The organism is Cupriavidus sp. GW823-FHT07A04, from assembly GCF_058794615.1.
In genome coordinates, this window is record NZ_JBXAHA010000013.1 from 110,700 (window position 1) to 167,918 (window position 57,219).

The 57,219-nt window shown below is 65.9% G+C and carries 48 protein-coding genes (2 of these 48 running past the window's edge); 26 read left to right on the top strand and 22 right to left on the bottom strand.

Features of this window, described 5'->3' with window-relative positions:
• The 3 genes from AC1Q7Q_RS22940 to AC1Q7Q_RS22950 form a co-directional block, all read left to right on the top strand.
• Positions 1-210: the end of an acyl-CoA dehydrogenase family protein gene (locus AC1Q7Q_RS22940; protein ID WP_492370895.1), read on the top strand. It extends 1,002 nt beyond the left edge of the window; only the last 210 of its 1,212 coding nucleotides appear in the window; the start codon falls outside the window, past its left edge; its stop codon occupies positions 208-210.
• 20 nt (positions 211-230) lie between these two features.
• Entirely contained in the window at positions 231-785 is a 555-nt protein-coding gene (locus tag AC1Q7Q_RS22945) for a flavin reductase family protein (protein ID WP_492370894.1), read from the top strand.
• A gap of 239 nt (positions 786-1,024) precedes the next feature.
• Positions 1,025-2,059, top strand: a complete 1,035-nt coding sequence (locus AC1Q7Q_RS22950) for a porin (RefSeq protein WP_492370893.1) — start codon at positions 1,025-1,027, stop codon at positions 2,057-2,059.
• 43 nt (positions 2,060-2,102) lie between these two features.
• Here AC1Q7Q_RS22950 and AC1Q7Q_RS22955 read toward each other — a convergent pair whose 3' ends face one another.
• Positions 2,103-3,362, bottom strand: coding sequence for an alpha/beta hydrolase family protein (locus AC1Q7Q_RS22955; protein ID WP_492370892.1), 1,260 nt, complete (start codon positions 3,360-3,362; stop codon positions 2,103-2,105).
• A 226-nt stretch (positions 3,363-3,588) separates the two neighbouring features.
• A complete protein-coding gene (locus AC1Q7Q_RS22960; RefSeq protein WP_492370891.1) occupies positions 3,589-4,221 on the bottom strand; it encodes a helix-turn-helix domain-containing protein in 633 nt (210 codons plus the stop codon).
• Positions 4,222-4,329: 108 nt separating this feature from the next.
• Between AC1Q7Q_RS22960 and AC1Q7Q_RS22965 the strand changes: the two genes are divergently transcribed.
• Positions 4,330-5,301 carry a Bug family tripartite tricarboxylate transporter substrate binding protein gene (locus AC1Q7Q_RS22965; protein WP_492370890.1) on the top strand — a complete coding sequence of 324 codons (972 nt, stop codon included), beginning with the start codon at positions 4,330-4,332 and terminating at the stop codon, positions 5,299-5,301.
• A 49-nt stretch (positions 5,302-5,350) separates the two neighbouring features.
• Here the strand turns inward: AC1Q7Q_RS22965 and AC1Q7Q_RS22970 are convergent, their stop codons facing one another.
• The 4 genes from AC1Q7Q_RS22970 to AC1Q7Q_RS22985 form a co-directional block, all read right to left on the bottom strand.
• Entirely contained in the window at positions 5,351-6,475 is a 1,125-nt protein-coding gene (locus AC1Q7Q_RS22970) for an NAD(P)/FAD-dependent oxidoreductase (RefSeq protein WP_492370889.1), read from the bottom strand.
• A gap of 492 nt (positions 6,476-6,967) precedes the next feature.
• Positions 6,968-7,942 (bottom strand): Bug family tripartite tricarboxylate transporter substrate binding protein, encoded by a 975-nt coding sequence (locus AC1Q7Q_RS22975; protein ID WP_492371844.1) that lies wholly within the window; start codon positions 7,940-7,942, stop codon positions 6,968-6,970.
• A gap of 50 nt (positions 7,943-7,992) precedes the next feature.
• The gene (locus AC1Q7Q_RS22980; RefSeq protein ID WP_492371843.1) at positions 7,993-8,691 is read right to left on the bottom strand and encodes an RraA family protein; all 699 of its coding nucleotides are present in this window, start codon (positions 8,689-8,691) and stop codon (positions 7,993-7,995) included.
• 41 nt (positions 8,692-8,732) lie between these two features.
• Entirely contained in the window at positions 8,733-9,728 is a 996-nt protein-coding gene (locus AC1Q7Q_RS22985) for a hydroxyacid dehydrogenase (RefSeq protein WP_492371842.1), read from the bottom strand.
• A 144-nt stretch (positions 9,729-9,872) separates the two neighbouring features.
• Between AC1Q7Q_RS22985 and AC1Q7Q_RS22990 the strand changes: the two genes are divergently transcribed.
• Positions 9,873-10,775 (top strand): LysR family transcriptional regulator, encoded by a 903-nt coding sequence (locus tag AC1Q7Q_RS22990; RefSeq protein ID WP_492387217.1) that lies wholly within the window; start codon positions 9,873-9,875, stop codon positions 10,773-10,775.
• A 105-nt stretch (positions 10,776-10,880) separates the two neighbouring features.
• Here the strand turns inward: AC1Q7Q_RS22990 and cuyB are convergent, their stop codons facing one another.
• From cuyB to AC1Q7Q_RS23005, 3 genes are all read right to left on the bottom strand, one after another.
• A complete protein-coding gene (cuyB, locus tag AC1Q7Q_RS22995) occupies positions 10,881-12,350 on the bottom strand; it encodes a cysteate racemase (RefSeq protein ID WP_492371850.1) in 1,470 nt (489 codons plus the stop codon).
• Entirely contained in the window at positions 12,347-13,624 is a 1,278-nt protein-coding gene (locus AC1Q7Q_RS23000) for a dicarboxylate/amino acid:cation symporter (RefSeq protein WP_492371840.1), read from the bottom strand. Before AC1Q7Q_RS23000 ends, cuyB begins: the two co-directional genes overlap by 4 nt.
• A 231-nt stretch (positions 13,625-13,855) precedes the next feature.
• Positions 13,856-14,755 (bottom strand): LysR substrate-binding domain-containing protein, encoded by a 900-nt coding sequence (locus tag AC1Q7Q_RS23005; RefSeq protein WP_492371839.1) that lies wholly within the window; start codon positions 14,753-14,755, stop codon positions 13,856-13,858.
• A 394-nt stretch (positions 14,756-15,149) separates the two neighbouring features.
• On the opposite strand from AC1Q7Q_RS23005, the gene AC1Q7Q_RS23010 reads away from it, so the two are divergent.
• Positions 15,150-16,196 carry a type II asparaginase gene (locus AC1Q7Q_RS23010; RefSeq protein ID WP_492371849.1) on the top strand — a complete coding sequence of 349 codons (1,047 nt, stop codon included), beginning with the start codon at positions 15,150-15,152 and terminating at the stop codon, positions 16,194-16,196.
• A 22-nt stretch (positions 16,197-16,218) separates the two neighbouring features.
• Here AC1Q7Q_RS23010 and AC1Q7Q_RS23015 read toward each other — a convergent pair whose 3' ends face one another.
• Entirely contained in the window at positions 16,219-17,127 is a 909-nt protein-coding gene (locus AC1Q7Q_RS23015; RefSeq protein ID WP_492371838.1) for a LysR substrate-binding domain-containing protein, read from the bottom strand.
• Positions 17,128-17,258: 131 nt separating this feature from the next.
• On the opposite strand from AC1Q7Q_RS23015, the gene AC1Q7Q_RS23020 reads away from it, so the two are divergent.
• From AC1Q7Q_RS23020 to AC1Q7Q_RS23035, 4 genes are all read left to right on the top strand, one after another.
• Positions 17,259-18,233, top strand: a complete 975-nt coding sequence (locus tag AC1Q7Q_RS23020; RefSeq protein ID WP_492371837.1) for a Bug family tripartite tricarboxylate transporter substrate binding protein — start codon at positions 17,259-17,261, stop codon at positions 18,231-18,233.
• 14 nt (positions 18,234-18,247) lie between these two features.
• Entirely contained in the window at positions 18,248-19,936 is a 1,689-nt protein-coding gene (locus AC1Q7Q_RS23025) for an FAD-dependent monooxygenase (protein ID WP_492371836.1), read from the top strand.
• 218 nt (positions 19,937-20,154) lie between these two features.
• Positions 20,155-21,246, top strand: coding sequence for a porin (locus AC1Q7Q_RS23030; protein ID WP_492371835.1), 1,092 nt, complete (start codon positions 20,155-20,157; stop codon positions 21,244-21,246).
• A 96-nt stretch (positions 21,247-21,342) separates the two neighbouring features.
• On the top strand, positions 21,343-22,125 hold the full coding sequence (locus tag AC1Q7Q_RS23035; RefSeq protein ID WP_492371834.1) for a GntR family transcriptional regulator: 783 nt from the start codon (positions 21,343-21,345) through the stop codon (positions 22,123-22,125).
• Between the two features lie 104 nt (positions 22,126-22,229).
• Here AC1Q7Q_RS23035 and AC1Q7Q_RS23040 read toward each other — a convergent pair whose 3' ends face one another.
• From AC1Q7Q_RS23040 to AC1Q7Q_RS23065, 6 genes are all read right to left on the bottom strand, one after another.
• Positions 22,230-23,168: a VOC family protein gene (locus AC1Q7Q_RS23040; protein ID WP_492387218.1), complete on the bottom strand. Its 939-nt coding sequence runs from the start codon at positions 23,166-23,168 to the stop codon at positions 22,230-22,232.
• A 26-nt stretch (positions 23,169-23,194) separates the two neighbouring features.
• A complete protein-coding gene (locus AC1Q7Q_RS23045) occupies positions 23,195-24,067 on the bottom strand; it encodes a fumarylacetoacetate hydrolase family protein (protein ID WP_492371832.1) in 873 nt (290 codons plus the stop codon).
• A gap of 227 nt (positions 24,068-24,294) precedes the next feature.
• Complete coding sequence (locus tag AC1Q7Q_RS23050) at positions 24,295-26,421, bottom strand: 2Fe-2S iron-sulfur cluster-binding protein (RefSeq protein ID WP_492371831.1); 2,127 nt, start codon at positions 26,419-26,421, stop codon at positions 24,295-24,297.
• 58 nt (positions 26,422-26,479) lie between these two features.
• Complete coding sequence (locus tag AC1Q7Q_RS23055; protein WP_492371830.1) at positions 26,480-27,094, bottom strand: glutathione S-transferase family protein; 615 nt, start codon at positions 27,092-27,094, stop codon at positions 26,480-26,482.
• A gap of 219 nt (positions 27,095-27,313) precedes the next feature.
• The gene (locus AC1Q7Q_RS23060; protein WP_492371829.1) at positions 27,314-28,225 is read right to left on the bottom strand and encodes a LysR family transcriptional regulator; all 912 of its coding nucleotides are present in this window, start codon (positions 28,223-28,225) and stop codon (positions 27,314-27,316) included.
• 438 nt (positions 28,226-28,663) lie between these two features.
• Complete coding sequence (locus tag AC1Q7Q_RS23065; RefSeq protein ID WP_492371828.1) at positions 28,664-28,855, bottom strand: hypothetical protein; 192 nt, start codon at positions 28,853-28,855, stop codon at positions 28,664-28,666.
• 498 nt (positions 28,856-29,353) lie between these two features.
• On the opposite strand from AC1Q7Q_RS23065, the gene AC1Q7Q_RS23070 reads away from it, so the two are divergent.
• A complete protein-coding gene (locus AC1Q7Q_RS23070; RefSeq protein ID WP_492371827.1) occupies positions 29,354-29,806 on the top strand; it encodes a GDP-mannose mannosyl hydrolase in 453 nt (150 codons plus the stop codon).
• A 57-nt stretch (positions 29,807-29,863) separates the two neighbouring features.
• On the opposite strand, the gene galU is transcribed toward AC1Q7Q_RS23070, so the two are convergent.
• Positions 29,864-30,865 carry a UTP--glucose-1-phosphate uridylyltransferase GalU gene (gene galU / locus AC1Q7Q_RS23075; RefSeq protein WP_492371826.1) on the bottom strand — a complete coding sequence of 334 codons (1,002 nt, stop codon included), beginning with the start codon at positions 30,863-30,865 and terminating at the stop codon, positions 29,864-29,866.
• 292 nt (positions 30,866-31,157) lie between these two features.
• On the opposite strand from galU, the gene AC1Q7Q_RS23080 reads away from it, so the two are divergent.
• Both AC1Q7Q_RS23080 and AC1Q7Q_RS23085 read left to right on the top strand, forming a co-directional pair.
• Entirely contained in the window at positions 31,158-31,808 is a 651-nt protein-coding gene (locus AC1Q7Q_RS23080) for a phosphatase PAP2 family protein (RefSeq protein WP_492371825.1), read from the top strand.
• A gap of 427 nt (positions 31,809-32,235) precedes the next feature.
• On the top strand, positions 32,236-34,698 hold the full coding sequence (locus AC1Q7Q_RS23085) for a hypothetical protein (protein WP_492371824.1): 2,463 nt from the start codon (positions 32,236-32,238) through the stop codon (positions 34,696-34,698).
• 121 nt (positions 34,699-34,819) lie between these two features.
• Here AC1Q7Q_RS23085 and AC1Q7Q_RS23090 read toward each other — a convergent pair whose 3' ends face one another.
• From AC1Q7Q_RS23090 to AC1Q7Q_RS23110, 5 genes are all read right to left on the bottom strand, one after another.
• A complete protein-coding gene (locus AC1Q7Q_RS23090; RefSeq protein WP_492371823.1) occupies positions 34,820-35,293 on the bottom strand; it encodes a transposase in 474 nt (157 codons plus the stop codon).
• Positions 35,294-35,438: 145 nt separating this feature from the next.
• Positions 35,439-36,581 (bottom strand): acyltransferase family protein, encoded by a 1,143-nt coding sequence (locus AC1Q7Q_RS23095; protein ID WP_492371822.1) that lies wholly within the window; start codon positions 36,579-36,581, stop codon positions 35,439-35,441.
• A gap of 10 nt (positions 36,582-36,591) precedes the next feature.
• Complete coding sequence (locus AC1Q7Q_RS23100; RefSeq protein WP_492371821.1) at positions 36,592-37,317, bottom strand: DapH/DapD/GlmU-related protein; 726 nt, start codon at positions 37,315-37,317, stop codon at positions 36,592-36,594.
• Positions 37,318-37,575: 258 nt separating this feature from the next.
• Positions 37,576-38,712 (bottom strand): acyltransferase family protein, encoded by a 1,137-nt coding sequence (locus AC1Q7Q_RS23105; RefSeq protein ID WP_492371820.1) that lies wholly within the window; start codon positions 38,710-38,712, stop codon positions 37,576-37,578.
• A gap of 137 nt (positions 38,713-38,849) precedes the next feature.
• Entirely contained in the window at positions 38,850-40,064 is a 1,215-nt protein-coding gene (locus AC1Q7Q_RS23110; protein WP_492371819.1) for a glycosyltransferase, read from the bottom strand.
• A 313-nt stretch (positions 40,065-40,377) separates the two neighbouring features.
• Here AC1Q7Q_RS23110 and AC1Q7Q_RS23115 point away from each other — a divergent pair, with 313 nt between their 5' ends.
• From AC1Q7Q_RS23115 to AC1Q7Q_RS23175, 13 genes are all read left to right on the top strand, one after another.
• Positions 40,378-41,634, top strand: a complete 1,257-nt coding sequence (locus AC1Q7Q_RS23115; protein ID WP_492371818.1) for an oligosaccharide flippase family protein — start codon at positions 40,378-40,380, stop codon at positions 41,632-41,634.
• Positions 41,634-42,698 (top strand): glycosyltransferase family 4 protein, encoded by a 1,065-nt coding sequence (locus AC1Q7Q_RS23120; protein WP_492387219.1) that lies wholly within the window; start codon positions 41,634-41,636, stop codon positions 42,696-42,698. Before AC1Q7Q_RS23115 ends, AC1Q7Q_RS23120 begins: the two co-directional genes overlap by 1 nt.
• Positions 42,699-42,746: 48 nt before the next feature.
• Positions 42,747-43,436 carry a PIG-L deacetylase family protein gene (locus AC1Q7Q_RS23125; protein WP_492371816.1) on the top strand — a complete coding sequence of 230 codons (690 nt, stop codon included), beginning with the start codon at positions 42,747-42,749 and terminating at the stop codon, positions 43,434-43,436.
• Positions 43,437-44,178: 742 nt separating this feature from the next.
• The gene (locus AC1Q7Q_RS23130; RefSeq protein ID WP_416050815.1) at positions 44,179-45,165 is read left to right on the top strand and encodes a GlxA family transcriptional regulator; all 987 of its coding nucleotides are present in this window, start codon (positions 44,179-44,181) and stop codon (positions 45,163-45,165) included.
• Between the two features lie 117 nt (positions 45,166-45,282).
• Positions 45,283-46,815, top strand: coding sequence for a mannose-1-phosphate guanylyltransferase/mannose-6-phosphate isomerase (locus AC1Q7Q_RS23135; protein WP_492371815.1), 1,533 nt, complete (start codon positions 45,283-45,285; stop codon positions 46,813-46,815).
• Positions 46,816-47,009: 194 nt separating this feature from the next.
• Entirely contained in the window at positions 47,010-48,389 is a 1,380-nt protein-coding gene (locus AC1Q7Q_RS23140) for an undecaprenyl-phosphate glucose phosphotransferase (RefSeq protein ID WP_416050813.1), read from the top strand.
• Between the two features lie 95 nt (positions 48,390-48,484).
• Positions 48,485-50,719 (top strand): polysaccharide biosynthesis tyrosine autokinase, encoded by a 2,235-nt coding sequence (locus tag AC1Q7Q_RS23145; protein ID WP_492371814.1) that lies wholly within the window; start codon positions 48,485-48,487, stop codon positions 50,717-50,719.
• 66 nt (positions 50,720-50,785) lie between these two features.
• Positions 50,786-51,904, top strand: coding sequence for a GDP-mannose 4,6-dehydratase (gene gmd, locus AC1Q7Q_RS23150; RefSeq protein ID WP_492371813.1), 1,119 nt, complete (start codon positions 50,786-50,788; stop codon positions 51,902-51,904).
• Positions 51,905-51,909: 5 nt separating this feature from the next.
• The gene (locus AC1Q7Q_RS23155; protein WP_492371812.1) at positions 51,910-52,899 is read left to right on the top strand and encodes a GDP-L-fucose synthase family protein; all 990 of its coding nucleotides are present in this window, start codon (positions 51,910-51,912) and stop codon (positions 52,897-52,899) included.
• Positions 52,900-52,918: 19 nt separating this feature from the next.
• Positions 52,919-54,094 (top strand): glycosyltransferase family 4 protein, encoded by a 1,176-nt coding sequence (locus tag AC1Q7Q_RS23160; RefSeq protein ID WP_492371811.1) that lies wholly within the window; start codon positions 52,919-52,921, stop codon positions 54,092-54,094.
• Between the two features lie 191 nt (positions 54,095-54,285).
• On the top strand, positions 54,286-55,590 hold the full coding sequence (locus AC1Q7Q_RS23165; RefSeq protein WP_492371810.1) for a glycosyltransferase WbuB: 1,305 nt from the start codon (positions 54,286-54,288) through the stop codon (positions 55,588-55,590).
• 112 nt (positions 55,591-55,702) lie between these two features.
• On the top strand, positions 55,703-56,977 hold the full coding sequence (locus AC1Q7Q_RS23170; RefSeq protein ID WP_492371809.1) for an acyltransferase family protein: 1,275 nt from the start codon (positions 55,703-55,705) through the stop codon (positions 56,975-56,977).
• A gap of 13 nt (positions 56,978-56,990) precedes the next feature.
• Positions 56,991-57,219 carry the 5' end (the start) of a hypothetical protein gene (locus AC1Q7Q_RS23175; protein ID WP_492371808.1) on the top strand. The gene runs 1,283 nt beyond the window's last position, so the window shows 229 of its 1,512 coding nt (coding positions 1-229); its start codon is at positions 56,991-56,993; its stop codon lies off the right edge, out of view.

Sequence of the window (57,219 nt, forward strand, 5' to 3'; positions counted from 1 at the left end):
GCGGCGTTCTGCGTGCAACTGTGCACGCAGGCAGTCGATACCATTTTCTCCATGACCGGGGCCAACGGACTCTATGAAAACAGTCCGCTGCAACGTTGTTTCCGGGACGCGCATGCTATTCAGTCTCATGTGAACTTTGCCTTTGATGTGGCCGGTAGCGCGTTTGGCCAGCATGCCCTGGGGGGGCAAGTCACGAATCCCATGCTGTGACTATGAGACAAGGAACCTCCATGTCGTCAAACGTCCAATGCCAACAATCGGCGCCGGGCGAGGATGCCGCGCAAAGCAAGCCTTCCGCGGAAGAAGCCAAGCGGTTGCGGATGGCCTTCTCCGCATTTGCCACGGGCGTCACCATCGTCACCACCACAGCGCCCGACGCCACGCTGGTGGGCCTTACCGTCAATTCATTCAGCTCCTTATCCATGAGCCCGCCGCTGCTAGCGTGGAGCCTGTTTGTCGATTCGAGATATCGCAGTGCTTTCCAGGCCGCCGATTGCTTCACCGTCAACGTGCTCAGCCACCGACAGGCCAGCCTCGCGCAGCGGTTCGCAAAGCCGACGGAGAACAGGTTCGACGGCGTTGCAAAACGCAGGCTCGACGGCGGGGGCATCGTCCTCGACGAGTCCATGGCTTGGTTCCACTGCCGACGCGAGCATAGTCTCTACCTCGGAGACCACATCATGTTTGTGGGCCGCGTCGTTGAGTTCCACGAAGAATCGGCGTCTCCCCTGATCTTCTGGCGAAGCCGATTCCTGGAAGACCGTCAATCGGAAGCCCGGCGCTGATCTGGTTTGTGAACACACTAGGTTGTTAGCCGCCACATCGCTGGACACTGAGGATGTCTCCTCCGCGTCCAGCGGATACCTGAACGCTTCCTCGTTCGAAACCTATTCCGTATCGAAACAACAATTCCGATCCACGCATCGGCAAGGGAGGATTTTCACCAAATTTTCCATCACGAGATAAGACATCAATTATTTAAATGATCACAACATGCCTTGACTGGTAACAATGGAGGAGAATCATGATAAAAAAAATAACGCAAAAACGAAGCAGACGAATCCTCGCACTACTCCCGATACTCCTGGGATCCCAGGGGGCGGCGCATGCCGCAGGCGCCCAGCTTTACGGCGCCGTCGACACCTTCCTTGGCAGCAGCAAGGCCAGCGGCGATCCGAAATCCGTGCTCGGCGTCCAAAGTGGTGGCATGACGACGTCCTTTTGGGGCTTTGCCGGCAGTGAAGACCTCGGCAACGACCTGACAGTCAACTTCCGGATCGAGTCCTACTTTCTCGCGGATACCGGCGCCGGCGGACGCGCCGCAGGCGACGCGCTGTTCGCACGCAATGCCTACGTCGGCATGGAAAGCAAAGTGGGCGAGATACGCACCGGCCGGCTGGCTAACCCGATGTTCCTCGCTACCGCGCTCTTCGACCCCTTTGGCGGTTCGACCAAGTTTTCCCCTTTGCTCAATGTACTCTGGACACCGTCGTATGGCCGCTATTTCGCAGCGGACACCGGCTGGAGCAATGCGGTCGGCTACTACACTCCCGAGATCAACGGCCTGTCTGGCCGCTTCGTCTATGGACTGGGGGAGGTGGCCGGGACCAACTCCAGCAACAATGCCGTTGCCATGCTGCTGTACGACAAGGCGCCCTGGGGCGCGACCTTCGCGATCCAGCGCACGCGCGTGGGCGCTGGCTTTCTTGCAAAGAGCTGGGCACAGACCGCAATGGCTGCTGCCGTCTCCTACGACTTCAACTTCCTCAAGGCGTTTGTTCAATACGACAGCACGCGAAACAGCGGGGACAGCGTCAAGACCGATACGGTACAGGTTGGGATGACCGTGCCCTACGGAAATGGAAAATTCATGGCATCCGCAGTGCGGACTGTCATCAGAGCCGACGGCGTTGCCACTATCCGGCGCAGCGATCTTGGGTTTGGCTATGACTACTTCCTCTCCAAGCGAAGCGACCTGTATGCCAACGTGCTCTACGACAAGTTGAGCCACCTGGGCAGCGGGACCGCTTTCGGCGTTGGTATCCGGCACAAGTTCTGATCGGGAGGCTGCCCGACCGGCAGCCTCCGTCATCTTGTCAAGCTCAGGGCTTCAGGGACTTCACGTCCATGGCTTCATCGAGCCAATCGAAGATCTTCCGCCCCCCCGCGGCTTCTGCACCTGCCTGGCAATGCTCACCGACGGCCTCCGACGACGGGAAGCGCATCAGCGTCTTCTCGCAAGTCAGCGCGTCGTACAGTTTCTGCGGTTGCCCTTCGAAGAATCCCTCCTGCTCAGAATCGATCACCAGGGTGGTCGCCCGTACCTGGGCGGCATCGGCAGCCACATAGGGCTTCGTGCTGTTGACGTAGTCAAAGGCGTTGTCCACGCCGAATACCAGCTTGCCGTGGTTGACTGCCCATCGGGACATCGTATCCGTCTTGATGGCAGCGTTCACGGCCTGGTCGAAGCGTTCGCGGTTGGCAGGCACGGCTTCCGGGAAGCGAGCGGATACGACGTCGTGGAAGCTGTAGAGCCCGCCATTGGCAACCAGCGCCCGGATCCGGTGATCCTTGGCTGCGGCGATGGGGGCGAGCACGCCCCCGAGGCTGATGCCGAGCAGCGCGATACGGGAGGGGTCGACGTCCGTGCGCGTGAGCGCGAAGTCGATCACCGGGGAAACGACCTTGTCCCAGTCGGGACGGAACGCGCGCCGGCTCTCGCGCACCACCTCGCCCTGGCCCGGTCCGTCGAATGCCACGACCGTGTATCCGCGCTCAGCCGCGGCCATGCCGGGAAACACCACCAGTTCTTCTTTGTTTCCGTCGAATCCCGAGTGGCAGATGAGTGTCGGGCGCTTGCCGGCCGGCGTACCCTTCTTCTTGACGACATAGCCGGGCAGCCACGCGCCTTCATAGGGAATCTCTACGCGCGTGACCTCGAAATCCAGGCCGGGAATCGCGGCTGTGAACGCGGAGCGGCTGGCGCGGCCCGATGCCAGGATGCGGGGATCGTCCGTGTTCGCATGCAGATAGAAGTCCGCGATCATGAAGTACATCGCCGCGCGCAGATACGTCTGCGACGCGCTCTTCAGATGCCCTTTTTCCTGCGCTTCGTCCGCAGTCGCCTTGAGCCTTTCTGCCAGAGTGTTCCAGGCCTCGTACCAGCCTTCATCGTCGCCCGGCGTCAGGCGGCCCGCAATCTGAAGGACTTCCTGCACATCCGAGCCTCCATAGTAGGCGTGGCCAAGAATGCGAAGAAGCTCGAAATGGTACGAGTGATCGATAGATAGTTTCATTGTGCCGGGTGGGTTGGTGGTGGCGAGAGCCCCCGCGTTGCATGCGAGGGGAGTCTGGTCAAGCAACAGGCGGCCCGATGCCTTCCCGGGGGAATGCGTTGCTAGCGTGCACGTGAATCATCTTGTTGAAGATGAAAAATCGAAACACCTGTTGCTAACCGTAGTTTCCTATAGGAAACTGTCGTTGGCAAGGCCTCGCTTGCAACGGCCTTGCCTAGGCTGTCGCCGCGACCTTTACCGCGAAGGTGTCTACAGCTTCGTCAAAGCACCAACGCAGCACCACCACTGGAATTCAGTCTTGCTTCCACCAGACCATCAGCGCTTCGCATTCCTCGTCTCCGGCTGCCTCGTAGCGGTGTGGGAGCGAGCTGGAAAAATGCAACGAATCACCCGGATTCAACAGCAGCTTCTTGCGGCCCCGGATGCTGATCTCCAGGCCGCCACGAATGACGTAGATCAGCTCGTTGCCAACATGGCCCATCTGCTGGAGCTCCGGGGCATGAGGGCGATACACCTGCCGCATGATCACGATGTTGCCGTGCTCCGCGCCGCCGAGAAGGATGTCCCGGTGGACCGCGGGATGCTCGATGCCGACCTGGCTTCCGGCTCGTACCAGCTTGACGAAGGGCTTCGCACTCTCGGCATCGGCCTCGAAGAACCAGTCACCGGGGTTGGTCTGCAGCGCCGCGAGCAGTTTTGAGAACACTTCCACCGTCGGCACCATCTTGTTGTTTTCGATCTTCGAGATGGTGGAGATGGCAAGCCCGCTATGGGCCGCAAGATGCCGCACCGACCAACCGCGCTCCAGGCGTTTCTGCTTGATGCGCTGACCGTCCGCTGCTGGGCGCGCTTCGGTGGCCGGGGCGGGCCTGGCCGGGGTTGAGGCAGGTGAGGTTTTGGGGGTGGTCTTCTTACTGGTAGTCATGGCAGCGGGTTTTCAGATCGTCTGCAATTGTTGCACATCCCGTTTTTTCACCACCACAGGGCCATCAAGAGCCCTCCAACTTAGCCATATCAACGAGAAGGAGACTGAATGAAACGCCTGAAACGCCATTCCCTGTGCCGCATTGGACTTGTGGCGACCGCGCTTGTGGTTTCAGCGGCGAGCGCCCAGCCGAGCCCGGATGTGGTTCGCATCGTTGTGCCGTTTCCTGCCGGAAACGCGCTGGACGCCAGTGCGCGCATGCTCGCCGAGAACCTCCGGCGAACCACCAAGCGGCAATATTTCGTCGAGAACAAGCCCGGGGCTGGTGGCCTGATCGGCACGGCCGAAGTTGCGCGCGCCAAGCCAGATGGCAGCGTGCTGCTTTTCACAACAGGCGGACATTCGACCAATGCTGTCTTGTACACGAAGCTGCCCTATGACTCTCTACGCGACTTCACGCCGATCACGCTGCTGACCACCGCACCAGGGTTCGTGGTTCTTGTGCGCACGGACTCGCCGTATAAGGACCTGAGGCAGTTGATCAAGGACGCGCACGCACGGCCGGGCACGGTGAGCTATGCATCCTGGGGCACTGGCAACACCACCCACTTGATTGGCGAGCTGTTTGCACGCTCGGCGGGCATCAAGGTATTGCACGTGCCCTACAAAGCTTCGCCGATCAGCGACATCCTGGGTGGCCACGTCGACTACACATTCATGGCGTCGTCCCTGGCCGCTCCGTTGATCCAGGAGGGCAAGGCACGCGCGCTCGCGATTTCAAGCGCGCAGCGTGTCAAGGAAATGCCTGCGGTCCCTACGCTACGCGAACTCGGCATCAGGGACGTCGACATTCCTGCCTGGTCCGGCCTGCTTGCGCCGGCTGGCCTGTCACAGCAGGCTGCCGCTGAGCTACAGCACGAGGTGGCGGTTGCTGCGCAACGTCCCGAGTACCAGGCCTTCTTGAAGACGTCGGGCGGCCAGCTGGTGCTGTCCACGCCAGTGCAGTTCAGCAGCTACTTGTCTAGCGAGATACAGCAATACCGGAAACAGCTCGCGCCCCTGGGCATCAAGATGGACTGACCTTCCCGATCGCCTGCCGCTTCGATGAGGGCCGGCGATATGTTTGTAATCAGTGCGCCAGCGCCGCCACGCGCTCACCCACGTATTCACCCATCGCCAGCGATGCCGTCAGCCCGGGCGACTCGATGCCAAACAGGTTGATCAGGCCGGGAATCCCGTGCTCGCTCGCGTCTTGCACGATGAAGTCGGTTGCACTGTTGTGCATCGACGAGCCCGGGCCCGCCAGGCGTGGGCGGATGCCGGTGTAGCCGGGCTGCAGGTCGCCGTCGCGCAGGGCGGGGTAGTAGCGGCGCACAGCCTGGTAGAACACGGCTTCGCGCGATGCGTCGAAGCTGTAGTCCACGCCGTCGCGCCAGTCCAGGTCGGGGCCGAACTTGCACTGCCCGCCCAGGTCCAGCGTAACGTGCGCGCGCAGCGCGCCTTCGCGGCCGGTGGGATAAACCAGGCGGCGAAAGGGCGAGGGGCGGCAGAGCGTGAAGTAGTGGCCGATGGCGTAGTAAAGCGGCGGGATCTTGCCGGCAGGCATGCCGGCGATGGCCGCGGCCACGGGCTGGGCGCCGAGGCCGGCGGCGTTGATCACGGTGCCGCACAGCAACTCCATCTGCTCTGCCCCGCCCACCTGCAGTACGATGCCGTCCGGCGTTGGCCGTCCCGCCAGCACGGGGCTGTTCAGCGCCAGCGCCGCGCCGTGGCGCTGCGCGTCGCCCAGGTAGGCCAGCATCAGGCCGTGGCTGTCGACGATGCCGGTGGAGGGCGACAGCAGCGCGCCCGCGCATGCCACTTCGGGTTCCAGGTCGCGGGCCTCGTCGGCGCCGATGAGGCGCAGGTCGGTGACGCCTTGGGCGGCGCCGAGCTGCACGTACTTGTGCAACTCGGGAATGGCGGCCTCTTGCACCGCCACGATCAGCTTGCCGATGCGTTGGTGGCCGATGCCGCGTTCGGCGCAGTAGGCGTATAGCGCTTGCTTGCCGGCTACGCAGAGCTTGCCCTTTAGCGATCCCGGGGCGTACGAGATGCCTGCATGGATGACTTCTGAGTTGCGGGCGCTGGTGTGGGTGCCGAAGGTGTTTTCGGCTTCGAGGATGATGACTTCGCGGCCGGCGGCGGAGAGGGTGCGGGCGATGGCTAGGCCGGTTACGCCGGCGCCGATGACGGCGCAGTCAACTTGTTCCATTTTGGTTTGGTTCTGGTTGATGGGGGATTGGGTTGTTGGTTGTAACTGCAACTTCTTTAAGTCAAAGGCAGCTGCAGTTTCACCACCCCTGCGGGGCGGCGACCTACTTTCTTGTCTTGCCAAGAAAGTAGGCAAAGAAGGCGCGCCGGATGGGGCGACTACCCCTCGTGATCCAACGAAAAGAGCGGCCGGGACCCAAACTCGCATCGCCTTAAGGCGATACTCAGACATGGGTCCCTCTTTTCCGCTCTTTTCGCCGAATCCCGAGGCGCCCCATACGGCCTTGGCACACCTCCACGGCTCGCTTCGCATCGCCGTGGGTGTTTCCCGCCCCTTGGGGCGGGAAACACGGCCGAACCGAATCGTTTGTCTGACCGTGTCGTTTCTGGTCCCGCTGGTTGGCTCCCCTCTCCCACTTGTGGGAGAGGGGCCGGGGGAGAGGGCGGGCGCTCGCAAGAACTCGGCGGTTCACATACCTGCAGGTTGGGGCTGTCAGCTCAGCTTGATCTGCGTCTCGCGGATCAGCGCGCCCCATTTGGCGTGTTCGGCGCGGATGTGGGCGGCAAATTGCGGCGAGGTCTGGGGCGTGGGCACGCTGCCTTCCTGCGCCAGCTTTTGCTGCACGTCCGGGCGCGCCAGCACCTTGATGGTCGCCGCGCTGAGGCGTGCGGTGATGTCGGCCGGCAGGCCGGCGGGGCCGACCAGGCCCAGCCAGGTGGCGGCTTCGAAACCGGCGAATCCTTGCTCGGCCACCGTTGGCACGGATGGCAGCGAGGAAAGGCGCTTGGCCGAGGTCACCGCCAGCGCGCGGATCTTGCCGGCGGATAGCTGCGGCATGACGGAGACGGCGTTGCCAAAGTAGGCGTCCACCTGCCCGCCGAGCAGGTCGGTCATGGCCGGGCCGGCGCCCTTGTACGGCACCTGCAGCACCCGCACAAGCGCGCGCCGCGCCAGCATCTCGCCGGCCAGGTGGCCCACGGTGCCGTTGCCGGCCTGCGCGATGCCCATGTCGCCGTCGCGCGCCTTGGCTGCCTTGATGAAGTCGGCCAGCGTGCGCAGCGGGGAATCCTGGCGCACCACCAGCACCACGGGCTGCTCCGCCACGCCGGCAACGGGCGTGAAATCCTTCAACGGATCGAACGGCATCTTCGGGTACAGCGCGGGGTTGATCGCCAGGTTGGCGGCCTGGCCCATGCCGATGGTGTAGCCGTCCGGCGCGGACTTGGCTACCGCGTCCAGGCCGATGTTGCCGCCCGCGCCTGGCTTGTTGTCGATTACCAGCGTCCACTGGTCGCTCAGGGTCAGCTTCTCGGCGATCAGGCGCGAGGTGGTGTCGGTGCCTCCGCCCGGCGGGAAGGGCACGACGAGGCGGATCGGCTTTTGTGGCCACGGGCCTTGCGCTTGGGCAAGGCCCGTGGCGACTAGCGTCATGGCGGCGCTGGCCTGGAGGAAATGGCGTCGTTGCATGTCTTGTCTCCTGTTTTTCTAGGTATCCCTGCGGGCGCGCCCTGCCGGATTCAGACCGGCAGTCCCTTGGCACGCAGCGCGGCATCGAAGCGCTCGGGGTCCGAGGTGCCGGCGGCGTTGTCGGCGCGGATCTTTGCTTCCTTCAGCAGGTGGGCGCGGGTGCGCTGCAGGACGTCAGCGGCTTCGGCTGCCGGCACCGCGATCACGCCGTCCGCGTCGCCCACGATCAGGTCGCCTGGCATCACGGCCATGCTGGCGCATGACACCGGCACGTTGACCTCGCCGGGGCCGTCCTTGCTCGGGCCGCGGTGGGTGTGGCCGCGCGCGAAGATGGGCATGCCGCCTTCGGCCCACTCCAGCACGTCGCGCACGGCGCCATCGATCACCAGCCCGCCGAGCTGCTTGGCCACGCACGTGGTGCGCATCAGGCCGCCAACCAGTGCCTGCGTGATGTCGCCACCGCCGTCGATCACCAGCACATCGCCGGGGCGGACCATCATCAGCGCCTTGTGAATCATCAGGTTGTCGCCCGGGCGCACGCGCACGGTCACGGCCGGCCCGCACAGCACGGTGTCGGGGCGGCTGTGATACGGGCGCAGGCCGATGGTGCCGATGTTGCGGCTCATGGCATCGCCAATGGCGGCCACCGGCATTTCCCGGAAGGCCGCGACGATGTCTGGCGCGGGGCCGGCGGCGCAAGGGTTGATCCGGTAGCCCGCGGGCCATGCCTGGGTGGCTTCGTTGCTCATGTCAGCGTTCCTGGTGTCTTGCTGTTGTGTGGGGTGTGGTGTTACGCGCCGAGGACGGCCAGCACCTGCGGGTTGACGCAGGCGGTGGCGGCGGGCGGCTTGCCTTGCAGGAAGCCGAGCACATTGCGCGCGGCATCGCTTGCCATCGTGGCCAGCGCCGCAGGCGTGGAGCCACCCACATGGGGCGTGAGCACCACGTTGTCCAGCGCGGCCAGCGGGCTGTGCGCGGGCAGGGGCTCGATGGCCATGGTGTCCAACCCGGCCGCGTAGAGCTGCCCGCTTTGCAGCGCGGCTACCAGCGCGGCCTCGTCCACCACCTCGCCGCGCGCGGTGTTGATCAGGATGGCGCCGCGCCGCATCCGCGCGAACTGCGGCGCGGCCAGCATGTTGCGGGTGTGCTGGTTCAGGGGCACGTGCAGGCTCAGCACGTCGCTGGCGGCAAGCAGCGCGTCGAGGGAATCGGCTAGCGCCACGCCTGCGACAGGGCTGGCGCGCCCGGCCAGCGCCGGGTCGAACGCCACCACCGGCATGCCGAGCGCCAGGCAGACGGTGGCCACGCGCTGGGCGACCTGCCCGAAACCAACCAGCCCCAGCGTGCGGCCATGCAGCTCGATGCCATCCTGCGCGCGCGACCACCGGCCGGCATGGAGCTCCCGGTCCATCCACGTCACGCGCCGCGCCGCCGCGAACATCAGGCCAAGCGTGAGCTCGGCGACCGACTGGGCGTTGGCGCCGGGCGTGACATAGACGGGAATGCCGCGCGCGGTGGCGGCTTGCACATCGATATTGCTGACGCCCACGCCGTGCTTGGAAATGACTTTCAGCGTGGGGCATGCCGCGATGGCGGCGCCGCTCAGTGCGACCGTGCGCGAGATGACGGCGTCCACGGGCTCGGCAGCGAGGGTGCGGGCCACCTCGCCAGCCTCGTTGGCGCCGTTCGCATCGGTAAGGTAGAGAATCCGCGCGCCCGCTGCTTCCAGCAGGCGGACGCCGGCCGGAGCCAGGCGAGGGGCGGTGACGAGTACGGTAGTTGGCATGGCGCTCAGGGTGATCAAGGCGTTGGGCAAAGGCCCGGTGCGATGCCGAATTCTTGCTCGCTCAATAGTTTCCGTCCAGCTTATAATTTTTGGCATCTGTTCAAAAAAAGTAATCAGTCAGGACTGCCCCGGCAGCACGCTCCCATGGACCTTCGCGATCTCAAGTACTTCCTTGCCGTGGCCAGCGCGGGCAACTTCCGCCGCGCGGCCGAGCTGGTGCACCGCAGCCAGCCCACGCTCACCAAGGCCATCGACAGGCTGGAGGCGTCGCTTGGCGCCGAGTTGTTCGAGCGCGAGGGCAGAGGGCAAAAGCTCAGCACGGCCGGCATCGCCCTGCGCGCGCGCGCCACGTCGCTGCTGCAGGAGGCCGACCTGCTGCGCGACGAGGTGGGCGCCATCGCGCGCGGCGTGGCCGGCACCGTGCGCCTTGGCAGCGGGCCGCTCGGTGCGGAATACCTGCTGCCGCGGATCTGCAGCATGCTGCTCGGGCAAGCCGCCAACGTGATGCTGCAGCTCACCATCCGCAACAACTACGAGCTGCGCGACGAGCTGCGGGAGGGGCGGCTGGACCTGGTGCTGGGCTTCGTGCCCGAGGAGGAAGAGGAGTTTCACTGCGAGACGCTGCTCAAGGACACCGTGGTGGTGGCCGCGGTGGCGGGCCATCCGATCCTCAAGACCCGGCGCGTCACGCTGGACAAGCTCGCCGGCTATCAGTGGGCGCTGCCCAACCGCGCAGTGGCCAGCCGGACCTGGCTGGACCATGCCTTCGAATCGCGCGACCTGCCCCGGCCCGTGGCGCAGATCGAGACCAACTCCATCCCGCTGATCCCGCGCGTGGTCGCCAACACCGAACTACTGACCTTTGTCTCGCGGCGCACCTTGCGCGCAAGCGGCGGGCAACTGGAGGAGGTGCCGCTGGCGGCGACCACGCTGGTGCGCAATTTTGGCGTGACCTATCGCAAGGATGTGGCGCTATCGCCGGCGGCCGGCCGGCTGATTGCCCTGCTGCACGACCATGGGAGCAGCTTGTTCAACAAGGTGGATTAAGGCGGCCACCCTCAGCGTGGCGGGGTAGACATCGTTTGTGCCCTGCCCCAGGTTGACATGCTCGTTGGGGTGGAGATGCCGGAAGGGGGGCACCGGCGTGCAATCTCACGGATTGGGCTTGGCGTCACCCATCGCGCAGGCGACGCAGTGTCTTGCCAGCACATCCGTCGGGTCGATCAGCGTGATGACGCGGCCGTTGGCACAGCGCATTTGCGCCTGCGGCAGGAGCAAGGGCAATTCGGTGCAGGCCAGGATGACGACTTCGACATCGCGGGCCGCCATTTCCTCGACCGCCGCGACAAGGTCGTCGACGCATTCGCCAGTCGTAAAGCCGGCCTTGACACCATGAGGACCGTAGATGGCATGCATCACGCGAGCCTGGAGGCCGGGGCCTGGCACGACCTGCTCGAAACCATGGGTTTCAAGGGCTTTCCTGTACACGCCGCTGGCCACCGTGCCGGACGTGGCCAGTACGCCGACCTTGTGCAGGCCTGGAAACGCCTTGCGCAAGGACTCCGCGGTGACCGTCAGCATATTGACGATCGGGATATTGAGATAGGGCTGCACGCGCTCGACAAAGGCATGCGCCGTGTTACACGGAATGGCAACGATGTCGGCATCTCCCGCCTCCAGCTTCTTGCACGTGGCATACAGGGAAATCGTCGGGTCGGGTCCCTCGCCGACGAGGTTCTCCGTGCGATCCGGAATTTGCGGATTCTGCTCGACCAGCAGCTTGATATGGTCCTGGTCGCGCGTCGCGGGCGTATGGCGTACGATCTTCTGGATGAAGTCAACGGTAGCAGCAGGACCGACGCCGCCCACCACGCCGACCTTGAACTGTTTCCCGGGCGCCGCATACCCACCTGAAACCACGTACTGCGCATAGGCGAGATTCGAGTCGACAACCGGCACCGGCAGGGGCCCGATTTCGTCGAGCACAAGGGATATCTCGGTCATGCCGGGCAGGATCAGTTGCGCGCCCTGGCCGATCAGGTCGCCACAGGCATCGCGCAACAGTTCGATAGGGCGGCCACGCAGGTTTCCGCTCTTGATGCCGTCGGCGTCATACACCGCGCGCGTCACGCGATCCACGCCGCCTTCAATCCGTGGGTGCAATACCTCGAACTCCGGACTGGCGAAGTAGCGCTCGAACAGATGCTTGCTGCGCGTGTAGTCCGAACCGAGCACCCCTATGCGCCGGAGCGTCGGGAACTTGCGCCGCACATGATTGTGCAGCGCCTCCATCATGTTGATGATGGGGAGCGGAGAGTTCGCCGCCAGCTCGTCGATGAAGGTGTGGCTGAGAAAGCAGGGCAGCACCACCGCATCGATGCCGCGCCGCTCGAAGGCGCGAATCATGTCGAAGATGTACAGTTTGCGCTCCGTGGTCGCGGCCGTGGTGAGGCTCGCGTTTCGAAACGGATGCTGCTCCAGGACGATGTCGAAGTGCTCCGAATCGTTGCGTGCAGGCGTCGACTTGATCAGCTTGAAGAACACGTCGGCGCTAGCCAGTGCGCCAAGACCACCGATCACGCCAAAGGAGCGGCGGCCTTGCGCATCAGGTGTCGTAGTCATTTCACTTCCCCCTGCAAGCTGTCGAAGCTTTGTTCCTCGTTGCGCGTGGCCCGGCGCGTTTCCCATTTCGCAATGGCCGCGGTGGCGATGCTGTTGCCGATGACGTTGGTTGCGGTACGCCCCATATCCAGCACCTGGTCGATCGCAAGGATCAGCACGACACCGGACGGCGGCAGGTGGAACATCGGCGCGACGGCGGCAACCACCACCACCGAACCCCGTGCAACGCCAGCCATGCCCTTGCTGCTCACCATCAGCACCAGCAGCATCAGGATCTGTTGCGACAGCGGCATGTCGATGCCGAACGCCTGCGCGATAAAGATCGCCGCGAACGCCTGGTACATCATCGAGCCGTCGAGATTGAATGCATAGCCCAGGGGCAGGGTGAAACCAACCACCTTCTTGTCGACGCCGAACGCCTCGAGCTTCTCGGTCAGCCGCGGATATGCCGCCTCGCTGCTGGCGGTGGAGAACGCGAGCATGGCCGGTTCGCGCACGGCCTTCAGGAGCGTCCAGATCGGGCGGCCCAGGAAGGCATAGCCGACGCCGATCAGCAGGGCCCAGAGCACGGCGAGTCCAATATAGAAGCTGCCGATGAGCTTACCGTAGGTCGTCAGCACATCGAGCCCGTGCAGGGTGATGGCCGATGCGATGGCGCCGAATACACCAATCGGCGCGAGCGCCATGACATAGTCGGTGAGCTTGAGCATCGCGGGCACCAGTGCATCGACGGTGCGCGCAAGCGGCGTCACTCGCGGGTCGTTCTTGAGCACGCCGAGCACAACACCGAAGAGCACCGAGAAGACCAGGATCTGCAGGATGTCGTTGCGCGCCATCGCGTCGAGAAGGCTGGTCGGGAAGGCGTGGGTTATAAAGTCCCTGAAGTTGAGGCCAGCCGTATTCAGGCCCGTGGCGACATCGGCACTGCTCGGCGTCAGGTTCAGCCCCGCGCCGGGTTGCAGCAGGTTGGCGAGCATCAGTCCCAGGGTGAGCGACATCAGGGATGCGCAGACAAACCAGCCCACCGAGCGCATGCCGATACGGCGCACATCGCTGGTCCCTTCCATGCCGGACAGGCCCGAGACCAGCGTCGCGAACACGAGCGGCGCGATGATCATCTTGATCAGGCGGAGAAAGATGTCGGTGATGATCGAGAAATAGCCGGCAATGGCTTTGGCCGAGTCGGCGTCCGGCGCCATGTTGTGGCAGGCGTAGCCGACGGCGATGCCGAGCACCATGCCGGCGAGAATGGTTGCGGTGAGGCGATTTTTCATTTTGCTCCGTCCAGTGAGGTCTCATGCCGGAATCAGCCGGAGCTGAATCCGTGGCCTGTTGCACGGCGCCGGCCCCTCCGGCGAATCCGGGGCCTGGCTTGGAAGGCCGGTGCGGTCAGTGCATGGACGGATACTACGAAAGGGAGCGGGCCCCGTGATGCGAGTCCCGCAAGCCCTTATGCCTGCGGCGCATAGTTCGGGTAAACGAGCGTGCGCCCCGTGCCTGCGCGCTCAGAGCGTGCTGAGATAGCGCCAGAGCGTATCGAGGTGTTCGTTGCGGTTGTATTGGTTCCGGTACACGCGAAGATCCAGGTCGATGGACCAGGACGAGCCGCCGGCGGGGACCAGTGCCCCGGAGGCCAGCTCTGCCTCGATCGCGCTTTTCGGTAGCCAGGCAATGCCTTCTCCCGCCACCAGCATCTTCTTGAGCACCTCCGCCATATCCGACTCATAGTCGAGTCGGAGCACAGGCTGTGTGTCGGCACGGCTCAACAGCAGGGCGAGGCAACGGCCGAAATAGCTCGTGCTGGTGTAGGAGATCAATGGCAGGGGATGGCCGTGCGTGCCCGGCAGCCGATGCAAGGGCCCCAGTCGCTGGTTGGGCTTGCTCACGGGCATGAACGTATCCTGTCCCACGCTCAGATATGGGTACTTGACCGGGTCCAGGTGCAAGGGCAGGCCCGGGTGGTCGTAAGCGAACATCAGGTCGCAATTGCCATTGACCAGGGTGAGCACGGAGTCATGCACATTGGTGGGAATCACGCGCGCGCGCAGGTCGCCGACATGCCTGCGCACAGCGTTGAACCAGCCCGGCAGGAAGTTCAGGGATATCGTGTGTCCGGCCGCGATCTGAAGGCCGGGTCCTGGCATGCGATGTTCGGACCGGATAATGGCGCGCGTATCGACCAGTTTGCTCAGGACGTCGTCCGCCGCTTCCTCGAACAGACGCCCGGCGGGCGTGAGAGTGGGGGGGTAAGTGCTCCGGTCGACAAGGTCGGCGCCCACCCACTGCTCGAGCGCCTGGATGCGTCTGCTGAAGCCCGACTGGGTGACGTTGCGGATCTCCGCCGCGCGTGAAAAGCTCTGGTACTGCGTGAGGGCAATGAAGTCCTCGATCCATTTGACTTCCATGTCCATACCTCCGGCGGTGATGCGACTGCACGGAAGACTATCCGCTCCGATCCGGCGCGGTGGCTAGCGTTTACCCTATTTATGCCTCATCCGCATGACGGCATGCGGTACCAGCATCACGTCCTTTTTTGTGCCTCCTACTATCCGCTCAAGACTGCTGGCACCCGCTTGGCGCATTCCCCTGGCCCGGATCAGCGTGGCTGCTGTCAGTCGATCTTCACCGGTGTTCTGCGGGTGCCCCAAGGCATGGTGGCGGAGAACACCATGGCTGGCCGGCCTCGCATCGACTCGACGCGAGGCCGGCCAGCCGCTCAGACATTCACGTATTCAGGGAACAGAAATGAAAGCCGCTTTCTATATTCGGTCGCTTGTTGTCATTGCCGCGTTTTCGACAATGCACTGTGCTCAGGCGCAAGCCCAGGCCCAACCCATGCCCGCGGCAACGAAGTCGTTGCCGCACGTCGTGATCCTCGCAACAGGAGGCACCATCGCGGAAACAGGGGCGGAAAAAACCACGGTTGTCGGCTACTCGACCAACAAGGTGGCAATCGAGAGGCTGGTCGATGCGGTGCCGGAAATGCGGAAGGTGGCCAATATCAGCGGCGAGCAGGTCTACCAGATCGACAGCTCGGACATGGATGTCGATCACTGGCTCAACCTGGCCAAGAAAGTGAATGCGGCACTGGCGCAGCCCGATGTGGCCGGTGTGGTGGTCACGCACGGCACCGACACGATGGAGGAGACGGCGTACTTCCTCAACCTGACGGTAAAGAGCCGCAAGCCGGTTGTGCTGACCGGCTCGATGCGGCCTTCCACCGCCCATAGCGCGGACGGTCCCTTGAACCTCTACAACGCCGTCTCCGTGGCGGCGAGTCCGAACGCCGTCGGCAAGGGCGTGCTGGTCGTGATGAACGATCACATCCTCGGGGCGAGGGACGTCACCAAGACGAATACGTTCACGGTGGACACCTTCAAGGCGCCGGAACTGGGCTCGCTTGGCTATATTCAGGGGGGCAGGACGGAGTTCTATCATGTGTCCACCCGCAAGAACACGGCTGACACGGAGTTCGATGTGACGAACCTCACCGCTTTGCCGAGGGTCGATATTGCCTACAGCTACGCGGAGGTCACGCCTTCGGCGCTCAACGCATTCGTCGGGGCTGGCAGCAAGGGCGTGGTTTATGCCGGCGTCGGCGATGGCAGCGTGTCGACCAGGATGTTGCCGGCGCTGGTTGCCGCACACGGCAAGGGCGTCACCATCGTGCGCTCGTCCCGCGTGGGCCAGGGCATTGTGGCCCGCAACGGCGAGGTGGATGACGACAAGCAGGGCTTCGTCGTCTCGGACACGCTCAATCCGCAGAAGGCACGCATCCTCTTGATGCTGGGCCTGACGAAGACCACCGAACCGCGCGAGCTCCAGCGCATGTTCAATACGTATTGATCGACAGAGGTCAAAAGACCCGCTACTTGGAGCGGGCAGTGTAGTATCCCGCTGCCCGCTCGAACAGCGTGGCCAATTGCTGCGCAGCCGGCGTGAGCGGGACCCCGGCCCGCGAAATCTGGACGATATCAGGGCCGTCGATGCGTTCCCTGATGGGGATCGCCTCGATCACCTGGGATAGCAGCGGCGAGTTGACCCATTGCCTGGGCAGCACCGCCAGCGCGTCGGTCGAGCCGAGCAGCACTGCCACGCCGACCATGGATTCCGCCTGCGTCATGGCCACGGGTGTCCTCAGGCCATGGCTGCTGAACAGTTCCTCGAACTCGGCTTCGACGCGTTCGCGCACGCCGGTCAGGATCCACTCTTCGTCCACCAGTTCCTTGAGCCGCTTCGCTGCGCGCATGGGGTGGCCTTTGCGGCAAACCACGAGGCGCTCGTTCTGGAAGAGCAACTGGATCTGGTACGCATCGCCGATGGCACGCACCGGCCGCGGGCCGATACAGAAATCCAGCGTGCCATCCTGCAGCCTTGCTTCCAGCGTGGAGAAGAAGCCTTCGACCATGCGCAAGCGAATGCCAGGGTATTGCTTGCGGAAGGCCGTATGGACTTCGGCCGCCATGCCCAGCCACACCGCACTCGACAGGCCAACGCAGACCGCGCCCGTTTGCGTGCCGAGCATCTGCGCCACCTCATCCTGCGCCCGCCTGATGTCCTCCATCGCCGAGTGCGCGCGACTAAAAAACGCCTGCCCGATAGCGGTAAGGCTGACGCCCCGGGCGTGCCGCTCCAGCAGGGGTGTGCCGAGTTCGCCTTCCAGTTCTTGCAGGCTGCGTGTCAGCGCGGGCTGGGACAGGCCGAGCTTGCGGGCGGCGCCTCTGACGCTTCGCGTTTCGGCGATGGCGATGAAATCGCGCAGGTGATGCAGTTTCATAGTGATAACCGATAGGCATCGACGGAGCGATTTTGCCATCTTTCAGCATCTACATGGCGCGTCTAGTATCCGGTCAAACAAGCATTGAAAAAACAAAAATCAAAACCAGATAAAACCAGACGGAGACACAGATGATTCGAGGCCCCCTCGCGGCGGCAGCCGCGGCCGCATGCCTATTCGGCGCGCTGCCTGCACACGCCGAGACATTCCCTGCCAAGCCAGTCCGCCTGCTTAGCCCGTTCCCGGCCGGCAGTGGGCCGGATGCCGTCTCCCGCATGATTGGCGACCGGCTTGGCCGGGACTGGAACCAGCCGGTGATTGTCGATGCCCGCCCGGGCGGCAACGGCTTCATCGCCATGGAGGCCACTCGCCGCTCGCCGGCCACCGGGTACGAGCTGGGCATCGCGGACGTTGGCCATCTGGCCATCAATCCCAGCTTGTTCAAGAAGCTGCCGTACGACCCCGTGAAGGACTACGTGCCGGTCACCGGGCTGTACCGGACCGCCTTTTTCCTCGTGGTCTCGTCACACAGCCCCATCAAGTCCATCTCCGCGCTCGTGACCGCCGCCAAGGCGGGCCCTAACGCGGTGTCGTATGGCTCGTGGGCGGTCGGCAGCCCCGGCCACCTGGGCGCCGCCCAGCTTGAGGCCGCCACCGGCACGCAGATGCTGCACGCGCCATTCAAGGACACCGCACAGCTCTACACCGCAGTAGCCAATGGCGAGGTCACCTGGGCGTTGGGCTCATACGCCACGGCTGGGCCGCTGATCCAGGCGGGCAAGCTGCGCGTGCTGGCGGTAGCGGATCACAAGCGCTCCATCGCGTTGCCGGACGTCCCGACTATCGAGGAAGCCGGCGGCCCACGCGGCATCGAGGCCTCGACCTGGGTCGCGCTGCTGGCGCCCGCTGGCACGCCGCCGGAGCGCATCTCCGCCATCGGCAAGGCGGTGCGCGAGGCGCTGGATACGCCCGAGGTCAAGGCCAAGATGGCCACCTTCGGCTTTGTCCCGGCAGGCAGCACCAGCGAACAGGTTTCTGAATGGATGCGCAAGGACACGCCGCGCTACGCGGACATGGTCAAGCGCACTGGCGCCACCATCAACTGATTGGAAACACCATCGTGAAGACAGTGCAAACCGAGGTTGCCATCATCGGCGGTGGCCCGGCCGGGCTCATGCTGGCCATCGAACTAGGATGCCGCAACGTTAGCTGCGTCCTGCTGGAAGATGACCTGGATCCACCCGCCTTTCCCAAGGCCAATGCAACATCTTCGCGCACGATGGAGCACTACCGCCGTCGTGGCTTTGCCGATGCCATCCGGGCGCTGGGCTTGCCTCCCGGGCATCCGCAGGACGTGGTCTATTGCACGCAGATTGCCGGCGTCGAGCTGGCCCGGTTCAAGATCCCTTCACGCGAGCAGGCCAGCTCCCGTGCCTCGGTTGGCGACTATGGCGACGGCGCGTGGCCGACGCCCGAACTCCCGCACCGCGCGCAGCAGATGTATATCGAGCCGGTGCTGCGCCAGCAGGCGGCAAGCTACCAGAGCGTGCAGCTGCATCTCGGCCAGCAGGCCATGGCGGTTGCGCAAACGGACGATGGTGTCACCGTCGACGTGATGCCGGCCGACGGCGGCGCGCGCTGGCAGGTCAGGGCGCGCTACCTGGTGGGCTGCGACGGGCCGCGCAGCCTGGTGCGCAAGTCGCTGGGCATTGCGTACTCCGGGCAGGGCGGCGAGCAGCGCGACTTCTTTGGCGGGCAGATGCTGTCGATCTACTTGCGCGCCAAGGATCTCTATGCGGCGCTGGGCAAGGACCGCGCATGGCAATACTGGGCCGTGAACGCGCAGCAGCGCGGCCTGCTGATCGCGATCGATGGCGTCGAGACGTTCCTGCTGGCCATCCAGCTCGAAGCTGGCTGCGACGCACGGGACATCGACCCGGCAGCGGTAGCGCGCGCGGTGGTCGGCACCAGCTTTGACTTCAACCTGATTGCGATGATGCCCTGGGTGGCCGGCTACACGCTGGTGGCGGACCGCATGTCGTCCGGCCGGATGTTCCTGGCCGGCGACGCCGCGCACCTGTTCACGCCAACCGGCGGCATGGGCTACAACACGTCCATCGATGACGCCGTCAACCTTGGCTGGAAGCTCGCCGCGGTGACGCAAGGGGCAGCGCCCGCCGCGTTGCTCGACACCTATGACACTGAGCGGCGGCCCATCGCGCTGCGCAACACCGCGTTCGCACGGCGCATGGCGGACAGCATCGGCAACATCCGCGTTGGCACGGACGTCGGCGAGGCAGGCTCTGCGGGCGAGCGCGCCCGCGCCGCGCTGGGCCAGGCGCTGGCCAGCCATGCGAGCAAGGAATTCAATATCCCGGGTTTGCAACTCGGCGTGCGCTACGCTGGCAGCCCAATTGTGGCGAGCGAATCCACCGCCCCGCCGCCCGACGATCCCAACCGCTACGTGCCCAGTGCTTACCCAGGCGCTCGCGCGCCGCACGCGGTGGTCGGCGCCAAGGTGCTGTTCGATCTGTTCGGCCGGGACTTCACGCTTCTGGCATTCACGGATGTCGATCCCCACGCGTGGACCCAGGCCGCGCGTCGCAACGGCATGCAACTCGATGTCGTCCGCGTGGATGACGACGCGGTGCGCGCGCTCTATGGCGCGGAACTTGTGCTGATCCGCCCGGATCACCACGTGGCATGGCGCGGTGCGGCCTCGGCGGGTGCCGGGCCCGTGCTCGCGCTGGCTACCGGCCGTAGCGAGGCGGCGGCGACGGTAGTCGCTGCGCATAGCGCCGAAGTCTAGCCAGCATCGCCGCAGCATCAACAAATAAAAGGTGCTTCAGACTTTCATGTGGGTCGATTCATCGCTGGGCTAAATCCAGCGCTGCCGTAGCTCCCCTCTCCCATTTCATGGGAGAGGGGAGCAAACCAGCGTTTTGCTTCCGGCAACTCGCACCCGCATGCGGTACCCACACGAAAGTCCGAAGCACCAAATAAAAAATCAACCACAGGAGGAGACTGATGAAAACCAGATGGCTAGCGGCCGCGTGCATTGCCGCGGTTCCTGCGCTCGCGCAGGCGCAGTCGGTGACGCTCTATGGCGTTATCGATACCGGCGTCGAGTACGTCAACAATATCGGCGCCAGCAAGGACAGCGTGACCCGCATGAACAGCCTGGCGGGCACGGTGCCGTCGCGCTGGGGCCTGCGCGGCACCGAGGACCTTGGCAACGGGCTCAAGGCGCAGTTCGCGCTGGAGTCCGGCTTTGCCCCGGACTCGGGTACATCGAACCAGGGCAACCGGCTGTTTGGCAGGCAGGCATGGGTCGGCCTCTCGGGCAACTGGGGCCAGGTCGCGTTCGGGAGGCAGTACACGATGCTGTTCTGGTCCACGCTGGAAGCTGACATGCTAGGCCCGAACACCTTTGGCACGTCGTCGCTCGACAGCTACCTGCCGAATGCGCGGGCCGACAATGCCGTGTCGTACAAAGGCACCTTCGGCGGTGTGACCATCGGCGGCACCTACAGCTTCGGGCGCGATGCAGTCAATGCCGGCCCCAGCCCGTCGGGCACCAACTGCGGCGGCGAGAATCCCGCTGACCAGCGCGCCTGCCGCGAATGGTCCGCGCTGCTGAAGTACGACACCGGCACCTGGGGCGTGGGCGCGGCCTACGATTCCATCCGTGGCGGCCCGGGCGCGTTCGGCGGCCTGGCCAGCAGCGGCCTGAAGGACGACCGCTTGTCCGTCAACGGCTACGCCAACGTGGGCCAGGGCAAGATCGGCGCCGGCCTGATCCGGCGCGACAACAATGGCAGCCCGACGCCGCGCAGCGACCTGTGGTACGCCGGTGCGTCATACGCGATCACGTCCGCGTTCAGCGTGGACGGCGAAGTTTTCTACCTGCGCTATCACAACAGCGCCAACAAGGCCTGGCTGTACGCCGCACGCGCCACCTACGCCTTCTCCAGGCGGACCTCCGTCTACGGCACCGCCGGCTTTATCGACAACCGGGGCAACCTCGGCCTGTCCGTCAGTTCCGGCTCGCCAGGCAGCAATGTCGCACCGGGCGGCAACCAGCTCGGCGCCATGCTGGGGATAAAGCACATCTTCTGACTGAAGCCGCCATTCCCGTGCATCATCGGGGCCCCGCTGGTACGGGTGGCCCTTAAAAATAGATAAAATGCAGAATATCTATGAAACGGGGATGACTTGGCTACCTCAACCAAAGGGCACACCACCGCAACGCCGGACGTCGCCGAACCCGGCGCCACGGACATGGGCGGACGCACTTGGGCGTCCATTCTCGAGCTCACGGTCCGGGAAGAGATCATCCAGGGCAAGCTGCCCGCCGGCAGCAAGCTGCGGCTCAAGGAACTCTCCGAGCGTTACCAGGCGGGCGTGATCCCCCTGCGCGAGGCGCTGTCGCGCCTGTGCGCCACGGGCTTCGTCGTTGCCATCGACCAGAAGGGCTTTCGCGTTGCCGAGTTGTCCGAGAGCGAACTGCTCGACATCACCCGCGTGCGCCAGCAGATCGAGACGCAAGCGCTGCGCGACGCCATCGCCTGCGCCAACGTGGAGTGGGAGGGGCAGCTCATCGCCGCGCATCACCGCCTCAAACGGATTCCGATGCACATGCCCGGCGAAGGCCGCCAGATGAACCCGGACTGGGAAGACGCCCATTCGGACTTTCATGCGGCGCTGGTTGCGGGATGCGAGTCGCCTTGGCTGCGCCGTTTCTCCGCCTTGCTCCGCGATCAGACCGCGAGGTACCGGCTGCTGTCGATGAACATCCCGCAGTCAGGCCGCAAGCGCGATGTCATGGCAGAGCACGAAGCCATTGTGGACGCGGCAGTGCAGGGTGATGCCGACAGGGCATGCCGGCTGCTCCATGAACACTTCCAGGTGACGACGGATCTCGTCATGGCGCATCTGGCCGCGCAGAAGGCGGCGGGGGCGGGGAAGGCGAGGGTGAAGAAGGCGGCTGCGGTGTAGCGGAGGCGGTGGCCGACAAGAGGACGATCAGACGAACGGACGAACACCATCACGGGCGGGCCTATCCGCCCGTGATGGTGTTCGCGGTATGGCTAGCGCGGCTTCTACTCCGCCTCGGTGTTATGAATGAAATACGGCGGCACATCCGGCCCCCACTGGTACAGCGAGTCTTCCGGCGCGTAATCGCCGGCCGGCCACGCATGGCCGGCGGAGATGTAGTCGATGTCCGCCGAGTACTCGCAGAACGAGCCCCAGGGATCGCGCACGTAGTGGAAGAAGTTCGAGCCCAGCACATGGCGCCCGGTGCCCCAGCCTTCCTTGTAGCCGGCGACCGCCATCTGCCCCGCACCCTGGCCGACTTCGTCCACGCTGGCGACATCCCATGCGGCATGGTGCCAGCCGCGCGCCGAGCTCTTGGCGAAGGCCAGCAGGTGATGGTCGCAGCCGTGCGGCGCGTGGGTGAAGGCAATGCCGTCGCCCGAGCGGTCGGACAGGCGCAGGCCTAGCGTGTCGTGGTAGAACGCGACGGCGCGGGATACGTCCGGCGTGAACAGCAGCACGTGCGACAGGCGCCGCGGGCGGATCTTGCCGACCCGGTTGCGGAAGGTCGCGCCGCGCATGTCCGCTGGGCCGTGGATGTTCTTCAGCGGGCTTTTCGCGCTGGGCGAGGTCTTGGGCCCGGGCTTGACCTGGATCAGGTTGCCGTCGGCATCAAGGAACCACAGCCCTTCGGCCGTGGCATGGGCGGCGTCGCTGGCAAACGTAACGTTGGCGGCGAGCAGCTTCCGGCGGATGCCTTCGAAATCCCCCGCGAAACAGTTGAAGCTCAGGTAGGCCAGGGCCTTGCGCTCGCCGGGGAAGAACCGGGCCCAGACGCGTTCGTCCTGAGCGAGCACTTCCAGCGTGTCGTCTTGCCTGACGACTGTCAGCCCGAATGCGCCGAGGAAGTGCTCCGCGACGCTCAGGTCCGGCACCGTCAGTGCGTAGTGGTCGAGCGAATGCACGGCGGGCTCGCGCTCGCGGGCCTCATTGTTTTCTTCCATTTGTCTCCTCCGCTGGTCGCGTGGCGTCAGGCGGCCCGGGCTGCCTTGACGGTACCGCCGGCTTCGGCTTCATCGGCAATGGTATTGCGCAGCGGCGCGAAACCGGTCACCGACACTTCGCACACGTCGCCCGGGCGCATCAGCAGCTTGGGCTCGCGCGCCCAGCCGATGCCGCTGGGCGTGCCGGTCACGATCACGTCGCTCGCCTCCAGCGTGATGGCTTGGCTGATCACCGAGATCAGCGTGGCGATGTCGAAGACCATGGTATCCGTGCTGGCGGATTGCACCACCTTGCCGTTCAGGCGCGTTTCCAGCAGCAGGCCCCTGGCGCCGGCCGGCACTTCGCTGGCGGTTACCAGTTCGGGGCCGAAGGCGCCGGTGGCGTCGAAGTTCTTGCCCACCGTCCATTGCGGCGAGAGGAACTGGTACTCGCGCACCGAGCCGTCGTTGAACAGCGCATAGCCGGCGATGCAGTCGAGCGCGTCTTCCTTGGCGATGTGGCGGCCGCCCTTCTTCAGCACCACGGCCAGTTCGCCTTCATAGTCCAGCGTGTCGGACACGCGCGGGCGGATGATGGGCTGGCCGTGACCCACCAGGCTGGTGTCGTAGCGCGGGAAGATGGTTGGGTAGGTCGGCTGCTCGTACTTGCTTTCCTTGGTGTGGTCGGCGTAGTTCAGGCCAATGCAGAAGATCTTGGCGGGATGCTCGAGCACCGGCAGGAAGGTGATGTTGGCCTCCGACACCAGGCGGCCACCCGTCTGCAGCGACGCGTACGTCTCAAGGTCCACGCCGGCGGCCAGCAGCGATTCGAGCGATGCCTCGCCCAGGATACGGATCTTGTCACCTTCGCGGGCGCCCAGGTGTTTCTTGCCATCGAGGATAAAGCGGACGTAACGCATCGGATTTCCTGTCTCTCTAGGGTTGGAATGGGCAATCGCTGTCGCGCGATCGTTTGTCTATGCTAAGCGAAAATATATACAAAAACAACTTTTGTAGATTGTTTTGGTGGAGGCGCCCCACTTTGTGGGCTCTTTGTTGGCTGTTGCGCACATGGCCCGTTGTCGGTGCTGGCAAGGGTTGCGGGAAGGTTCTAGCGCCGGCGTTCGCGTTCTTCTGGCAAACCGGCTCAAAGATCCAGCTGCAGCGGCACGACGGCTTGGTTCCCGTCGGCATCCACCGCCGCTGGCACCGCGCAGCAGATCAGCGCCTCGCCTTGCGCCACGTCGAACTCCGGCGCTGTGGCGTAGGCCACCGCGCCCTGCAGCACACGCGTGCTGCACGAGCCGCAGCTGCCGCCGCGGCAACCGAAGGCCGGCGCCAGGCCGCGCTGCTCGGCCAGCTCCAGCAGCGAGCCGCCGGCGGGCGTCCAGCGGGCTTCCTTGGCCGATTGCACGAAGGTGACTGGCACGGGCTGCAGCGCGGGCCTGGCCGTGGGCGCGGCCGGGCGGCCGGCGTCGCGGTTGCGTACCAGCGACGATGCGCCAAAGGCTTCCGCATGGATGCGTGAATCGGCGATGCTGAGCGCGCGCAGGCCATCGTAGAGCGATTGCATGAACGCGGTTGGCCCGCACAGGTAGAAGTCGTAGTCGTCGAGGGGCAGGCGCGCGCGCAGCAGGTCGATGTCGATGCGCCCGGACACGTCGTAGTCCTTGACCCGCGTGGCGTCCTTCGGGTCGCTCAGCAGGCGCACCAGTTCCACCGCGCCGCCGGCGCTCTCGGCGAGCGTCGCAAGCTCCTTGCTGAATGCGCGCTCAGCCACCGTGCGCGCCGAGTGGAAGAACCACGTCGGGCGGACCCGGCGCTTGCGCAGGCCTTCATAGACGATCTGGCGGAGCATGGCCAGCATCGGCGTGACGCCGATGCCTGCGGCCAGCAGCACGGCCGGCCTGCGCTCGGCGGTCTCGATGGTGAAGGCGCCGGACGGTGCGCGGGCTTCGATCAGGTCGCCGACCTTGACGTTGTCGTGCAGGTGGCGCGACACAGTGCCTTCGCGCTTCACGCTGATGCGGTACACATCGTCCGCCGGCGACACCGACAGCGTGTAGGTGCGCATCACCGGCTGCGCATGGCCCGCCAGCGTGACGCGAATCGGCAGGAACTGGCCTGCCAGATGCGCCACGCGGCCGGCGCCGTCAGTGGGTTCCAGGTGGAAGGACCGGATCACGCTGCTTTCGTCGACGATGCGCGCGACGCGCAAGGGCCGCCACGCGTTGGCCAGCGCCGCGGCGCGCTGGCGGCTGGCCGCTTCGTCCCAGCTGCCGGTCATCAGCGAGTTCGGCGATGCGCCATCGGCTTGCGGCTGCCAGCGCAGCGGCAGTGCTTCGTCGCGTCGCACGATCTGTTCGGGCAGGAAGCGCCACAGGCGTTCCGCGCCCTGGAAGGCGGCGATCTCGGGCGAGTCCAGGATGACCTCGGCCTTGCCGGAGAGCTGGAGCAGCTCGCCGGTGCTGAAGTCGGCAAAGACGAGGCCGGCGATGGGGTTGACCACGAAGTTGCCAAGCGTGTTGAAAAACAGGTTGCCGGCAAAGTCGGGAATGGTCAGGCCGCCGTCCGCATCGATCCGGACAAAGCCGGGCTTGCCGCCGCGATGCGACACATCCACCTGGCGCTCCCCCTTTTCGAGGTCCACGTAGGACGCGACAAAGAACGTGTCAGCGGAGCCAATCAGCGTGCGCGCGCGCGCATCCAGCGCGCTGAAGTGCTGCGCCGCCGCCGGGGCGGGCGTGCCTGGCGCGCGCGTGAATTCGAACACACGCTTCTGGATGTACTGCGGGCAGTTGCCGAAGCTCTGCCCCACGTCGATCCGCAGCCCGCCGTCGCTGCCACTGGCGGCACCAGTGGCGGCACCAGTGGCGGCACCAGTGGCACGTCGGGCCGTGCCGTTCATGCGGTTGCGCCGGCGGCTCAGCAGGTCGATGCCCAGCAGGCCTATGGCGCTGCCGTCTTCCATGCCGGCGTCCGCCGGGTCGGCGGGCTCGCGGGCCATGGCGATGTTCAGCGTGGTGGCGTCCGGCGAGTTCAGGAAGCCCGGCTTCCCGGCACGCAGCGTTGCCCACACCCGGCCATCCGGCGCGACCGCGCCCAGCACCACCATTGGCAGTTGCGCGAAGAACTCGCGGTGCTGGTCGGGCATGTAGTCGCGCACCACGCGCAGCCCGACGTCCTCCATGCGCCCGGCAACGCCTGCGCGAGCCTGCAGGCTACGCTCGCCGGCGTGCCAGGGTTGCGCGGATGGATGGGCTTGGGTGGACATGGCGGATGCTCCTTGCTGTGCGGCGATCGATGGCCAGGCTAACGGACCGGCGTGCCGATCAGGCGGCGGCGAGGCCGGCCGGCGTCTGCTTGAACGCCACAAAGCCCGGCAGGGCTTCGATGCGCTGCAGCCAGGCCTTGACGTTGGCGTAGCCCGACAGATCGACAAAGCCCTCGGGCGCCCGGGCGATGTAGCTGTACAGTGCCACATCGGCCAGCGTGGGGTGGCCCGCGGCCAGCCACTTGCCCTTGGCCAGCGCGTCGTCAACACGCTTGAGGATGACGTGCGCGCGGGCAATCACTTCCTTGGCGTTGTAGGGGGCGCCGAACACGGTGACGAGGCGCGCGGCGGCCGGGCCGTAGGCGATCTCGCCGGCGGCGACCGACAGCCATTTCTGTACCGCGGCGGCACCGGCGGGCGATTCGGGTAGCCAGTCCGTCTTGCCGAACCTCTTGGCCAGGTACACCAGGATGGCGTTGGAGTCGGTGATCACGGTGTCGTTGTCCACCAGCACGGGCACCTGGCCGAACGGGTTGAGCTTGAGGAATTCGGGGGCCTTGTGCGCGCCGTTGGCCAGATCGACCTCGATTGCTTCGGCATGGGCGCCGATCAGCGACAGGAACAGGCGGACGCGGTGCGAGTGTCCGGAGAGGGGGTGGCAGTAGACTTGCATGGCGGTGGTCCTCGGCGTGTTGGGTGAATGGCGCCGCCCGGTGGCAGCTGGCACAGGGACCGAAGGGTTCTTGAAGGGGTCTTGGGAGAAGGCCTGCCTGCGCCGTGTCCGGTCCGTGTGCGTGGATGGATCATAGGTGCGTCCCGAAGCACGAAAAACGGCCCCGGCGAGAAGGCACTATTCTCGTTGCGAGAAGAATCCGGGCGCCTGGCGCCCCCGTCAGCTTGCCGGTGCGTTCAGCGTACTGTCCGCGCGCAGCGTTTCGATGGCGAGGTCCAGGAAGGCGCGGACCTTGCGCGTGGCATGGCGGCCTTCCCGGTGGATCACGTTGATGGGCAGGGGCGGCGGCTCCAAGTCGGCCAGCACGATGCGCAGCGAGCCGTCGCGCAGCTGCCTGGCCACCTGGTACGACAGCAACCGCACGACGCCAAAGCCGGACACGGCGGCGGCAATTGCGGAGTCACTGGTGGTGGTGGTCAGGCGCGGCTGCAGCCGGGTGACCACGGGCGTGCCGTCGCGGTTGAAGCGCCACTCCGCCGTGTTGCTGGCGCCACTGGGCAGGATGGTCGCATGGCCGGCGAGGTCGTCCGGGGTTTGCGGCGCGCCGTGGCTGGCCAGGTAGGACGGCGCCGCGCACACCACGCGCCGCACCTGGCCCACGCGCACGGCTTGCAGCGACGAATCCGGCAGCGACCCGATGCGGATGCCCACGTCGATGCCTTCATCGACCAGGTTCACGATCCGGTCCAGGAACAGGCAGGTCGCGTCGACTTCCGGGTAGCGGTTCAGGTATTCGGTGACGATCGGCATCACGTAGGCGGCGCCAAACAGCACCGAAGCCGTGATGGCAAGCTGGCCGCGCGGCGCCGCGTGCGCGCCCGTCGCCGCCAGTTCGGCTTCGTCGATCTCGCTCAGCAGGCGGCGGCAGTTCTCGAAGTAAGCCGCGCCGGTGTCGGTCATGCGGACCAGCCGCGTGGTACGGGTCAGCAGGCGCACGCCCAGGTGCGTTTCCAGCTCGTTGACGATGCGGCTGACCACCGATAGCGAGATATCCAGCTTGCGCGCGGCGGCGGTGAAGCCGCCTGCCTCCACCACGGTGACGAAGGTCTTCATGGCCTGCAGTCGATCCACGCCCGCTCTCCCGGCCCGTGCGGGCACTTGATGATGTGGCCGAGTATATAAGGACCGGTACGACGCCGTGCGGGGGGCGGCACATCGACGCGCCGGCCCATAAAAAAAGCCATTCCGAAGAATGGCCTTTTACACCCCGCGACATCCACACCACGTTGCTCCTGCCCCATTGGCTCTATGGCCTGTGTGGGCAATGCTGGAGTCACGCTGCGAAGACCGGCAAGCAAGTCGTTCCAGGCGGCAAAGCCGCTTGTGGCCCAGCTTTCGGATTTAATAACTTATGCGCTGCAACTTGTCACGCGACGGATGATACGTACTAGCGTTGGGGCATCGTATGGGGAAAAGCCCCTATTTTCCCTCGCTGTTCTCGCGCTCATTTGCGCCGCGGTGTGCTTCGTGGGGCATGTATCACGCCGGGCGCGCGCCCAGCCCATGGCTTTACCCGAAGATGCGCGCTTCGCCCGCCGTGTCGTGGCGCGTTGGCGCGCGTTCGCGGAGCTGGCGCTCCAGTTCGGAGATGCGATGGTCGACACGGGTCCGCTTGCGGTTGCGCCGGATGGCAAGTGCCGTGCACAGCACTGCCATAAGGATGCAGCCGAGCTGGGCGAGCTGTATCGGGTCGTATTGCATAGGAATTCCTGGGCATCGTCGCGCGCGGTGGCGCAATCTGGCGCGCGGCCAGTGACAGTCGGCCGCCAGTGAAATAACGGCAGCGGCGGGAGAATTTTAAGGCATAGCCTGCACTGGGTGCGCCAGGCAGTCGCCATCCGCCATTCGTTCGCCGGGCGCAACGCCTGGTGCGCTAGCCCACCTTCGAATCACCTCGCCGCGGGTAGGCTCCATACGTCGCGGACAGGTCTGACCCACTTGCCCGTGCTTTGCGCCTCGCCTATCCCCCGGTGGGCGAGGCGTCTTTCTGCGCCGGCAGGGTCGTGTCGACGGGTTTCGGTCCAGCCCCAAGGCGGAACGATGTGTTCCCGGGCCCCCCCTGCGCGGCATGCATGCCGGCGCTGTTCTTTTTTCGGGGCAGCACGCTTGCTGCGGAATGAAGCGGACCGTAGCTAGCTCAAGCAGGCTCAGGCAGGTTCAAGCAGATGGTAGTCTTTCGATTTTGGAGTCGCGCGCGCAATGCTTGCCAGATCGGATTTTCTCTCCGTGGTTGCCAACACCCCGCTGGTCTCGATCGACCTGCTTGTCACCGATGTGCAAGGCCGGGTGTTGCTTGGCCGGCGCCGTAACCGGCCGGCCCAAGGGTCGTGGTTCGTGCCGGGCGGGCGCATCCGCAAGGACGAGAGCCTGGATGCCGCGTTCCGGCGCATCGTGGCGGACGAACTTGGCCTCACCGGGGTCGAGCGCGGCGATGCCGCGCCGCGCGGTGTGTTCGAACATCACTATCCGGACAACTTCGCCGCAGAGCCCGGCATCTCCACGCACTACGTGGTGCTTGCCTATGCGTGGACCATGCCCGGCGGCGCGCCGCTCGGGCAACCTGACCAGCACAGCGAGTATTGCTGGATGACGCCGGCCGAGCTGCTGGCGCATGGCGAGGTGCACGAGAACACAAGGGCATATTTCCGCTGACCGGGGCCGGCTGCAAGACGGCCCCGGTGCTTCGCGCCGGGATGGCGTCGGCCAGGGTCAGGCGGCCAGCGGAATCAAGCGCGCATCGCTCTCGGTTTCCGCTTCGTGCTGTGCTTCGGTTTGGAGCCCGGGCGTCGAGATTGCCGCTTGCGCCAGCCGGTCGTTGCCCTGGGCCAGGGCTTGCGCGACGATGGCGCATTCGGTGCGCAGGTACTGCGCGAACGGTGCGCTGACTTCAGCATGGCGCAGCGCGAACTCCACGGTGGCCTTCAGGTAGCCCAGCTTGCTGCCGCAATCGAAGCGGCGTCCCTCATAGCGGTAGGCAAGCGCCTGTTCGCGCGCCAGCAGCGCCTGGATGGCGTCCGTGAGCTGTAACTCGCCGCCGGCGCCCGGCTTGAGCGCGTTGAGGAATTCGAAGATGCTGGGCATCAGCACGTAACGCCCCACCACCCCAAGATTGGACGGTGCCACTTCCGGCGCGGGCTTCTCCACGATGCCGGACATCTTGAAGAGGCGGTCGTCCCAAGGCTTGCCGTCGATCACGCCATAGGAGCGTGAATCCTGCGGCTGGATCTCCTCCACGCCGATGACGGAGCTGTGATAGTGGTCGAACACCTCGATCATCTGCTTGAGCACAGGCGTGCGCGCGTCGAGCAGGTCGTCGGCCAGTATCACGGCGAAGGGCTCGTCCCCGATCAGCTTGCTGGCGCAGCGCACCGCGTGGCCCAGTCCCAGGGGCTCTGCCTGCCGCACATAGAAGCAATCGACGTGGGCCGGCTTGATGCTGCGCACCAGGTCCAGCAATTGCTGCTTGCCGCGCGCCATCAGTTCGGCCTCGACCTCGTAGGACTTGTCGAAGTGATCCTCGATGGCGCGCTTGCTGCGCCCCGTCACAAAGATCAGCTCGGTAATGCCCGCGGCCATCGCTTCTTCCACGGCGTACTGGATCAGTGGCTTGTCGACCACCGGCAACATCTCTTTCGGGCTGGCCTTGGTGGCCGGCAGAAATCGCGTGCCGAGGCCGGCCACCGGGAATACGGCTTTCCTGATCTTGAGCATGAAACTACCCCCGTCGTCTGGTTTGAAAGGCTTGGCGTCTTGCCGGTCGGTTGCCTTGGCGCGCGCGGCTCCTGCCGCATGGCATGGTCCCGGAGCCAGCCGTGGCGAAGCCAGCGTATCGCTGCGCAGCGCGCGCTATCTGCCAACAGTTCGCTGTATTCCGACAGCGCATGCATCGCGCCGCCCTGGCCTCGCGCGAGGGGCATACATTGTGGCCAATGGGAGGCGCCAACAGGAAGGCGCCAACAGGGAAGCCGGCAGCGCCATAGAAGGTGATCGATGAGGGTGATCGATGAAGGTGATCGAAGGCGAGCTCAGCGGCGCGCTCGCCCGCACGCCAACGCAAGCAGATGGAAACACGATGAACTGGTACCGGATCACAGACCTCGGCGATGCCGCGGTGACGCTGCCGCTGGCGCTGACCACCGGCCTGTGGCTGCTGCAAAGCACCGGGTGGCGGGTGGCGCTGCGCTGGGCCCTGTGCCTGGCGGCGGCCGCGGCGCTGGTGCTGGCCAGCAAGCTGCTGCACACCGGCTGCGGCACGGTGCTGGAGCGCTTCGACATGCGCGTGATCAGCGGCCACGCGATGCTCTCGTCGGCGGTGTGGTCCGTGTTCCTTGGCTCGCTGTTGCGCAGCTTCCGGGCCTCGTGGCGCCAGGCCGGCTTCGTGCTCGGCGTGATGCTGGCGGCCTTGATCTGCTTTAGCCGCGTGCGCCTGGGCGCCCATACACCGGCCGAGGTCATCGCCGGGTGGCTTCTGGGCGGCGCCGTCGCGTTCTGGGTGCTGCGCGCCTGCCAGGGCGCACCGAAGCGGCTGGGCAAATGCCTGATCGCTGGCGTTGCCCTGCTCGGGCTCTGTACGGTGGCTTACGGACGCCATGCGCCATTCCAGCAGATCATCTGGCACTACTCGCCGTATTACGCCCCGGTGATTTGCTACTAGTGCCGCCGGTGCGCCGCCTGTTCCCGGCGCGCACTGGCCACGGGCTTCGTCCGATAAACACTAAATCCTGGCGGCCAGAGCCAGGGGCGTGTGGGTAAACTTCTATCCGGCGTGCTCACCACCGTGGTGCGCCAGGCTTCGTTCGGCCCGGACCCTGCCAGCTACGCCGGAGGGCTCACTCAACCCCGCCGCGGCAGGTCTTGCAGGCCGCGCGTCTCACATGCCTTGCGTTGCGGCCTTGCTCTGGCTGGCCGCGCCAGGGGCATCGCGAATAAAACGCCTCGGCCAGAGGCTGCACGAGCAAGGCGCGTCCAGCGCCCGCCATTTTTCCATTCATTCGGGGGCCTACGGGGTCCCTGCGTTACTGCGTTACTGCGTTACTGTTGCGCCCGCGTTGACCCGACGCAGGCCAAACGATGGGGAAGCCATGTCGACGCTTACCAGCCCGAACCCGGCCCCGGCTGCGGGGAGCCCTTGGATACGTGTTGCCTTGCAGCGCGCCGGCATCCTGTTGCTGCTGTTGCTGCTGTTGTTTGCCATCGCGGGTTGCGGCGGCGACCGCAGCGGCGACGCTACCAGCGCAACCCCCGCGGCAACCCTGCAGCCAGCGGACGTCACCTGGACGCTGTGCGCCTCGGAATACCAGACCTGCGCCTTCACCGGCACCCACCAGGTCAAGTACGGCACCGATACGCAGTACGTCATCAAGACCTTCACCGGCGGCACCAGTTGCGACAACGGCGTGTTCGGCGACCCCGCATCCGGGTTTGCCAAGAGTTGCTGGTACGACTCCGGCACGAGCGGCTCGACGACGCCCCCCGCCACCAGCACCTGGGTTGCCTGCAGCTCGGAAAACGGCTTCTGCAGCTTTTCCGGCACACGCCAGGTCCGCTACGGGACCGCTACGCAATACGTCACCCTGACCTTCACCAATGGCGTGGCCTGCAACAACGGCGTGTTCGGCGATCCCGCACCCGGCTTCGGCAAGACGTGTTCGTACGAGGACACCGGTACCACCACGCCCACCACGCCCACGACACCCACCACCCCGACCACGCCAGTGACGCCGACGGGCAGCGGCACGCTCAGTTGCACCGCGCCTGCCGGCAGCGTCGCCGCGGCGGGCGGCGGCGATGCTATCGAGATGGATACCCCGGGCGGCGACGGCACGCGGATGTTCGCCTCGGGCAGTACCTTCCAGGTGAGCGTGACCACCCGCGCCGGCAGCGCGGATACGGTGAACTGGCAGATCTCCGACACCTGGAACAAGGTGCGCGCCAGCGGCCAGTTTCCGGTCGCCGCCGGTGCGATCGTGTCGACGCTGAACTGCACGTCCACGCTGTCAGGCTACTTCGCCGGGTCGGCAAGCCTGGCCTCCGGCGCAGGCTCGCTGCTCGCACGCGGCACCCGGCCCAGCGGTATTGCGACCTTCGGTGTACTGCCCGACGTTTCTTCGGTGCTCCCAGCGGTCAGCTACGCCAGCCAGGACCTGCACCGCTTCGGCGGGCAAGGCGCGGCCTACCTGCTGCCCGGGCAAGGCTGCTGCGATGGCGACGGCTATCGTCCGCTCTATCCCGCGCTGGGCCTGTCGTGGGCCAACGACAACCGCAACTGGTACGTGGAAGAACCCAACGGCCCCAATACGTTCAATCCCGCGGTGGACCACCTCGCCTCGTACTTCAAGCCCGGCGACCTGATGCGGCTGATCCAGCTCGACGGCATTCCCGCCTGGGCGAGTCCCACCGGCGTGGCCACCCACAGCTACGCGCCGCAATCCTTGCCCGCTTACCAGGACTACATGACCCGGGTGGGGCAAGAGTCGAACACGGTGCGGACCCGGTATTTCCCCGCGCAATCGGCCAACTACTATCAGGTCACCTGGGAACCCGACTATAACGGCGGCCTGCCGTGGCTGGATACCGATGCCAACTTCACCGCGATGTACAAGGCCACCTTCCAGGGCGTCCACAGCACCGACCCGAGCGCGGTGATCATGGGCACCACCAACGCCATGGTGCGCGAGAACACCGTCTGGCTGAACCGGCTGGCGCCGCTGGGTTTTGCCCAGTATCTCGACGGCGTGACGGCGCACGGCTACTACGACGTAGGCACTTCGCCCTCGCATCCGCCAGAGCGCCTGGTCGGCAACAGCGATCCCTCCAACGCCGCCAACGCGCTGCCGGCCGCCATGCGCGAATTGCGCCATGCCGTCGCGACCCTGCTCAAGCGCGGCGCGCGGCTGTTCGTCACCGAGACTGGCATCAGCTACGACCTTGGCACCGCTTATGGCCCGAACTACCCGACGCAGAACGTCCTGTACGCACATGGCGCAGTGGTCGCCCGCACGCACCTGATCCTGCTAGGAGAGGGCGCGGACGTGACTTATATGTTCTACGCCACGGACATCCCCACCGACGCTGCCGGCTACGGCTTGTTCTTCGACCTGGTCAATCCGCAAGGCACCTACGGCCCCGCCAAGATCAGCCCGAAGCCCGCCGCGCTGGCAGTAGCGGCGATGACCCGGCTCATCGACGGCACCAATACGCTGGGGCCGCTCAATGGGCTGCCGTTCGGCGTCTATGGCTATGCATTCCAGCGGCTCAACAATGGCAGCGTGGTGACGGCATTGTGGGCGCACAACAATGCCAACTGGAGCGCGGCTACGGGGTTCAGCGCGACGTATAACGTTGCCTATAGCCTGCAGGTGGATGCGCCCGGGTCCAGCGGGCAGGTGACGGTGGTCGACATGATGGGGAATGCGGCGTCCGTGGCCTACGCGAATGGACAGGTTGCACTGGCTCTGACGGAGACGCCGGTTTATGTGATATCCACCAATGCTTCCGTGGCGCAGGGGAATGTGACGGCGCCGGAGGGGTATGTGGGGAGGTAGGAGGCATGGGAGGCCGCTCTTGCCAGGGCATCCGGCCGTCGGCGCAGGTGATCGTGGCTGGGGGGCTTGGGGGAGCTAGCTGCTGTCGCGGACCCGCGCCAGCGGCCCGCATTCACCGCAATCACTTATCCTCAGGCGCGGCAAACAGCGAAGTCACATTCTTGGTCAGCACCAGCAACGTTGCGGTTTCGGCCAACGCCTGCTCCTTGCGCCTCAACTCCCTCTCCAACTCCCGAATCCGCTTCTGATCCTGCTCATGCCGCCTGCGCACCGCGCCAATCCCGCGGTTGTCCGCCAGCGCCGCCGCGGCGCTTTGCCGCCAGCATTCCAGCTCGGTCGGGTCGATCGCATTCTCGCGGCACCAGGCGGTCTTCTGCAACTCGCCCATGGCGCCGGTGGCAAGCACGGCATCCAGGCGCGCTTCGCCGGCGCCGGGCGGGTTAGCCAGGGGTGGGGCGAGGGCCACCGCGCGCCAGCGCTCCAGCGCCGCCGGCGATATCCCCATCTCGGCGGACACCTGCGCAACGCTGGCGTTCTCGGGAGGCAGCATCCGCGCAACGGCGCGTTCCTTGAAGGACTGTGTATATCTAGCCACTGTGATTCACCTTGATTCCTCAGTTGCCGCTCGGTTGCTGTCCTTCCTCCCCCGGGGCAAGGCCATGGCCTGGGGTGTTGGCAGTCGGTAACTCGAGTCCCGCGCGGCACGTGGCTTACGCCCGCGGGGACGGCGTCGGGTCAGCTCACGCGGCGTGCTGCTCGGCCGGCTGTGCGGCAGGTGTGCCGCGGCGGCGGGCCGGGAACAGCGCATCGCGAATGCGCAGGAAGGGGAACTCGATCGCGCGCGTGGCGGCATAGCCGGCGATGATCGCAACGGCAAACTGCAGCGCAAGGGCGAGTCCCCAGGCCACCATGACGGGGATGCCGAACGTGCTTGCCTTGCGAATAAACACGTCGCCCGGGGCCAGCGCCACGGAGTGCCACAGATAGATGCCGTAGGAATACACGCCGATCCACGCCACCGCGCGGTATAGCCTGGCGCCGCGTATCGCCCCGGAGTATTCGAGCACCAGCACGATCAGCGCGGCAAAGCCGATGGCCTGGATGGTGTAGCCGATGCTCTCCTCGAGCACCAGGTTGCGCTGCAGGAATACCAGCCAGACGACCGTGCCTGCCACCACGGCCAGCAGCAGCAGCTTTTGCCCGGCGATGCGGCGGTACAGTTCCGGTTTCATCCAATAGACCGTGGCCAGCATGACGCCGACGAGCAGGCTGTCGATGCGATATTGCGTGTAGGCGGAGGCTGCTTCCAGCTCGCCACTGGCGAGCGCGGCGCAGCGCGCGGCCAGCACCACCACGCACAAGGTGCCCAGGGTCCACAGGATGGTGTTGGCGCGCACGCGCAGGCGGGCGAACAGCAGCACCAGCGCGGGCAGGAACAGGTAAAAGTGTTCTTCCACGGCAAGGCTCCAGGTCTGCGCAATGGAGGAGCCGAGGTAGTTCTGCATGTGCGTGAGATTCTGGTACAGGAAGGTGCTGGTCGGGTGGCGGCCGGCCAGCACATGGAACAGGATCAGGGCGTAGTAGGCGGGCCAGATCTTGAAGATGCGGCGGATGATAAAGCGCCGCGCATCCACGCTGCCGCTCTGCGCGTACTGGCGCAGCAACAGCCCCCCGACCAGGAAGCCACTCAGCGTGAAGAACAGGTTGACCCCTTCGCGCCCAAAGTTCTTGAGCGGATACTCGACCAGGGCGACCCACTGGCTGCCGGTGCTGACCGTGTGGAAGTGCATTCCCATCACGGCAATGATCGCCAGCCCGCGAACGAAATCGAGTTCGATGGACCGGCTGGTCGGATTGACGTCGCGGCTTGCCTGGTAGTCCATGCTGTTCTCCTTATAGGGTGCCGGACGGGGTTGTGATGGCGGCGTGGCCAGCCGGGTCGAATCGCTTGCGGATGAACCGGCACGGATTGCCGCCGTAGATGCCTTCGGCCTCGAGCGAGTGATGCACCACCGAGAGCGGCGTGACCACCGCCGAGCGGCCGATGGTGATGCCTTTCTGGATGACGCACTTGGACGTGATCCACACACCGTCCTCGATCACGATCGGCGCGACATGCAAGTCCATGTTGCTGTCCAGGTCGTGCGAGCCCGCCGTCAGGAAGCTGCCTTGCGAGATGCAGACGTTGGAGCCGATGCGGACGCTGGCCTGGTTGTAGATCCATACGTCCACGCCGAACCAGCAGCCATCACCCACTTCCAGGTTCCAGGGCGACTTGACGCGCAGCGGGTGAACCAGCCGGCAGTGCTGGCCGATACGCGCACCGAACAGGCGCAGCAGGGCGACGCGCAGCCCGGAGAACGGATTCAGCTTATTGTTGATGATGCCGGCTTCGACCAGGAACCACGCCGCCTCGACCAGCAGGCTGCGCCGGCGCACGTAGTTGCCCTTGCCGGCGCGGGTGAGGTCGATGACGCGATGTCCCGGTGTGCTGGCGAGGCTTGCATCGCGGTTGCCTTCGCGGCTGCTTTCACGATTGGCCTCGCGGCTACTGTCACGGCCAGCCCCGCGTGGATCGCCGACCACATCGAGACAATCGGCATAAGCTTCGGTATCCATGTTCCGCCTCTCACTGGGTGGCCCCGCGGCGCTCTCGGCAATGCTGGGCATCGCCGCGCGGAAGAATCCATCGTATTGCGCGCTGCATCCTGCATCCTGCATTCGCGGGAACGCGAATTCATTCATTACGTTCCTGTCGGGAAAATTATCGAACGTGAAAACGCGGCTGGCCGGCAATTTGGCGCGATTGGCCTTTCGCAAGGGGCGTTTTGGCGGCTCCGCACTACGCCGGGCGCGCAACGCGGCATGGCCGCGAGGTCAGGCGCCGATCTTGCCCTTGCCAAGCATGTCGGCGTTGCCGCGCGTGCCCGCCGGAAAGAGCGCGTCGCGCAACCGCAGGAAAGGCAGTTCAACGGCACGGGTGGTCAGGTAGCCCACCGCGATCGCAATGGCGAACTGCATGACGAGCGCCAGCACCCAGACCATCGCCGGGGGCAGCCCATGTGCCAAAGCCTCATGAATGATCAGGGCGCCGGGCGTGCGCGCCACCGTATGCCACAGATAGATGCCATAGGAATACACGCCTATCCAGGCGATGGCCCGGTACGCGACGCTGTCGCGCAGGCGGCCTGAATGCTCCAGCACCAGCACGATCAGGGCGATGAAGCCGATGGACTGGATGGTGAAGCCGATGCTCTCCTCGACCACGATATCGGCCTGGCAGAACAACAGCCATACCAGCAGTCCCGCCACGGCGGCGGCCAGCCAGCCGCGCCGTGCCGCCAGCTTGTGGTAGAGGCCGGGCTTCAGCCAGTACAGGACTGCCAGCATCACGCCAAACAGCATGCTGTCGACGCGATACTGCGTGTACACATAGGCGCCCCGGAGGTCGCCGCCGGCGACGGCCGCGCTGCGGGCCAGCAAGACCAGCACGCACGCCGTCGCCAGCAGCCATAGCAACCGTCCCGGCGTCAGCCGCCAGCGCGCGCACAGCAGCAGTGCAATCGGCAGCAGCAGGTAGAAGTGTTCTTCCACCGCCAGGCTCCAGGTCTGCGCGATGGAGCTGCCAAGATAGTTCTGCAGATGCGTCGCGTTCTGCAGCAAGAAGGTGCTGCGCGCATGATGGCCGGCCAGGGCGTGGACCAGGATCAGCAGGTAGTAGGCCGGCCAGATCTTGAAGATCCTGCGAATGAAGAAGCGCCACGTGTCCACGGTGCCGGTCTGCGCGTACTGCCGCAGCAGCAACCCGCCCACCAGGAATCCGCTGAGCGTGAAAAACAGCGTGACGGCTTCCCGCCCAAAATTCTTCAGGGGATATTCAAGCAGCCAGATCAGGCGGCTGCCGGTGTCGACGGTATGGAAGTGAATGCCCATGACGGCGATGATGGCAAGGCCCCTGACGAAATCCAGTTCGACGAAGCGGCTGTGGGAACGCGCGTCTGCGGTGCGATGCATGCAAAGGGCCTCCTGCCGGTGCGTTTGCGCACGGCGTGCTGTCGACCCTGGGTGATATGGATTCGTGGCCATGGCGTTGCCATGGCTGCGCGGGCAGCGGCACCCCGTACGGGTGCGGCTTGTATCGGAAGCGAGCGTCAGGCAGCCGCGCGGCGCAGGGTCTGCTTGAATTCGCTCAAGGTATGCCGGGCCAGCAGGTGGGCCCTGGCGGCTGCGGCCGGCGGCGCGGCTGCCGCCACGGGCCAGGAGAGCTGGTCCAGCGCGCGCTGGATGGCGGGGCCGGACAGGTCTTCCAGCACCGGCCCGAGTTCCTGCCCCTGGCAGAACCAGCCGATCAGGCCGTCGGTGGTGGCGATCACGGGCTTGCCAAAGCGGTAGGCCTGCACCAGTACGCCGCTCATGCCGTAGTGGCCCTTGTAGCCGAGCCAGACGGCGTCGCAGGCGGAGAACAGGTCGGCCTCTTCCTCGTTGGTGATGAAGCGGTCGAAGATCACGGGCGGCGGCGACAGCGTGGGCGCGGCCGCCTGCAGGAACGCGCGCGTCTGCGGGTCTTGCTGGCCGGCCACCACCAGCGTGGGCGCGCGTGGGTGGCCGGCCAGCGCCGTGACCAGCTCGCAAATGCCCTTGCGTTCCGTGACCGCGCCGTACACCAGCAGGTAGGTGCCGGCGCTGTGCCCCGGGCCTTGGCCCAACCCCAGGCCCAGCCGCAGCCTGGCGGCAGCGGGATCGGCCGGGAGCGCGTCGGGGCAGGGATCGGCCAGGTAGGCGAGGGCGGTGCGGCCGTTGCCGCGTGGGTACCACTGCGGCAACGTCGGGTCGATCGACAGCAGCGTCTTCATGCCGCCGGACTCGACGGCGCGCCGGAACAACCACGTCTTGATCGCGTTCACCAGCGGCTGGTGCGGGGACTTCACGCCCACCTTGCTGTGATGGAAGTTTGCGCGCATCGTAATGCCGACCCATGGCACCTTGGCGAATGGCGAGCCAAGCAGCGGGAGCACGTAGAGGAAGTAGTCGGCATAGGGCACCAGCACCAGCGAGATGTCGCGCAGGCCGGCGGCGACCTGGAAGGCATGGCGGAAAGTGCGCCAGAAACGCACATAGCTGAGCTTGCCGAGGCCGCTGCCTACCGCGGGCGGTGGCTGCGTAAAGACGATACTGGCGACGATGCCGGCGGCGGGATCCTGCGCGGCCAGCATGCGCTGGGCGAGCGGATGCGCCTGGTTGCCGGGGTCGGTGACCACCAGGCAGTGGTAGCCGGCTTCCGTGTAGGCCTGCACCGCCCATTCGACGTAGCGCCACCGGTGGCCGGTGAAATCGTGCTCGATGATCAGTGCGGTCGGCTCGGACATCGCGTCTCCAGGCACGGTGGGGCGAGCCCGGTGTGCTGCAGGTTGCGGATGTTGCCACACTAACACCGCCGTCTTTGCGCCGGCCGCCAATTTGCGGGCCGGCTTGGCGGATAAAGGCGGGGCCCGATTGCGCAAGCCCACCCGGGCGCTGCGCGCAAGTGACGGATTAACGCTAGGCGATGGCGATTCCTGTTGCCGCGCCTACGGTAAGTTGTGCTTCATGGCTGGCGCGCGGCGCCGGCCGGGCCGGCACGGATGCCCGTGCTGGCCGCGCCGGTGCCTGGCTTCGGCGCTCAACCCATGGTGAGGCAATATGGCCAGGTCCCTGAGGAATGCCTTCTTCCTGCCGTTGACCGGCCTGCATGCCAGTTCGGCCGCGTGGGTGCTGGGGCAGCAGGTGCTGGTGCGGGGGCTGGTGGCCATCAAGTTCCTCATGGTCGGGCGCATCCTCGGCCCGTCCGCGGTCGGGATCGCCGCCGTGGCGCTGCTGGCCGTGGCGATTGCCGAGGCGCTCAGCGATACCGGCTTGCCCCAGGCGGTGGTGCAGGACAAGCAAACGCCCACCCCCGACCAGCTCAGTGCGCTCTGGACCGCGCTGACGTGCCGGGGCGCGGGGGTGGCACTGCTGCTGGTCGCGCTGGCGCCGCTGCTGGAGGCGCAGTTCCACCTCGCGGGCTCCTTGCTGCTGCTGCAGCTGGCCGCCGCCCTGCCGCTGATCCGCGGCCTGGCCTCGCCGGCCTATTTTGTGGTGACGCGCGACCGGGGCTTCCAGCACATTGCCGGGATCGAGGTGGCGGCCGCCGGCACTGACTGCGGCGTCAGCCTGGCGTGCGCCGTCGCGGGCGCGGGCGCCATGTCCATCCTGATCGGGTTGCTCGCTGGCGAATCCGTCAAGACCGCGCTCACCTGGCTGAGCATGCGCCCGCGGCCGCCTCTGCGCCTCAAGTGGGCCGGCATCGGCCATTACGTGGGTTTCAGCCGCTGGATCTGGGCGGGCAGCGTGGTCAACCTGCTGCTCAACCAGTTCGACAAGGTCATCGTTGGCAAGCTGCTCGGCCCGGCCCAGCTGGGCGCCTACCAGATGTCGTCCAAGTTCGCGCAGATGCTGCTCGCCGATGCGGGCATCGCGATCTCGCAGTACCTGTTTCCCACCTTTGCCGCTCGTTTCCGCAAGCAGGATGGCTCCGATGCGGTGCTGCTGCGCCGCTTCGTGGTGGTCGGCGGCCTGGGGCTGGCGATCGTGGTGGTGGTGCTGCGGCTGGTGGCGCAGCCGCTGTTCCTGCTGGTGCTGGGGCCGGCCTGGCTCGGCGCGGTGCCGTTGTTCCGCATCTTCACCATCAACATGGCAATTGGCGGGCTGATTGCCGTGCTGGTCGCCTACCTGCGCGCCGTGGGCATTCCCAAGGCTGCCACGCATGCCTCGGTGCTCCAGGTCTGCGTATTGCTGGCCACGGTGCCGCCTGCCACCCGTTACTGGGGTGCGCAGGGCATTGCCTGGTCGATGACGGCGGGCCTGGCGGTCGCGGCGGCATGGATGCTCTACCAGATCCTGAAAATGAGGAGGGTGTGATGCGGATTCTCCATCTTGTGCTGGCACCGCGCCTTTCAGGCGCGGAGATGCTGGCGAAAGACCTGGCCATCTACCAGCAGGCCCACGGCGACACGGTCTGCGTGTCGGCCCTGATGCCGCAGCAGGATGACTTCGCGGCGCTGCGCGCGCAGCTCGATGCGGCTGGCGTGCTGTGCCTGTTTCCGGACCAGCCCCAGCGCCTGCCGGGCCGGCTCTGGCACCTGCGCGGCGTGCTGCGCGACTACCAGCCGGACATCATCTTCGCGCATGCCACCATCCCGGCCTTCTACGCGCGGGCCTTGCCGTCGCGGGTGCCGGTGGTCTACGTGATGCACTCCGCCGCCAACGATTTCGAGAGCACCATGTTCCGCTACGTCGAGCGGATGCTGTCCGCGCGCGCCCGCGCGGTGATCGGGGTGTCGCAGGGGAATCTGCGCGATTACATCAACTCGGTGGGCACGCACCCGTTGATGGCGGTGATTCCCAATGGCGTGGACACCCGGCGCTTCTTTGTGCGGCCCGCGGGCCAGCGCGAGGCGGCGTCGCGGCTCGTCATCCAGGTGGGCCGCTATGCGGCGATCAAGAACCAGCTGCATACCGTGCTGGCGTTTCGCGAGGCGCTCAAGAGCGTGCCGAACGCGCGGCTGGAGATGTATGGCGTGATCGAGGATCCCGATTACTACGTCAAGGTCTGCGCACTGGTGGAAGAACTGGGCCTGGCCGGCAAGGTGCGGGTCAACGGGCCGCAGACCAATATCCCGGAGCTGCTGGCGGGCGCAGCCGTGTTTGCCATGCCGTCCGCGTCGGAGGCGCACAGCATTGCCTTTCTCGAAGCATTGGCCACGGGGATGCCGGTCGTGGCGAGCGGCATCCCCGCTTTTGCATTCGCACGCGACTTCGCCGGCGTGCAACTGCTGGACACCGGCGACGCCGCCGCCTATGGCGCGGCGCTGACCGTGGCGCTGGCGCAGCCACGGGTTGCGCGCTCGCTCGATGGCTTGACGCTCAAGGACACGGCCGACCAGTACCGCGCGCTGGCGCGCAGGCTGATCAGCATGGCGTGACGGCTGCCCTCGGGCGCCTGGCATCACGGGATAAGAGCAGGAGGAGATATGGAACGCAAACGTGTACTGGTGCTGAGCCCGCACGCGGACGACGCGGAACTGGGCGTGGGCGCCTACCTGGCCCGGGTCATCGATGCCGGCGGCGAAGTGATGGTGGCCCTGGCAACGGTAGGAAGGAGCCGGTCGCTCTGCCTTGGCCGCGAGGTGACCGAACAAGAACGGATGGACGAATTCTCCGAATCGATGGCCGTGCTTGGTGTACAGACAACCGAGGTCCTCACCAGGGGACTCGACGGCGTGCTCGACAGCTTCCCGCGCGCGCAGATGGTCGGCATGCTGGACGCGCTGCAGAACCGCTTCGAGCCGGACGAGGTGCTGATTCCGCTGTCGTCTTCGCACCAGGATCACCGCTATTGCTGGGAAGCCGGCGTTGCCGCCACGCGCCTGAACCCCGCCAAGCATGCCTCCCGCCTGGTGGCGGCCTACGAATATCCGGCCACGTGCTGGGGCGGTGGCGGCATCGTCAATCCCTTGGGTGGCTCGCTCTATATCGATGTGAGCGCCACGTGGTCGCGCAAGGTGGAGGCGTTGCGCAGGCACCGCTCGCAAATGCATGAGGGTGCCGGGCACCTGGTCAGCATCGAAGGCGTCACGGCGCTGGCGCAGTGGCGAGGTGCGGAAGCCGGCTTCGCGCTGGCGGAGGTGCTGCACATCATGCGCGCGCGCTGGCCGGGATGACGTTGGCCTGCTGCCCCATGTCTGCGCATGCACGGGGCCGGGCGCTACGTGCGGTGTTGCGCACCGCGGCGCCAACAGACTAGTCCGGCACGCTTGCTTCAACGGTGTAAGTCACCGGCTGTGCCGGGCCAGGTACCCGGCGCGCCGGCGCTCGCGCGCTCCATCTTTCAGTCCCCCAGGTCAAGCAAGCCGTCTGTGTTGTGACGGCGAAGCCATGTTGCGCCCCGGGCAGATGCAATTATTTCATTAATCTAAGTCGCGACAGAGAAAATCCGGGATGGCCATCGTGCGATATATCCTCGTTGCTGATCCGATGCATTAATTAATTTGTCATAATTTTTAATGTTTAGAAATGATTTTTATGTTATCTGGTGTGGATGCGGATCCGCCAGAAATCGTGGAATTAATGTCGGATTCCCGCTCTCATGCACCTTTTGCGACCCTTGTGTTCGGTAGGCAACGCACGGATCGGTGCGGGATTTGCTGCGATGCATCATTCTGCTTAAAGTAGGAACTAGTTGCAGAACAGCGCGCTGGGACAAGCGATTTGAGGCGAGGTCGCAACCCGAAAAGGCTGTATTTACAACGTCTTGCACGAAATTTTGGAGCGGGCGGACGCATTCCGCCAACATCTCGCTACTTTCCGACACGGACACATTTCTCGGATTCGGGATCGCTACGATGCATTGCAACACCAATAAATTCGCGCAAGAACGGATCAACAATTCTTTGGGGGAAAATCATGCCGTACGCCCAACTTGAGCCCGCAACGGTTAGTTGGCTTCATACCTCAACTAACCGTTCAAAGTGCGCCGTGCGGCGCGTCGGAATTCTGCTGTTCGATGGTTTTTCATTATTGGGTGCGGGTTTGGTGGCTGAACTATTCCAGACCGCCAATGAATGCTCGGCGTCCGATCCTGCCAAAGAATCCGCTTATGACGTGCGCCTGCTTTCCGTCGACGGAGGCAGCGTCGCCTGCTCCGCGTCCGTACGGGTCTGGACCGACGGACTCGATCCACGCCAGTTCATCGGTTTCGATGTGCTCTTCATCGCCGGTGGCGCGGGCGCTCATGCCGCTGCGGCGGACGAGCGGCTGCTGCGCTGGCTGCGCGTTGTCTCCCCCCGCACGCCCACGGTGCGGCCCATCGCCGAAGGCCGTGCCGTGCTGGCGGCGGCCGGCGTGCTCAAGCCGCACGAGGACGAGCATCGCCATCCCGTGTTCGGGCTGCACGCCTCGGACGAGTCCGGCGAGCAGTACGAACTTGTCAGGGGTGCGCTGACGCTGATCAAGCGCGATCTTGGCCTGGACGTGGCGCGCGCGGTCGGTACCCGGGTGATGCCCGCCTGGACCGCCCGCCTGATGCCCAGGCTCGCGGATACCGGCGCGACCAGCGCGGGCGACAAGATCCGCGCGGCCGCGCGCTGGCTGCATGAGCACTGCGAGCAATCCATCTCGGTATCCGATGCCGCGCAGGTGGCGGCCATGAGCGAACGCAACTTCCTGCGCCGCTTCAAGCTGGAAATGGGCGTGACACCGTCCGACTACCTGCTGCACGCCCGCCTGGATACCGCGTGCAGTTTCCTGGCCGAGACGGAGCTGCCTGTCGACAAGGTGGCGCGGCGCTGCGGCATGGGCAATGGCGACCGGCTAGCCAAGATTTTCCGCAAGCGCATGTCGATTTCCCCAACGGAATACCGTCAGCGCAGCAAGGTCAGCGCAGTGGGTTAGCAGGCAGACCGGCGGTGTATCCGCGGGCCAGCAGGTCCGCGCATTGCCCCGCGTAGACGATTGGCGCCACGGGCCGCTTGCGCAAGAGCGCGGCGCCCGACCAGGGAGGGCTGGATCATGTCGAACAAAGTGCTGGAGCCTGTTGCCGTGCAACCCGGGGACACCGCCGCGGCGGCGCCGGGCGCGCCCGTGCGCTTGCGCATTGCGCCCGTGGTGCTGGCCGGCGGTGCGGGCACGCGGCTGTGGCCGCTGTCGCGAGAACATTTCCCCAAGCAGCTGATCGACCTGGTGGGCAAGGACTCGCTGCTGCAGTCCACGCTGCTGCGCATGCAGGGCTTCTCCGCCGGCCACGAGATCGAGCCCAGCGCCATCATCGTCTGCGGCGACGAGCATCGCTTTATCACCAGCGAACAATTGCAGGCCAGCGGCATGCAAGGCCGGCTGGTGGTGGAGCCGGTCCGGCGCAATACGGCGCCCGCGCTCACGCTGGCCGCATCGCTGGCGCTGGCCGACGGCCAGGACGCAATCCTGGTGGTCATGCCGGCCGACCACGCGATTGCCGATGCCGGCGCCTTTCACCGGGCGCTGTCGATCGCGGCCGCCCATGCCAGCGAGGGGGCCATCGTCACCCTTGGCGTGCCGCCCACGCGGCCCGACACGGGCTATGGCTACATCAAGCTTGGCGAGATGCTGCCCGACGGCGTGCGCCACATGGAGCGCTTTGTCGAGAAGCCTGCCATCGAGCTTGCCGCGCAGTACGTGGCCAGTGGCAACTACTGGTGGAACAGCGGCATCTTTGTCGTGCGCGCCACGGTCTGGATGAGGGCGATCGAGGCATTGCATCCCGCGATCCACGAGATGTGCGTCGCGTCGGTGGCCGAAGGCAAGCAAGAGGGCCTGTTCTTCCGGCCCGCGTCGCGGCAGTTCTTCCTGAGCCCGTCGGACTCGATCGACTACGCCGTGATGGAGCGCCTGGACAACCCGGCCTCGCCGTGCCGGGGCGTGGTGGTGCCACTGGAGGCGGGCTGGTCGGACCTGGGCTCGTGGGACGCCGTGTGGGATGCCATGGACAAGGACGCCGAAGGCAACGCCGGGCGCGGCCGTGTGGTGTTCGAAGGCGCGCACTCCAGCTATGTCCATTCCGACGGGCGCCTGGTGGCATGCGTCGGGACCAGCAACATCGTGGTGGTGGAGACAGCCGACGCGGTGCTGGTCGTGGATCGTTCGCATGTGCAGGACGTCAAGGATGTGGTCGCGCGCATGAAGATCCTGCACGCGCCGGAGGCCGACACGCACCGCAAGGTACGCAGGCCCTGGGGCTTCTATGACTCCATCGAGCATGGCGATCGCTTTCAGGTCAAGCGCATCGTGGTCCAGCCGGGCGCGCGCCTGTCGCTGCAGCTGCATCACCATCGCGCCGAGCATTGGGTGGTGGTCAGCGGCACCGCGATGGTCACGCGTGGCGAGGAGCAATTCCTGCTCAGCGAGAACCAGTCCACCTTTATTCCGCTCGGCGTGCTGCATCGCCTGGAGAACCCGGGAAAGCTCCCGCTGGAGATCATCGAGATCCAGTCCGGCGGCTACCTGGGTGAAGACGACATCGTGCGCGTCGACGATACCTACGGCCGTTGCCCGGGACCACAAGCGTAAGGACCAAGGGACGAGGAACGAAGGACCGCCGGGCCACGCGGGCGCCGCCGGACGCGACCATGGGGAGGTCGCGTGCGGCGCGCCAGGAATACGTGGCGTGGCGCGCTGGAAAGCGACATGAGGGAAGTCAAGAAGGAAGTCAGGCAACGAGTGGTGAAGAAACGTGAAGGGCTGGGAAGAACGGGGAGAGGAACATGCTCAAGATTGAAGGGTTGCTGGCGCGCCTTCTGGATGTCGCGCTGGTGTTTGCCGGTGCCGCGATTGCCTCGCACATGCGCTTCAACGACATGTCGCAGCGCACGTTCTACGACGTGTTCATCGCGCTCTCCGTCGCGTTCACGCTGGCGCTGTTTCCTGCCTTCGGCATCTACGAGTCCTGGCGCGGACGCTCCAAGATCGGGCTGGCCGGCCATATCGCGCTGGCCTGGCTGCTGGTGCAGTTCAGCGGCGTCATGGTGTTGTTCTCGTTGCACCATATCGACATCGTCTCGCGCCTGTGGTTCGTCTACTGGACGGGTTCCACCGGCGCCATGCTGATCGTGTCGCGCCTGATGACCCATGCGGTGCTGGGCCAGGTACGCAGCGCAGGCATGAACCTGCACAAGGTCGCCGTGGTTGGCTGCGGTGCGCACTGCAGCGCGGTCATCCGGCGCGGCGTGGCCGCGCCTGCCTCCGGCTTTCGCGTGGTGGCGGCGTTCAACGTGGCGCCGCAGGGCGGCAGCCTCAATGCGAAGGTGCCGACGTTCGACGATCGCGCTGCCTTCCACCGCTATATCCGCTCGCAGGATATCCATGAACTGTGGCTGGCGCTGCCGCTGTCTGAGGAGCGCGTCATCCTGGAGTTCGTGGAGGAGTTCCGCGACGAACTGGTCAATGTCCGCTTCATGCCGGACCTGCACAGCCTGGCGTTGTTCGACAGCGGCACCATCGAGCTGATCGGCATGCCCGCGATCAACCTGGTGGCGTCGCCGCTATCGGCCTCCGCGCTGCGCCAGAAGGACGTGTTCGACCGCCTTTTCGCCGCAGCCGCGCTGATCGGCCTGTCGCCGCTGCTGATCGCGATCGCCATTGCCGTCAAGCTGTCGTCGCGCGGGCCGGTGCTGTTCAAGCAAAAGCGCAAGAGCACCGACGGGCGCATCTTCACCATCTACAAGTTCCGCTCCATGCGCACGCATGCCGAGGCGGCCGGCGTGGTGACCCAGGCCAAGCGCAACGATCCGCGCATCACGCGCGTGGGCGCGTTCCTGCGGCGTACCAGCCTGGATGAGTTGCCGCAGTTCTTCAACGTGCTGCGCGGCGACATGTCGGTGGTGGGGCCGCGCCCGCATGCCATCGAGCATGACGACCAGTACCAGAAGCTGGTCAGCGGCTACATCCACCGCTACCGCGTCAAGCCCGGCATTACCGGCTGGGCCCAGGTAAATGGCTACCGCGGCGAGACGGATCGCATCGAGAAGATGGAGGGCCGCATCGCCTGCGACCTGTACTACCTGGGCAACTGGTCGTTCGCGCTCGATATGCGGATCATCGCCGCCACGGTGGTCAAGGGCCTGGTGCATCGCAACGCGTACTGAGCCGTACTGAGCCGTACGGAGCGCAAGGACAGGGCCGCGGCAGGCGCTAGCGCGTTGCCGGCGGGAAGCGATCGTTAGATGGAAGTCAACAAGACATGGCTACCTCATTCGAAACCCAATACACCGATGTCTCCGGCCCGGCCGAGCTTCGGCTGTCCGACTACCTGGTGACGCTGGTCGACCACTGGCGCATGATTGCTGCCATCACCCTGCTGGCGCTGGTGCTGGGCACCGTCTATGCCTTGCTGCAGAAACCGGTCTACCGCGCCGACGCCATGATCCAGGTGGAGGAGAGCAAGGGCGGCAACGCCGCCAATGCCAACCAGGGCTCGTCGCTGCAGACGCTGTCGTCGATCTTCGATCCCAACTCCTCCACGGCGGCCGAGATCGAGCTGATCCGGTCCCGGCTGGTGGTGGAGGAGGCGGTGCGCAAGCTGCATCTGGATATCGCGGCCAGGCCGCGCTACTTCCCGGTGATCGGCGCGTGGCTGGCCGCGTACAACAGCGGGCTGGCACCGCCCACGGAACTGCTCGGCCTGTCGCAGTACGCATGGGGCGCGGAATCCATCACGATCTCGCGGCTCGACACGCCGCAGAAGTACTACGGCAAGGTGTTCAAGCTGATCGCCGACAGCGCGCACACCTATACCCTGCGGGATCCCGAAGGCAATACGGTGCTGCAGGGCCGGGTGGGCGAGGAGGCCGAAGGCACCACCGCGCTTGGCCCCGTGCGCATCCGCGTGGATGCGCTGGTCGGGCGCAGCGGGTCGCAGTTCGAACTGGTGCGCGCATCCACCATCGGCACGGTGGAGCGTATCCAGCGCGCGCTCGCGGTGGCCGAGTCCGCCCTGCAGTCCGGCATCATCCGCGCCAGCCTGGAAGGGCCGGACCCCAAGCTCACCGCGGACATCGTCAACACCGTCGCGCGCCAGTTCGTGCAGCAGGACATTGGGCGGCGCTCCGCCGAAGCCGAGCACACGCTGGCGTTCCTGGACCAGCAACTGCCGGCGCTGCGCAAGGAGCTAGACCTGGCGGAGGAGCGCTACAACTCCTTTCGCAATCGGCAGGGCACCGTCAACCTCGGCGAGGAAAGCCGGCTGCTGCTGCAGCAGATCGTGGAGAACAAGACCAGCCTGGCCCGCTTGCAGACGCGGCTGGCCGAGATCCGCACGCACTACACCGACGCCAACCCGGCGGTGGTGGCGCTGATGGCACAGATCGAAACGCTGAGCGCGCAGCAAAGCACGCTGCGCCGCAGTGTCTCCGTGTTGCCGGATACCGAGCAGACCGCACTGCGGCTGGAGCGGGACGTGCGCGTGGATACCGAGCTCTATACCAACCTGCTCAACAACGCGCAGCAACTGCGCATCGTCAAGGCGGGCCAGGTCGGCAACGTGCGCGTGGTGGACTTCGCCGAACCCGCGGACGACCCGATCCGCCCGCAACGCGCCATGCTGGTGCTGATCAGCGGCGGCATCGGCCTGGTGCTGGGGGCCTTGCTGGCGTTCCTGCGCAAGGCCCTGTATGGCGGCGTGGAGCATCCGGAAGAGATCGAGCGGATGCTGGGCGTGCCGGTCTGCGCGGTGGTGCCGCGCAGCCAGACGCAGCTGCGCCTGCAGCGCGAGCTGCGCGCCTCCGGCAGCAGCGGGCTGGGCGTGCTGGCGGCACGCGCGCCGGACGATATCGCCGTGGAAGGCGTGCGCGCCTTGCGCACCACGCTGCAGTACGCGCTGCACACCGCCCGCAACAACGTCGTGATGCTGACCGGCTCGCGCCAGGATGCCGGCAAGTCGTTCCTGTCCGTGAACCTGGCCGCGCTGGTCGCGTCCGGGCGCAAGCGCGTGCTGCTGATCGACGGCGACATGCGGCGCGGCGAGGTTCATGTGCACTTCGGGCTGTCGCAGGTGCCGGGACTGTCGGACACGCTGATGGGCACGGACATCGACTCCGTGGTGATCCGCGAGGTGCTGCCGGGCCTGGATGTGCTGACCCGCGGCAGCTTGCCGCCCGATCCGGCGGAGCTGCTGATGAGCGATCGCTTTCACGCCATGCTGGACCTGTTCAAGCAACGCTACGACATGGTCATCATCGACACGCCGCCTGTGCTCGCGGTCACGGATGCCACGCTGCTCGGGCGGCACGCGGGCACCACCTTGCTGGTGGTACGCCACGGCCGGCATTCCGCGGCCGAGGTCACCGAGACCGCGCGGCGCCTGGCCAACGGCGGCGTGACGCTGCATGGCGTGCTGCTGACCGATGTCCCCAAGCCGCCACTGCTGCTGCGCACGGGCTACACCGAGTACTACGGCTACGAAGGACGGGTGAAGTAGGGCCGAGGGGGGCCGCTGACTCGACATCCATACCAAGCATTACCAACGCAAGGCGGGAGAACGACAATGACGCGCAAGGTTGCTCTGATCACTGGTGTTACCGGGCAGGACGGTTCCTATCTGGCTGAGTTGCTGCTCGAAAAGGGATACGACGTGCACGGCATCAAGCGCCGCACCTCCCTGTTCAATACAGACCGCATCGATCACCTTTACCGCGAGCGGCACGATCCCGACCGGCACTTCTTCCTGCACCACGGTGACCTGACGGATGCCACCAGCATGCTGCGCGTCATCCAGCAGGTGATGCCCGACGAGATCTACAACCTGGCGGCCCAGAGCCATGTGGCCGTCTCGTTCGAGGAACCCGAGTACACGGCCAATGCCGACGGCCTCGGCACGCTGCGCATCCTGGAGGCCATCCGCATCCTCGGGCTGCAGAAAAAAACACGCTTCTACCAGGCTTCCACCTCCGAGCTGTACGGGCTGGTGCAGGAGATCCCGCAGAAGGAGACCACGCCGTTCTATCCGCGCAGCCCCTACGCGGTGGCCAAGCTCTATGCCTACTGGATCACGGTCAACTATCGCGAGGCCTACGGCATGTACGCCTGCAACGGCATCCTCTTCAATCATGAGTCTCCGGTGCGCGGCGAGACCTTCGTCACCCGCAAGATCACGCGGGCGATCTCGCGCATCGCGGTCGGGCTGCAGGACGAGTTCTACCTGGGCAACCTGTCCGCGCTGCGTGACTGGGGCCATGCGCGCGACTATGTGGAGATGCAATGGCTGATGCTGCAGCAGGACCAGCCGGAGGACTTCGTGATCGCCAGCGGCGAGCAGTACAGCGTGCGCGAGTTCGTCCAGTGCGCCGCCGCCGAGCTAGGCGTCACCGTGCGATTCGAGGGCAGCGGCGTGGATGAGGTCGGGATCGTGGAGTCTGTCAGGGGCAAGGAAACCAAGCTCACCCCGGGCAAGGTGATCGTGCGTGTGGATCCGGCGTATTTCCGGCCCACCGAGGTGGAGACCTTGCTGGGCGACCCGTCCAAGGCCCATGCCAAGCTGGGCTGGGCGCCGCGTACGCCGTTCTCCAAGCTGGTCAAGGAGATGGTCCGCTCCGACTTCCAGATTGCCCGGCGCGATGCGCTGGTGACGCTGGCCGGCTTCCAGGCGCTGGAACACCACGAGTAAGCGCCATGGACAAGAACACCGTCTTCTTTATCGCAGGCCACAACGGCATGGTGGGCTCCGCGCTGGTGCGGCGCCTGCGGGCCGATGGCTACCGCAACCTGGTGACGCGGGACCGCGCCGAGCTGGACCTGACGGACCAGGGCGCGGTGCACCGCTTCTTTGCCGACGAGGGCATCGAGGTGGTGCTGCTTGCCGCTGCGCGCGTCGGCGGCATCCTTGCCAATGCCACGCGGCCGGCCAGCTTCCTATACGAGAACCTGGTCATCGAGACCAACGTGATCCACGCCGCGTACCAGGCAGGTGTGGGGCGGCTGGTGTTCTTTGGCTCTTCCTGCATCTATCCACGCGACTGCGCGCAGCCGATCCGCGAGGAGTACCTGCTGACGGGCGCGCTGGAGCCCACCAACGAGGCCTACGCCATCGCCAAGATCGCCGGGCTGAAACTCTGCGAGGCCTACAACCGGCAGTTCGGCACCCGCTATCTCTCGGTCATGCCGACCAACCTGTACGGCCCCAACGACAACTACGACCTCGCCACCAGCCACGTGCTGCCGGCGCTGATCAGCAAGGCCTGCACGGCAACCCGGCAAGGCGCCCCAAGCATGACCATCTGGGGCACCGGCAAGCCGCGCCGCGAGTTCCTGCATGTGGATGACCTCGCGTCGGCCACGCTGTTCCTGCTGGAGCGCGAGGTGCCGCAAGGCGTATTCAACGTCGGCACGGGCCGGGACTTGCCGATCCGCGAGCTGGCGGAGCGGATCTGCCGCATTGCCGGCTTCGAGGGCGAACTTGTGTTCGATACCTCCAAGCCGGACGGCACGCCTTGCAAGCTGCTTGATGTTTCGAAACTGGGGCAGATCGGCTGGCGGCCCGCGATCGGCCTTGATGAAGGGATTTCCGCCATCTACCAGGAGTATTCGCGGCGCATGGAAGAGGGGTTGCCCAGGGTCGAGCAGGCAGGGGCAACAGCGCTCTCCGGTGCCGTTATCGAGTGACCGCAAACAGGAGATAACAATGTCAGGCTCAGTCACGATATTCCACAACGTAGTCTGGTCGCGCCACAAGGGCGCGGTGTTCTCGGCGTTGCACAGCCAGTCTGCGGCAAGCTCGATCCATTACGACATGGTGCAGATCGCGGAGACGGAGCACTTCCGGCTCGGCTTCTCGGACGTCGACTACTCGTTTCACAACTATCCCATGCACCAGCTGTACGCCGGCTGCTATGAGGATGTGCCGCGCTGGAAGATGACTGCGCGCCTGACCTGGGAAGTGCTCAAGGCCAAGGGCGAGCTGGTGGTGCTGCCGGGCTACCACCGCCCGGAATACTGGGCGATGCTGCTGGCCTGCATCGTCACCGGCAAGCGGCGCGCGGTGTTTTGCGACTCCACCGGGCGGGACCGGCCGCGGCGCATGCTGACCTCCATTCCCAAGCGCGTGTTCTTCTCGCTGTGCCACGGCTACTTCGGTTTTGGCGAGCGCAGCCGCGAATACCTGATGTCGCTCGGCGCCAAGCCGGAGCGGATCTTCACGCCCTGCCAGGCGGCCGCCATGCCGGCCACCTACAAGCCGGAGCAAGCCCTGCAGCAGCGCCTGAAGCACCGCGCCGACGGTGCGCCTGTGTTCCTGTATGTGGGCCGCCTGTCGGAAGAAAAGGGGCTGGACACCCTGCTGGAAGCCTTCGCCGGCGTGCACAAGACGATGCCGTCGGCAACGCTGCGGCTGGTCGGCACCGGGCCGATGTCAGGCACCCTGCGCCAGATGGCGGCGGAGCTCGGCCTTGAGGCCGCGGTATGCCAGGTCGGCAGCCTGCAGGACGAAGGCTTGTCCAAGGAGTACTACCGGGCGGCCTGCATGGTCTTGCCCAGCCATAGCGAGCCGTGGGGCCTGGTGGTCAACGAGGCGCTCGCCCATGGTTGCCCGGCGGTGGTCAGCGAGAACTGCGGCTGCGTGCCGGAACTGGTGCTCGAGGGCGAGACCGGGTTTGCAGTGCCGGCGCGCAGCGCCGCCGCGCTGCAGGCCGGCATGACCCGCGCGGTGGCGGCGTTCGCGGATACCCAGGCCACCGCGGAGCGGTGCCTGTCCGTGATCCGGCGCTTCGATCCGGCGAACGCCGCGTCGAATATCGCGCGCGGCTGCGCCGCGATGCTGAGCGAGCCGGAAGTGCATCAGCGAACGGGCGTGCAGACCTAAGCCAGGACCCAGCCAGGACCAGCCCGCTTTTCTTCCTGCCGCGTGTCTTGACCTTGCGATGGCCTTTGCGGCCATTGCAGGGAGGGTTGCGCGTGTTCGCTGCATGCGCAGCGCTCCCTGGTCGGCCGGCTGGCCGGGAGGAAGGCGTCACGTTGCCGGAGTGACACACGCAGAACCGAATGGAGAGTCCCGTGAGAATCCTGATCTGCGGACAGAACTATGCGCCGGAGTTGACCGGAATCGGCAAATACACCGCCGAGATGGCCGAAGCGCTGGCCGCCAGCGGGCATGAGGTCCGCGTGGTCTGCGCGCCCCCTTACTACCCCGGCTGGCGCGTGGGCGAGGGATATTCCGCCTGGCGCTACACCCGCGAGCTGCGCGGCGGCGTGCAGGTGCATCGCGCGCCGTTGTGGGTGCCCGCGCGCCCGACCGGCGCTACGCGCCTGCTGCATCTCGCCAGCTTCGCGCTTGGCGCGCTGCCGTCCTTGCTCAGGCAGGTGCTATGGCGCCCGGACGCCGTGATGGCGATTGCCCCCAACCTGATGAGCGTGCCCGCCACATGGATGGTGGCGCGCCTGGCCGGCGCCAGGACCTGGCTCCACGTGCAGGACTATGAAGTCGATGCTGCCTTCGAGCTGGGCATGCTTAAAGGCGCAAGGCTGCGGCGCGCGGCGCTTGCCACGGAGCGTCTCCTGATGCGCCGCTTCGACGTGGTGTCCACCATCTCGGAGAAGATGGCCGAGCATGCGGTGCGCAAGGGCGTGGCCAGCACGCGCGTGTTCCGCCTGCCCAACTGGGTGGACACCACCGCCATCTACCCGCTGGAGCGGCCCAGCACCTATCGCGAGGAGCTCGGCATTGCGCCGGACCAGAAGGTGGTGCTCTATGCGGGCAACATGGGCGAGAAGCAAGGCCTGGAAATCCTGGTGTGCGCGGTTGCCGCACTGGCCGGCAATGCCGGCATCACCTTTGTCTTCTGCGGCAACGGCCCGGCCCGGGCCATGCTGGAAACCCACTGCGCCGGGCTGGACAACTGCCGCTTCCTGCCGCTGCAGCCCGTCGACCGGCTAAACGAACTGTTGAACCTGGCGGACATCCACGTGCTGCCCCAGCGCGGCGATGCGGCCGACCTGGTCATGCCCTCCAAGCTGACCGGCATGTTTGCCAGCGGGCGCGCCATCGTCGCCATGGCGCTGCCGGGGGCCGAGCTGTTCGCGGCGGTATCGCCGCGCGGGGTTGCGGTGCCCCCGGACGACGTCGAGGCCCTGGCGGGCGCCATCAAGCGGCTCGCGGCATCGCCCGCGCTGCGTGCGGAGCTGGGGGCCGCGGCACGCGGCTACGCCGAGGCGACGCTGTCCGCCGCCGCCGTGCTGTCCCGCTTCGACGCCAGGCTGCGCGCGTTGTGTGGAGAAGGCTCGGCCCGGCCCGCGGCGGGGGAGCCCCGCGTCGGGGACGAACTCCCGGCCAACGTATTGCAGCCGGAGAAGGTGGAGTAGGTGCTGTAGGTGCTGTAGGTGCGGTAGGCGGCGTAGGCCGGGCGTCGCGCACGCAACAACAAGAAAGCAGGCGCAGAACCAAGTGCAAAAAAAAAGACAGGGGAGGTGAAGCATGTCAGCGACACAACCAGGCGCGGCGCCAGCACAAGGCCGAGCGGCAGCGCGGCCTTACGGCACGGCGACGGCAAGCCACGCCGTGGGGACTTTGCCCGCGCTCACCAGCATCCGCTTCCTGGCGGCGCTGACCGTCGTGCTCTGCCACTTCACCGAGATCGGCGTGCTCAATGGCCCGGTGTGGTTCCTGCAACTGGCCGACGGCGGCCGGCCGGCTGTCTCGCTGTTCTTCGTGCTGTCCGGCTTTGTGCTGACCTTCACCTACCGGGACAAGATCGGCCTGCCAGGCGGCGCTGCCGCGTTCTACGCCGCGCGCTTCGCCAGGATCTACCCGGTGCTGGTGCTGTCGCTGCTGTTGTCGCTGCCGGTGACGGTGTGGCTCTTGCATACGGGCGACAGCGAGCTGTTGCGCGAGTGGTATGGGCTCAAGGGGTCGTACGTCGCGATGCTGGCGGTGAGCCTCGTGGCCCAGTTGCTGGCGCTGACCGCGTGGCTGCCGTTCTCGGCGCTCAACCAGCCATGGAACGGACCGGCCTGGAGCATCTCCTGCGAGGCCTTCTTCTACGCCTTGTTTCCGTTGCTGCTACGCCGGCTGGAAAAGCGTGGCAGCGGCGCGCTGGCGCTGCTGTGCCTGGCGCTGTGGCTGTTACAAGGTGCCTGGATCGCGCTGCTGCTGGCGGTGCTGCCGCCGTCGCGGCATGGCTTTCTGGTGGCGCAGTTTCCGCTGACCCACCTTTTCGAGTTCGTGCTCGGTGTCTGCGCGGGCATTGCCTACGCGCGGCTGCGTGGCGCCGGCGGCAGCCGGCACGCGCTCGGCATGGCCCTGGTGGCGGTGGCGGTTTGCGCGATCGGCGCGCTGGCGGTGCTGCGCCCGCTCAGTCCCGCCTTCTACCTGCAGGCGCCGTTCTTTGGCGCGCTGATCCTTGGCCTTGCCTTGCTGGAGCGGCCGGTGGCAGGCGTGCTGCACCGGTGCTGGCTGGTGTCGCTTGGTGAAGCCAGCTTCGCGCTCTACCTGATTCACGTACCGCTGGCGCGCATGGCTTACCTGGCCGGCTGGCGCCAGCAGGCCGGCTGGCTGGCGATGGCCCTGGCCATCTTGCTGAGCGTGGCCATCTACCGCTATGTCGAGGAACCGATGCGCCGGCAGTTGCGGCGCCGGCTGGCGCGCCCGCGCATAGTGCTGCCCGCAGTGCTGTCCGTGGTGCCGCCTGTGCCGCCGCCCGCATCGGCGGCCCAGGCACCGGCCGTGCCGGTGCAAGCCTCCAACGGATGAAGGAGGGCCCGCCATGCGCAACCGCTTCGCGACCATCTGGATATGGCTGATGCTATGCCCGCTGGCAGTGGATTTCAAAAGCGTCGATGAAAACGGCAGCCGTCTGACGCAGATCCTGCTGACCTTGCCGGTGATCGCGGCTGGCATTGCCCTGGCCTTGATCGCGCCGCGCTTTGTCACGCGCACCCGGTTGAGCTCGGCGGTCATGGCCGCGTTGCTGCTGACCGTGCCGGGCAGCATCG

What these genes read in the sequence shown, in the direction of transcription:
- AC1Q7Q_RS22945 (WP_492370894.1), top strand. Translation starts at nt 231, where the DNA reads ATGTCGTCAAACGTCCAATGCCAACAATCGGCGCCGGGCGAGGATGCC.
- AC1Q7Q_RS22950 (WP_492370893.1), top strand. Translation starts at nt 1,025, where the DNA reads ATGATAAAAAAAATAACGCAAAAACGAAGCAGACGAATCCTCGCACTA.
- AC1Q7Q_RS22960 (WP_492370891.1), bottom strand. Translation starts at nt 4,221, where the DNA reads ATGACTACCAGTAAGAAGACCACCCCCAAAACCTCACCTGCCTCAACC.
- AC1Q7Q_RS22965 (WP_492370890.1), top strand. Translation starts at nt 4,330, where the DNA reads ATGAAACGCCTGAAACGCCATTCCCTGTGCCGCATTGGACTTGTGGCG.
- AC1Q7Q_RS22970 (WP_492370889.1), bottom strand. Translation starts at nt 6,475, where the DNA reads ATGGAACAAGTTGACTGCGCCGTCATCGGCGCCGGCGTAACCGGCCTA.
- AC1Q7Q_RS22975 (WP_492371844.1), bottom strand. Translation starts at nt 7,942, where the DNA reads ATGCAACGACGCCATTTCCTCCAGGCCAGCGCCGCCATGACGCTAGTC.
- AC1Q7Q_RS22980 (WP_492371843.1), bottom strand. Translation starts at nt 8,691, where the DNA reads ATGAGCAACGAAGCCACCCAGGCATGGCCCGCGGGCTACCGGATCAAC.
- AC1Q7Q_RS22985 (WP_492371842.1), bottom strand. Translation starts at nt 9,728, where the DNA reads ATGCCAACTACCGTACTCGTCACCGCCCCTCGCCTGGCTCCGGCCGGC.
- AC1Q7Q_RS22990 (WP_492387217.1), top strand. Translation starts at nt 9,873, where the DNA reads ATGGACCTTCGCGATCTCAAGTACTTCCTTGCCGTGGCCAGCGCGGGC.
- cuyB (WP_492371850.1), bottom strand. Translation starts at nt 12,350, where the DNA reads ATGACTACGACACCTGATGCGCAAGGCCGCCGCTCCTTTGGCGTGATC.
- AC1Q7Q_RS23000 (WP_492371840.1), bottom strand. Translation starts at nt 13,624, where the DNA reads ATGAAAAATCGCCTCACCGCAACCATTCTCGCCGGCATGGTGCTCGGC.
- AC1Q7Q_RS23005 (WP_492371839.1), bottom strand. Translation starts at nt 14,755, where the DNA reads ATGGAAGTCAAATGGATCGAGGACTTCATTGCCCTCACGCAGTACCAG.
- AC1Q7Q_RS23010 (WP_492371849.1), top strand. Translation starts at nt 15,150, where the DNA reads ATGCACTGTGCTCAGGCGCAAGCCCAGGCCCAACCCATGCCCGCGGCA.
- AC1Q7Q_RS23015 (WP_492371838.1), bottom strand. Translation starts at nt 17,127, where the DNA reads ATGAAACTGCATCACCTGCGCGATTTCATCGCCATCGCCGAAACGCGA.
- AC1Q7Q_RS23020 (WP_492371837.1), top strand. Translation starts at nt 17,259, where the DNA reads ATGATTCGAGGCCCCCTCGCGGCGGCAGCCGCGGCCGCATGCCTATTC.
- AC1Q7Q_RS23030 (WP_492371835.1), top strand. Translation starts at nt 20,155, where the DNA reads ATGAAAACCAGATGGCTAGCGGCCGCGTGCATTGCCGCGGTTCCTGCG.
- AC1Q7Q_RS23040 (WP_492387218.1), bottom strand. Translation starts at nt 23,168, where the DNA reads ATGGAAGAAAACAATGAGGCCCGCGAGCGCGAGCCCGCCGTGCATTCG.
- AC1Q7Q_RS23045 (WP_492371832.1), bottom strand. Translation starts at nt 24,067, where the DNA reads ATGCGTTACGTCCGCTTTATCCTCGATGGCAAGAAACACCTGGGCGCC.
- AC1Q7Q_RS23050 (WP_492371831.1), bottom strand. Translation starts at nt 26,421, where the DNA reads ATGTCCACCCAAGCCCATCCATCCGCGCAACCCTGGCACGCCGGCGAG.
- AC1Q7Q_RS23055 (WP_492371830.1), bottom strand. Translation starts at nt 27,094, where the DNA reads ATGCAAGTCTACTGCCACCCCCTCTCCGGACACTCGCACCGCGTCCGC.
- AC1Q7Q_RS23065 (WP_492371828.1), bottom strand. Translation starts at nt 28,855, where the DNA reads ATGCAATACGACCCGATACAGCTCGCCCAGCTCGGCTGCATCCTTATG.
- AC1Q7Q_RS23070 (WP_492371827.1), top strand. Translation starts at nt 29,354, where the DNA reads ATGCTTGCCAGATCGGATTTTCTCTCCGTGGTTGCCAACACCCCGCTG.
- galU (WP_492371826.1), bottom strand. Translation starts at nt 30,865, where the DNA reads ATGCTCAAGATCAGGAAAGCCGTATTCCCGGTGGCCGGCCTCGGCACG.
- AC1Q7Q_RS23080 (WP_492371825.1), top strand. Translation starts at nt 31,158, where the DNA reads ATGAAGGTGATCGAAGGCGAGCTCAGCGGCGCGCTCGCCCGCACGCCA.
- AC1Q7Q_RS23085 (WP_492371824.1), top strand. Translation starts at nt 32,236, where the DNA reads ATGTCGACGCTTACCAGCCCGAACCCGGCCCCGGCTGCGGGGAGCCCT.
- AC1Q7Q_RS23095 (WP_492371822.1), bottom strand. Translation starts at nt 36,581, where the DNA reads ATGGACTACCAGGCAAGCCGCGACGTCAATCCGACCAGCCGGTCCATC.
- AC1Q7Q_RS23100 (WP_492371821.1), bottom strand. Translation starts at nt 37,317, where the DNA reads ATGGATACCGAAGCTTATGCCGATTGTCTCGATGTGGTCGGCGATCCA.
- AC1Q7Q_RS23105 (WP_492371820.1), bottom strand. Translation starts at nt 38,712, where the DNA reads ATGCATCGCACCGCAGACGCGCGTTCCCACAGCCGCTTCGTCGAACTG.
- AC1Q7Q_RS23110 (WP_492371819.1), bottom strand. Translation starts at nt 40,064, where the DNA reads ATGTCCGAGCCGACCGCACTGATCATCGAGCACGATTTCACCGGCCAC.
- AC1Q7Q_RS23115 (WP_492371818.1), top strand. Translation starts at nt 40,378, where the DNA reads ATGGCCAGGTCCCTGAGGAATGCCTTCTTCCTGCCGTTGACCGGCCTG.
- AC1Q7Q_RS23120 (WP_492387219.1), top strand. Translation starts at nt 41,634, where the DNA reads ATGCGGATTCTCCATCTTGTGCTGGCACCGCGCCTTTCAGGCGCGGAG.
- AC1Q7Q_RS23125 (WP_492371816.1), top strand. Translation starts at nt 42,747, where the DNA reads ATGGAACGCAAACGTGTACTGGTGCTGAGCCCGCACGCGGACGACGCG.
- AC1Q7Q_RS23130 (WP_416050815.1), top strand. Translation starts at nt 44,179, where the DNA reads ATGCCGTACGCCCAACTTGAGCCCGCAACGGTTAGTTGGCTTCATACC.
- AC1Q7Q_RS23135 (WP_492371815.1), top strand. Translation starts at nt 45,283, where the DNA reads ATGTCGAACAAAGTGCTGGAGCCTGTTGCCGTGCAACCCGGGGACACC.
- AC1Q7Q_RS23140 (WP_416050813.1), top strand. Translation starts at nt 47,010, where the DNA reads ATGCTCAAGATTGAAGGGTTGCTGGCGCGCCTTCTGGATGTCGCGCTG.
- AC1Q7Q_RS23145 (WP_492371814.1), top strand. Translation starts at nt 48,485, where the DNA reads ATGGCTACCTCATTCGAAACCCAATACACCGATGTCTCCGGCCCGGCC.
- gmd (WP_492371813.1), top strand. Translation starts at nt 50,786, where the DNA reads ATGACGCGCAAGGTTGCTCTGATCACTGGTGTTACCGGGCAGGACGGT.
- AC1Q7Q_RS23155 (WP_492371812.1), top strand. Translation starts at nt 51,910, where the DNA reads ATGGACAAGAACACCGTCTTCTTTATCGCAGGCCACAACGGCATGGTG.
- AC1Q7Q_RS23160 (WP_492371811.1), top strand. Translation starts at nt 52,919, where the DNA reads ATGTCAGGCTCAGTCACGATATTCCACAACGTAGTCTGGTCGCGCCAC.
- AC1Q7Q_RS23170 (WP_492371809.1), top strand. Translation starts at nt 55,703, where the DNA reads ATGTCAGCGACACAACCAGGCGCGGCGCCAGCACAAGGCCGAGCGGCA.